The following is a 57,671-nucleotide window of genomic DNA, read 5'->3' on the forward strand; positions in this document are numbered from 1 at the left end:
ACGGTGTTCCCGGCAGGTCCGGCAGGCTGCCGAGAATGGCCCGTTTTCCAGAGGGGAGCGGCGGCGGAGGGCCGCGGACCGTACACGGTCCGGGGCCGATTGCCTTGCTATGTCCGCCGCAGGCGGCGGGCCGAGTCAACGAAGATCCACAGCGAAGCCGCGAACAGGCCGATGTCCTTCAGCAGGAACTGGCCAGGCGCAACGCTGATTGCCGGAAAGCCGAGGCTCGGCTCGAAGGTGCCGGGGGTCGTCAGCATGAAGCTCAGCGTCGTGAAAAACAGGCCGGCGGACAGGAAGCCGCCGAGCGCCGAGCTGGCCGGCTTGAACAGGCCGAGCAGCACCAGAAGGCCGATGCTCACTTCGAGGACGCCGAGAAACGACGAGAAGCCGCGAACCGAGAAGATGTCATAGAACCAGTCCAGCAGCGGGCTGTTCGACACAAGCGGAACGAGTCCTTCGGCTTCATATGCCGTGAACTTCATTCCGCCGAACCAGAAATAGATGATCGCGAGCGAAATGAAGAGGCCGGCGCGCGCCAGGGGCTCGGCAGCCGCCAACGCGCGGTCGATGGTATCGGTCTTGTGGGACATGGTGGGATTTCCTTTGTGTGGGCGGCCGGGATCGCCCGCCAGTGCGGATGGCGACGGGGCCAGCCTGAGCAACGCGCCCGGCTCGGTGGATCGGTTGTCGCGGCCCATGAGGACGATGTTCGGCATGATCGGTTTCCTTGGCTTGGGGCGATTCGAGGGGCCCTGCTGTGATCGGCGCCTCGACACGTGTGGGGGAATGACATAGGCTTCCGCACTTGTTGTCCGCGAAGGATTGCAGATCGTCCGATGGCCGATGTCGTGACGCCGAGGGCACCCGAATCCGCGCTACCGGACCGATTGGCTGCCTTGTTCGATCGTATCCGCATCTCTGCACGCGTGTTCCACACCGGGCTGGTTTGCGGCATCGAAGAATTCGGGCAACCCGGCGGGCTGGGGCACTTGCACGTCCTGCGTGCCGGGCGCCTCGCCGTGGAAAGCGACGTGATGGACCGCGCCACGCTTCAGGCGCCCGCTGCCATCCTGTTTCCCCGGACAAGCACACACCGGCTGATCGCCGAAGAGGACGAGGGGGCGGAACTCGTATGCGCCGAGATCGATCTGGGCGGGCAGGGCAATCCGCTCGAACAGGGGCTGCCTCCCGTGCTCGTGCTGCCGCTGACGCCGCAAGACGTGCTCGACAGCGCCCTTTCCTTGCTGTTTGCTGAGGCATCGGCGCGGGAATGCGGCCGTCGGGCCGCGCTCGACCGGCTGGCCGAAGTGGTGCTGATCTATATGCTGCGCCGCTTCATGGATGCGCCGGAACCCGGCTATGGATTGCTCGCAGGGCTAGCTCATCCGGCGCTGGGCCGGGCGCTGATCCGGATCCATGAGCGCCCGGGCGACGCCTGGACGCTGGAGCGTATGGCGGACGAAGCCGGCATGTCCCGCACCGTCTTCGCCGAGACCTTCCAGCGTGTCGTCGGAATGGCGCCGGGCGAATACCTGACCCGGTGGCGTCTGTCCGTTGCGCGCGCCCTGCTGCAAGCGGGGCGCCCGGCGAAGGCGGTCGCCCCGCAGGTAGGCTATTCCAGCGCGGCCGCGTTCTCGCGGGCGTTCGCCCGCCACTTCGGCACACCTGCGCGCGAGGTCGGCCGCGACGATGCGGAGCCGGGGAGAGGGGAACACGCCGGAGCGAGGCGGTAGCGCGAGTTATCCCGTTGCTTCGCGCCGTGAGCAGGCACAGATCACCGACGCCGAGATCCGCGCCAGCCCCACCAAGATCACCGGGCTTTGGGAAACAAGAATGGCGGACCCGTCACCGGCGCGCGACCAAGTGCCGGCTGACCATGCCGCCCGGCACGCGGCTGGTCGCCGCGAAGGCGAAAGAAGCGCAGGGAGCTCGCGCAAACGGATCGAACCATGCACGGGAAGAGGCCGGGTGGTGTTGTCGGAATCCGATCCGTCCAGCAGTCCGCGCAAGGCCGGATGCTCCTTTGGGGTTATTGGCGGCCATCTGCGGAGAGGTTACGGTCGGTTTTATCGCCACCCAAAGCGATCAGAACGTCAGGCAACCTCTGGCAGGGGGTTGGAACAGCAAGCAGGTTGCGCGCGTAAAGTGACGAACTTCATCGGACGGAGACCGGCCATGCATGACACGGCGAGAAACGGGCTTTGCGCAGTAGTTGCGATGATGTCAGCGGGGGCAGCGCTCGCGGCTGACCCGTCGGGCACGGGTGCTCCCGCTGCTTCCGGCCTCATGGCGAAAGTCCCCATCAAACTTGGCTATTACGTCAATGAGGGCGAACAATGCTCCCGCCCAACATCGGTCATGAAGTTCGGCCACAATAGCGTCTGGAACATTTATGAGGACGATGCGGGAGAGACAAAGCTCGCCTCGGTTAGTCGCCAGGATGGAGGATACTGGCTGCAGTTCGCGGGTGAGTTTGAAGAGCAGGACCCGCAGGGCATCCAGCTTTCTTCCAAAGGGCCGGGCCGGATCGAAGTGACCATTCAGGATACGGCCCTCATGCATCATTGCAGTCCGCAGGAGTTGCCGGCCTCCTTCAGGAAATAGTCCTGCTGGACAAATGGTGGAGGCGCGCAGCGCTTCACGGCGCGTCGTACGCCCCCGCACCGGCTCAGCTCGCGACCGTCAGCGTGACGGCCTTGAGATCGACCGAGTTCGGACCCACCATGATATCGAACTCGCCGGGCTCGACGACGCGCTTCATCTCGGCGTTCCACATGCGAAATGCCTTCTGGTCGAGCGTGAAGGTCAGGGTGCGACTTTCGCCCGGCGCCAGTGTCACACGCGTGAAGCCTTTCAGCTCCTTCACGGGGCGCGTGACCGAGCTCACCTTGTCGCGGACATAGAGCTGGACCACCTCGTCGCCCGCGCGCTTTCCGGTGTTGCGGATATCGACGGAGACGGTGAGGCTGCCATTGGGCGCGATGCGCGACTGCGACAGCCGCGGGGCGCTGATGTCGAAGCTGGTATAGCTGAGGCCATAGCCGAAGGGGAAAAGCGGGTCGGTCGTATCGAAAAGATAGCCGCGCCGCGCGCTCGGCTTGGCATTGTAGAACATCGGCAACTGCCCGACGCTGCGCGGGATCGTGAGGGTCAGCTTGCCGCCCGGATTGACGTCGCCGAACAGCACGTCCGCCACTGCGTTGCCGCCCTGTTCACCCAGATACCAGCCCTCGATCAGCGCATTCGCCTCTTGCGCGATCTTCACGGTGGAGGCGGGGCGACCATTGATCAGGATGACGGTCACGGGCTTGCCCAGCGCCTTCAGCGCGTCGAACAGCTCCTGCTGCTCGCCGACGAGGTCGAGGCTGGCGCGGTCGCCGAGATGGCTTTTCGCCCAGCCCTCGCGGCTGGTCTGTTCGGTGTCGCCCAAGGTCAGGATGATCTGGTCCGCCCCCTTCGCGGCCTCAACGGCCTCGGCGATCAGCTTGCGGTTCTGCGCCGGGTCCGACAGCTGGACCTCGTCGGCCCACCAGTCGTCATTCTCGGTGATCTTCACACCCTGCGCGAAGACGATGTTCGCATTCTTGCCAACCTTCGCCTTGATCCCCTCGAGGATCGAGACCTTGACGGGCGGCTCGCCATAATAGCCGCCAAGCCGTGCGACCGCAGCACTGGGTCCGATGACCGCAATGGTCGGCCTGGCGGCTCCCCCTTTGGGCATGGCGAGCGGGAGCATGCCATCGTTCTTGAGCAGGATGATCGAGCGCTGCGCGGCCTTGAGCGCGAGCGCGCGCGCCTCGGCGTTGTTGGTGATCGCCTTTTCCCTGGCGGCGTCGGCGAAGGGATTTTCGAACAGCCCCGCACGGAACTTGAGCGTGAGCATCTTGCGCGTCGCGTCGTCGATCCGCGCCCGCGACACGCGCCCGTCGCGCACCGCCTTGGTCAGCGACGCGAAGGACAGGCCGTCGGGCATGTCCGAATCCACGCCCGCGTTGAGCGAAATAACCGCCGCGTCTTCGAGGCTGCCCGCCACCTTGTGCAGGTTCACCAGGTCGTCGATCGCCGAATAGTCGGAGATGATCGCGCCCGTGAAGCCCCATTCGCCGCGCAGCACGTCGGTCAGCAGCCACTTGTTCGCGTGGCTCGGCACGCCGTCGATCTCGTTGTAGGACGGCATGACCGCGCCGACCTTGGTCCGCGTCACGACCTCCTCGAAGGGCGGGAAGAAATTCTCCCGCAACGTCCGTTCCGAGAATTGCGCGGGGCCGACATTGGTGCCGCTCTCGGGCTGACCATGCCCGGTCAGATGCTTCAACGTGGCGAACACCTTGCCGGGGGCGAGCTTGTCTCCCGTACCCTGCAGTCCCTCGACCGCGGCCACGCCCATCTCGCCCGCGAGATAGGGATCCTCGCCGAAGGTCTCCTCAATCCGGCCCCAGCGCGGATCGCGCGCCACATCGACCACGGGCGAGAGGACAAGGTGGACGCCGCGGGCGCGGATTTCGCGCGCAATCACGTTGTTGATCTCACGCATGAGGTCGGGATCCCAGGTCGAGGCGAGGCCGATCGCCTGTGGAAAGCTGGTCGCGCCTACCGCTGCGAAGCCGTGCAGCCCCTCTTCGTGGAACAGCAGCGGAATGCCGAGCCGCGTCTTTTCGGTCGCCCAGTGCTGGAGCGTGTTGGCCAGCTTCATCGATTGCTCGCCGGTATGACGGGGGACGACGCGCGGGCTGAACGCGCCCTTGGCGTCCGAAGGGCGCGAGAACTGGCCAAGCCCGTTCGGGTAGCGCGCCGACATCTTGGCGGGATCGAACTGGAGGTTGGCGTCGAGCACCTCGGGCTTGTTCTGCCAGACCGCGAGCAGCTGCGCGACCTTCTCTTCGAGCGTCATGCGTCCGAGCAGGTCCTCGACGCGCGCTTCAACGGGCGCGCGCGCATTCTTGTAGAGCGGGGTTTCACGCTGCTGCGCGGCGGGTTGCTGGGCCGACACCGACGCAGCGCCCGGCGGTACAAGCGCCGCCAGCGCAGCCATCATCATTCCCGAATTGCGAGCGAACGCGCTGAACCGCATGAAGCCTCCCTCTCCCGTGGGCGGCGTTGCGCCCTATTGCAATCATCTTGTCGATGTGTCTATTGATAGCGCTAACATGATATGCTCTTCATGGGCTTGTCAATCCCCGCGTCAGAGGGGGGAGGGGAACGCCGTTGGCAAGCGGCGCCGATCTGAGAGGGGGCGATATGTTGCGTACGCTGCTCCATGGATGGTTCCCCCCTGCGCTGGTCGTCCTGACCGGCACGGCCCAGGCCGGGGACGCCGACGACCTCTGGCTGCGCTATGGTCCGATTGGTTCAGGAGCAGATGTTCAACACGGTGTCGCCCTCCTTGTTGCGGACGCACCATATTGATGTAGTGAACGGGTAACAGTCGGGAGATTTTGCGTGGATTCAAAGCCCAATCGTCGCCACGGCGGGAGGTCGACCATCCATGACGTCGCACGGCGCGCGGCGGTATCTCCGATGACCGTTTCGCGCGTGATCAATGGCGAGAAGAACGTCAAGCAATCGACGCGCGAACTGGTTGAAGAGGCGATCCGCGAGCTCAACTATGCACCCAATCCCGCGGCGCGGAGCCTGGCCAGTGCGGACCTGATCCGTATCGGCCTGCTCTACAGCAATCCGAGCGCCGCCTATCTGAGCGAATTCCTGGTCGGCGGGCTCGACCAGTGCAGCCGCAGCAATGTCCAGCTCGTCGTAGCCAAATGCGAGCCCGGCACCGACGAGGAGGTCGTGGCCGAAAGGCTGATCGCGAGCGGCATCGACGGAATCATCCTGCCCCCTCCGCTGTGCGACGCTGCGCGGGTGATCGAGAAGCTGTCTGAGGCGCGAACACCCGCGGTTGCCGTCGCGACAGGCCGGCCCGCGGACACCGTCTCCGCGGTCAGCATCGATGACTGGAAGGCCGCGTTCGAAATGACCGGGCATCTGATCGCGCTCGGGCACCAGCGTATCGGCTTCATCATCGGGCACCCCAACCAGAGCGCGAGCGAACGCCGGCTCGATGGCTATCGCGCCGCGCTCGAGGCGGCGGGTATCGAACCGGTGGACGAACTGATCGTGCAGGGCTTCTTCACCTATCGTTCCGGGCTCGACGCCGCCGAGCTGTTGCTGCGCCTGGCCGAGCCGCCGACCGCGATCTTTGCGAGCAATGACGACATGGCCGCGGCGAGCGTTGCCGTCGCGCATCGGCATGGGCTCGATGTACCGGGTGACATCACCGTCTGCGGCTTCGACGATACCGCGCTGGCGATGACGATCTGGCCCGAACTCACGACGATCCACCAACCGATCACCGACATGTCGCGCGCTGCGGTTGACCTGCTGATCGAGGAGATTCGCCGCAGGCGCGCCAAGCAGAAGGAGCGGCACCCGCATGTGCTGCTCGATTTCTCGCTGGTTCGGCGTCAGTCCGATGCGGCGCCGCGTCGGCGGCCGCCTACCTCGCGCGCAAAGCTTGACAAGGTGCGCTGACGTACCATGGTAGCGTTACCATAAGGCGTTACGATAGACTTCCGGCCCTGTGCCGGCAGGTGGAGGATTGCATGAAAACCCGAAGTCCCGTGCGTCCGTTCAGGTCGCGCGACTGGTTTGCCGACCCGGCGCGCAGCGACATGACTGCGCTCTATCTCGAGCGCTTCATGAACTATGGCGTGACTCCCGAGGAGCTTCGTTCCGGACGCCCGATCATCGGCATCGCCCAGACCGGGAGCGACCTTTCGCCGTGCAATCGCATCCATCTCGATCTGGCGCGGCGCGTGCGCGACGGCATCCGCGACGCCGGCGGCATCCCGATGGAATATCCCGTCCATCCGATCTTCGAGAATTGCCGGCGGCCGACGGCGGCGCTCGACCGGAACCTGTCCTATCTGGGGCAGGTCGAAATCATGCACGGCTATCCGATCGATGCGGTCGTGCTGACCACGGGCTGCGACAAGACCACGCCCGCGGGGATCATGGCGGCGGCGACGGTCGACATCCCGGCGATCGTGCTCTCGGGCGGACCGATGCTCGACGGGTGGCACGGGGGCGATCTGGTCGGCTCGGGCACCGTCATCTGGCGCAGCCGGCGCAAGCTCGCGGCGGGCGAGATCACCGAGGAGGAATTTCTCGACGCTGCCTGCGCGTCGGCGCCTTCGGCGGGGCATTGCAACACGATGGGCACCGCCTCGACGATGAACGCCGTCGCGGAGGCGCTGGGGCTGTCGCTGCCCGGGTGCGCCGCGATCCCCGCACCCTATCGCGAGCGCGGCCAGATCGCCTACCAGACCGGCCGCCGCATCGTCGACATGGCCTATGAGGATCTGCGTCCTTCACGGATCCTGACGCGCCAGGCATTTCTCAATGCGATTGCGGTCACCACCGCGATCGGCGGGTCGAGCAACGCGCAGCCGCATATCGTCGCGATGGCGCGCCATGCCGGACTGGAGATACGGACCGAAGACTGGATGGGCGCCTATGACCTGCCGCTGCTCGTCAACATGCAGCCGGCGGGCAAATATCTCGGCGAACGCTTCCACCGCGCGGGCGGCGTCCCCGCGGTCATGTGCGAACTGCTCAAAAAGGGGAAAATCGACGGCACCTGCCTGACCGTGACCGGCCGAAGCGTGGCGGACAATGTCGCGGGGCGCGAGGCGTCGGACCGCGAGGTTATCCTTTCCTATGATGCGCCGTTGCGCGAGCGCGCGGGTTTTCTCGTGCTCAAGGGCAATCTGTTCGATTGCGCGATCATGAAGACGAGCGTGATATCCGAGGAGTTCCGCACGCGTTATCTGTCCGTGCCCGGCCGCGAGGGTGTGTTCGAGGGACGCGCGATCGTCTTCGATGGCTCGGACGATTATCATCACCGGATAAACGACCCGGCGCTCGGGATCGACGAGAACTGCATCCTGGTGATCCGCGGTGCGGGTCCGATCGGCTGGCCGGGCTCGGCCGAGGTCGTCAACATGCAGCCGCCCGACGCGCTGCTACGACGCGGGATCATGAGCCTGCCAACGCTCGGCGACGGGCGCCAGTCGGGCACGTCGGACAGCCCCTCGATCCTCAATGCGTCCCCCGAAAGCGCGGCGGGCGGCGGACTGGCGTGGTTGATGACGGGGGACACCATCCGCATCGACCTCAATGCCGGACGCTGCGATGCGCTGGTGGACGAGGATGAAATCGCGCGGCGACGCGCTGCCCCGCCGCCGCCGGTGCCGGCCAGCCAGACACCCTGGGAGGAGATCTATCGCGAGAAGACGGGGCAGCTCGCCGATGGCGCAGTGCTAGAAATGGCACTCAAATATCGCGCCACGTCGAAGCGGACCCCGCGGCACAATCATTGAGGCCTGCGCGATGCGGGTGTTCAGGCCCGCTCGGCAGGCTACACGCTGATCCGCATCGTCGCTACGCGCCGATCTCCCGGCGCGAGCATGGGCATAGGCTCTTCGGGGCGATTGAGCGCGTCGGGCATATGGCCGACGGGCTCGGCGAAGAAATAGTCCTCGCCGGGCGGAATACAGATATGCAGCCACTCAAGTCCTGGCGAGGCTTCGATACGGACGACGATGTCCGGCGCGATGATCTCAAGCCGTCCATCCCATCCTTCGTGGCAATGGTCGACCAGCGTGTCACGGCGGACACGCGCGCCCGATCGCCAATCCGCAAAATGGTCGGGCGCGGCGCGGCGCGTTGGCAGGCAATCCGCGTCCGCCAGCCACACGGCGCCGAGTGCGGCACGCAGATGCGTCCGATCGTCCAGCGGGAAGGCGGGATGAAAACCGAGGCCAGCCGGCATCCGCATGTCGTCGAGATTTTCGAGCGACAGGCTGAAATCGACATGCTTGTCACCGAGGGAGATGCACTGTTCGGCGCGGTAGCGCCAGGGCCAGTCGGGACCTCCATCATGCTCATGACGCATCAGGATCGCGGCTCCGTCCTGGGCGATGACATCCCACCGCGAGTGCCAACCGACCCCATGAAGCGCATGCGGATGAGATCCAAAATTGAGCAGCACGCGCCTTTCGCGACCATCGAGGACAAAGCGCCCGTGCGCGATGCGGTTGGCATAGGGCAGCAGCGGAAAGCAGGCGGTGTCGATGACATTGCGGGTATCGGGCGGGCAGGGGCGTAGAACGTCGTGTCCGCGATGCTGCAATGTCGTCACCGCGCCGCCCAGTTCCGGGTTCAGTGCGATGGTCCAGGGTCCCGCTGACAGGGTCGGCAATCTGGCGCCTTTCTTGTCACTGCACAGCAGGTTCGAACGGTCCCGCGGGAAGCACTGAACCGGCCGCGGCGAGCGCCGCGAGCCTCATCCCGCCATCGCTTCCAGCTCGAGCCCGCGGGTCTCATGGACCATGGCGCGGACGAAGAAGAACGAGACGAGCGCACTCAGCGCATAGAATCCGTAAGTCACGACAAGGCCGATGCTGGCGGCAAGCGCGGGGAAGCTGACGCTGATCGCGAAATTCGCCATCCACTGCGCGAAGCCCGCGACCGCGAGGCCCGATCCGCGGATCTGGTTGGGAAACATCTCGCCCAGCATCACCCACATGACGGGGCCCCAGCTGAGATTGAAGAAGACCACATAGGCATTGGCCGCGACCAGCGCGATGATGCCCGTCTGATCCGACAGATGGAGTGTCCCGCCCTCGAGCGTTCCGGTGGAGAAACAGGCCGCAACGACGGTCAGCGTCAGTGTCATGCCGGCCGAGCCGATCAGCAGCAGCGGCTTGCGCCCGATCCTGTCGATGACCATCACCGTGAACAGGCAGGCGAGGATCGAGAGCGAACCCGAAAGAATGTTGATCTTCAGCGCGTCATCCTCGCTGAAGCCGACCGACTGCCACAGCACCGCGCCATAGTAGAATACGATGTTGATGCCGACGAGCTGCTGGAAGACCGCAAGGCCGATGCCCGCCCAGACGATCTTGCGGACCTTGCCGGTAGACTTGTCGATCAGGTCGGACAGCCTGGGGCGATGGTGATCGGTCGCGAGCGAGGCCTCGATCTCACGCACCTTGCGCGCGGCTTCCTCGGCGCCGAACAGCCGCGTGAGCACGTGCGCGGCGCGTTCCCTGTTGCCCTTGGCGACGAGGTAGCGGGGGCTTTCGGGGATGAAGAGCAGGGCGATGAAATAGACGGCGGCGGGGATAGACTGCATCCAGAACATCCAGCGCCATGCGGGATAGCCGAGCCAGAATTCCGCCTGCGAACCGCCCGCTGTGGCCGCCAGCAGATAATTGGCGACGAAGGCGCCGGTCAGGCCCGTGATGATCATGATCTGCTGGACGCTCGACAGCCGGCCACGGATGCTCGCGGGCGTCACCTCGCTGATATAGACGGGCGAGAGGACGCTTGCGGCGCCGACGCCGAGGCCGCCGATGAAGCGCGCGAGGATGAACACCGCCGAAGACCCTGCGGCACCCGCGCCGAGCGCGCTGAGCAGGAAGAGAACCGCGGCGATCATCATCACGCTCCGCCGCCCGATCAGGTCGGCAAGCCGGCCTGCGATGAATGCGCCGACGGCACAGCCCACCAGGATGGCGCCAACATTCAGGCCGGTGCCGAGCTTGGAAAGGTCAAAGGCATGTTCCAGACCGTCCTGGGTGCCGTTGATCACCCCGCTGTCATAACCGAACATGAAGCCGCCGATCGTGGCGACGGCGACGATCGCCGCGATGAACGCGATGTTCACCTGGCCCGTTGCTTGCGTTTGCATCGCTTTTCAATCCCTCCCTCTTGCGCGCCGATATTGTGCTGTGTTTCCGGCGCGGTGCCCCTTTTCTGCTTGTTCCCTATAAGTTTATCGCCGTCATCGGTAGCCCCGGCACGTCGACGCGAAAGCTGAAGAGATCGCCGGCGTGCGGCTGAGCCGCGCGTTCGGTGTCTGACAGGCCCTTGCTCGCGGTCGTCGCATAGGCGGTCCGGAAGCCGCCCCCGCCAAAAGCGATCTTGGTGACGTTGGCGACAGGGAAGCGGACAAAGCCGGTCAGCTCGCCCGACGGCGCGTAACGCCGTACGCCCCAGCCGCCAAAGAGCGCGACCCACACGTTGCCCTCGCTGTCGACGGTGGGGCCGTCGGGATGGCCCTTGCCCTCCTCGATCCTTGCAAAGATCCGGCGGTCTGCGAGCAGACCATCGTTGGTGACATCGAATGCGTGGATTGTGCGACCCAGCGTGTCGACATGATAGAGGATCCGGCCGTTGGGCGAGAAGGCGGGGCCGTTGGTGATCGTAACCGGCACGATCGCCGTCCTCGAAATATGCCCGCGGTCGAACTGCCAGACATGACCTGTGGCATTGGTCTCGCCATCGTCCATGCTGCCGAACCAGAGCCGGCCAAGCGGATCGACCGTCGCATCGTTCAGTCGATTGCCCGGCAAGTCGGCTTCGGGAGCGGCGAGGGTGGTGAAGCTTCCTGTCGCAGGATCGAAGCGGTGAAGCCCCGTCTGCAGGCCGGTGGCGAGGCCGCCGTCATTGGTGGGCAGGACCCAGCCGGGCTGTGCGGGGGCGTTCCAGCTTTGCAACTTCTCCGCCGACGGATCGAAGCGGTGAATCTTCTTCTGCTTGATGTCGACGAACCACAGCTTCTGCTCGCCAACCGACCAGAAGGGCCCTTCGCCCAGCGTTGCGCCAAGGGGGTAGACGGGGGTGGCCTCGGTCATGGTTCAGCGCCAGCCCGCGTCGACGAAATAATCGTGGCCCGTACACATTCGCGCATCGTCGGACGCGAGGAAGACAGCGAGCGCGGCCACGTCGGAAGGCTGGATGCGCCCGTCAAGGCATTGCGCGGCGACAATCTCGGCCTCGCCTTCGGGGGTGTACCATTTCATCTGGCGCGGCGTCTGCACATTGCCCGGAACGATCGTGTTCACGCGGATATTGTCGCGGCCAAGATCGCGGGCAAGCGAGCGCGTCAGCCCCTCTATCCCAGCCTTCGCGGTTTGATAGAGCACCAGTTCGTTGAGCGCGAGGTGCCAGCTGATCGACCCGAAATTCAGGATGACGCCGCCACCGGCCTTCTTCATCGACGGTATCACCGCCTGCGCCGCGAAAAAGAGGTGGCGCAGGTTCACCGCGATACGCTCGTCCCAATATTCCGGAGTCACCTCCGCGATCGTGTGTCGATCGTCATTGGCAGCGTTGTTGACGAGTACGTCAATGCCGCCCAATTCCGCATCCAGCGCAGCGATTACGCGTTTGAGCTCGGCAATGTCGGTCAGGTCGCAATGTTCGAAACGCGGGACGTGCGCACCCGCTGCACCGAGCCGCGCAACGAGCGCGCGCGAGGGCGCATCGACAATATCGACGAAGGCGACGCGCGCACCCTGCCGGACAAAGGCATCGACGAGACCTTCACCAATGCCGCTGCCGCCGCCGGTGATGAGCACCCGTTTGCCCGCAAGACTAGGGTAGGTGGCGCTGTTCGCGGCGGCGCTCGTGGCCTGGAGCAAAGGCTCAGTCTCCGACATAGACGGTCTTGGTCTGGGTGTAGAATTCGATGGCGGCGAAGCCCTGCTCGCGTGCACCGTAGCTCGATTTGCGCGTGCCGCCGAAGGGGACGTGATAGTCGACGCCCGCGGTGGGCAGGTTCACCATCACCATGCCCGCGCGGACATTTCGACGGAAATGGCGTGCATGCTTGAGCGAGTTGGTGACGATCCCCGAAGACAGGCCGAACTGCCCCTGATTGGCGATATCGAGCGCTTCCTCATAACTTTTCACGCGCACCGTGCTCGCCACGGGGCCGAACACCTCTTCATTATTGATCCGCATTTTGGGATCGGTGTCCGCAATCACCGCGGGGCTCATGAAATAGCCCGGTGTGGCAAGGCTCAAGGGCTCGCCGCCGGTCACCAGCCGCCCACCCTCATCGGTCGCGATGCGGACATAGCGCAGATTCTGTTCGAACTGGCTCTCGCTCGATGCGGGGCCCAGCTGCGTGTCGGGATCGAGCGCATTGCCGACGCGCAGGGCCGCGGCGCGCTCGGCAAGTGCGGCGACGAAGCGGTCATGAATGCCGTCCTGGACGATGATCCGGCTCGATGCGGTGCAGCGCTGCCCGGTCTGGAAGAAGGCGCCATCAAGCGCGATCGCGACCGCGCGGTCGAGATCGGCATCGTCGAGGATGACGAGCGGGTTCTTGCCGCCCATTTCGAGCTGGACGCGCGCCTGCCGCGCCATCGCGCCCATGCCGACCTTGGCGCCCACCCCCTGCGATCCGGTGAAGGAGACGCCGTCGACGTCGGGATGGTCGACGATCGCGGCACCCACGCCGCCCATGCCGAGCACCATGTTGAACACCCCCGGCGGTGCCCCGGCTTCGTGGATGATCGTCGCGAGCGCATGCGCGATCGCGGGCGTCGGATTGGCGGGCTTCAGGACGACGGTATTGCCGAAGGCGAGCGCGGGCGCCGTCTTCCATGCCGGGATCGCGATGGGGAAGTTCCACGGAGTGATCAACCCATACACGCCGACCGCCTCGCGATATGTCGAGACATCCAGCCCCGGGCGCGTCGATTCCAGCGTCTGGCCATGGCGACGCAGCGCCTCGCCCGCGAAATATTTGAAGATCCGTGCGGCGCGCATCACCTCGCCCGTCGCCTCGGCGCGGGTCTTGCCCTCCTCTCGCGCGAGGAGTTCGCCCAGCTCGCCCGCACGCGCCATCAGTGTCGCGCCCACCTTGTCGAGCAGGTCCGAACGCAGCTCGGGCGACGCCGCCGCCCAGCCCGGGAACGCAGCACGCGCCGCCTTGACCGCCTGGTCGACCTCGGCTGCCCCGCCATCCGGGAAATGCGCCACCACCTCGTTGGTGTCCGACGGGTTGATGCTGGCATTGGGGCTGTCGGCGCCAACCGCCTCGCCGGCGATATAGTGCGTGAGTTTCACTGCATGACTTCCTTTTTCTGCGAAACGGCATGGAGCAGACCGCGGTTCGCGAGATTGCACATCAGCGCGCCGATGCCCATCGTCCAGGGCGGCGCTGCCTTTGATGTTGTCACACGATTGACCAGCGCGCCAAGCCTCGGCGTCGTGATCCGCACGACATCGCCCGGTTTGTGCGTGAAGCCGCGCCCCGGCTCGTCGCGGTCCTGGATGGGCGCGAACAGCGTTCCGAGGAACAGTGCGAAGCCATCGGGATATTGATGCTCGCTGAGCGCCTGCGCGATGAGCTGTTCGGGATCGCGGCTGATTTCGCGCATCGAGGAACTGCCCGCAAGGCGATAACCGTCCTCGCCGTCGATGGTCAGCTCGACGATCGCCCCGCGCACATCGTCCATCGTGAAGCCATCGTCGAACAGCCGGATGAAGGGGCCGAGCGCGCACGAGGCGTTGTTGTCCTTGGCCTTGCCCAGCAGCAGCGCACTGCGCCCCTCGAAGTCACGCAGATTGACGTCATTCCCAAGCGTGGCGCCTACCACTTTGCCCCGGGCATTCACCACCAGCACGATTTCGGGCTCGGGATTGTTCCAGGTGGAATCGGAACGCACGCCGATATCGGTACCCCAGCCAACAGATGACAGCACGGGGGCCTTGGTGAAGATTTCTGCGTCGGGGCCGATCGCGACCTCAAGATACTGCGACCACAGCCCCTCCTCAATCAATGCCGCCTTGAGCGTTGCCGCTTCTGCGGTACCCGGAACGACCGCACGAATGCTGCCACCGACACGCGCTTCCAGCTTCTGTCGCACCGCCGCGGCGGCACCCGCATCGCCGTGCGCGCGTTCCTCGATGACGCGCTCGATCGCCGATACCGCAAAGGTCACGCCCGCGGCCTTGACACATTGCAGATCGATCGGCGCGAGCAGCGCTTGGTCGCCCGCCAGCAGTTCCTCGAGCGGCCCGAGTTCGGTGCCCGCGAGCCTGGCTGGAAAGTCGTGATCAAGCAGCGCGGAGACCGTGGGCGCGACCGAAGTCATGTCGTGCACGATACCCTGGCGTATCACGACGGGGGTTGGTCCTTTTGGCGTCTGGATCCTGCCGACGAGGACCGCCGAGCGCCAATCAACGGGCAGCACTTCCGCCGCTGCGAATTCGCACCACCCCAAGACGCTCTCCTACCCATCACCGATTATTGATACCGCTAACATTGTCGGCTATGCCCGATCTGTCAAGTGTCGCCAAGCGATCGGTTTCAATCTGGCGCTGTGATGATCGTTCCTAGGCCTCAACGCTCGCTGAGATGCGACGGCCGTCGCGATGCAGCACGCGTTGGAGCAGTGGGCCCGTCATCATCGTCGTTCCCACTGCCATGATGACGAGCATCGTGAAAACATCCTGCGGGATAAAGCCGAGCTGGAAGCCAATGTTCAGAACGATGAGTTCCATCAGCCCTCGCGTGTTCATGAGCAGGCCGACGGCCAATGATCCGCTAGAATTCAGTCCGGCGACCCGGGAGGCCGCATAGACCGGGACGATCTTCGCCAGCGTAGCGCCGACGAAGATAATTGCGCACCATGTCCACTCCGATGGCGTCTCAAGCCCGGCGATGTTGGTGCCGAGCCCTGTATAGGTGAAGAAAATCGGCAGGAAGAACACGAGGACGAACTGGCCCAACTGGCGCTGCCATGCCTCAACGAAATCGCGATGGCGGTGGAACAGCAGGCCGAGCAGGAAACCGCCGAAGATCGTGAAAACGCCCAGTTTCTCGGTGGCGATCCCCGCCATGAATATCATGGCGAGGACGACCGCCATCAGCTGGGGGGTGATTTGTCCGTCAACAACGGGCATGGCCCGGAGCAACCGGTCTATCAGGGGGCGCCCGAACAACCAGAAGGCGGCGGCGAGCATTACCAGCCCAAGTGCGGGCACGCCGGAACCTGCAAGCGTGAATTGCGCAGACGCCAGCGCCGCAATGGCCGCCAGAAGCGTCCAGCCCACCACATCGTTCACCGCAGCCGCCGAGATCGAGATCACGCCGATGTCGCTGCGCGTCAACGCATATTCCCTGAGGATGCGACCCATAACGGGAACGGCGGTGATTGAAAGCGCGACCGACAGGAACAGGCTGTAAATCACGGGATTGACGCCCGGCGCGAGGATCGGCGCGGTCAGATATCCCAGCAGGCCGCCGATGCCGAGCGGCACTGCGATGCTTGTTATCGCGACAAGAATCGCCGCCCGCCTGTTGCGCGGTGTACGCAAATGGCCAAAATCGAAGTCGCTGCCGATCTGGAACATCAGCAGGATCAGCCCGATTTGGCTAAGGATCTGGATGATGGGCATTCCGACGGGATCGAAGATCGCTGCCGAGGCTTGGGGAAACAGAAATCCGAAACAGGATGGCCCAAGGATGAGGCCCGCGACGATTTCACCCACCACCCTGGGCTGACGTGCGGCGACGGCGGCGTTTCCCGCAAGCCGCGCGACGAGGATGATCACGATCAGCTGTACGAGCGTGGCGACCAGCACTTCTTCGACATGATGAACCGAACTTGTCATGCATCCCCCACACGGCCTCTGACGGGCCATTGTCTTACGTTGTCAAATATTGTTACCCAAGTAGGGGCAGACGGGCAATGGGGATCCGTGATCGCAGGCCATCGGCGCGCAATGGATGATGGCAGTTCGTGCAGGTTTTGTTACTGGTCTATAATTCATTGGGTGAGGCGCGGGGAATGTCAGGCAAGAAGCGTGCAACCATCATCGACGTTGCCTCCGCCGCGGGGGTGTCGATCAAGACGGTGTCGCGCGTGCTCAACAACGAGCCGCATGTGCGCAAGGAATTGAAGGACAAGGTTCTTCGCGCCACCAAATCGCTCAGCTACCAGCCCAATGTCGTGGCGCAGGGACTGGTCGGGCGACGCTCTTATCTGCTCGGTCTCGTTTACGAAAACCCGAGCCCCAACTATGTCGTCGAACTTCAGCATGGCGCGCTCGACCGGCTTCATGGCGAGCGGTACCGCCTCGTGGTGCTGCCCGTGGAATCGGTCGCTAATGTTGCGGGCAACATGCTTGCGCTGCTGCGATCCGCCGCCCTCGACGGTGTCGTGCTGACGCCGCCTGCGTCCGACCACCCCAGGATCCTCGAGGAACTGCGCGAGAGCGGCTTTCCCTTCACGCGCATCGCGCCGACGCGTTTTCCCGAGATCGGGCCGAGCACGACGACCGACGATGTCGAAGCGGCGTGCGCTATGACGCGCTACCTGATCGAACTCGGGCATCGCGACATCGGCCTGATCAAGGGCGACCCCACGCATTCGGCAAGCGAGGCGCGGCTGTTCGGTTTCTCCAAGGCGCTCGCCGAAGCCGGCATTCCCCCCAGGCTCGACCTGATCGAACAGGGAATGTTCACCTATGATTCGGGCGTGGAGGCGGGGCGGCGATTGCTTGACCGGAAAGATCGGCCGACCGCGATCTTCGCGCAGAACGACGACATGGCAGGGGGTGCGATCATGGCGGCGCATGATCTCGGCATCGATGTGCCGGGCGACGTCTCGATCGTCGGTTTCGACGACAGCCAGATCGCCAAGGTGACCTGGCCGCGCATCACGACGATCCATCAACCCGTTTACGACATGGCGCGCTCGGCGACGGACATGCTCGTCGCCATGCTCGACAAGAAGCCTTACCAGTCGATGGTCGATCATCCCTATGAGCTGATCGTGCGCCAGTCCGCGGGACCACACCGGGGCGCGAAGTGATCGCGCGCCGCGAGCGGTTCGGCTACGCGGCGGGCGATCTCGGCTTCAATCTCGTCTGGCAATCGATCGAGCTGTACCTGCTGTTTTTCTATGTGGAGATACTAGGCCTGCCGCTTGGCATAGCCGCGGGCATCTTCCTGCTGGGTGCCGTAGTGGACTGGATCGCCGACCCCTTGATCGGCGTGGCGGTGGACAGGTCGGCGGGCCGTTACCCCTTGCGGCTGTGGATACTTCTTGCTGGGCCGCTGGTCGGCGCGGCCCTTGCCCTTGCGTTCCTGACGCCTCCTTTCGGGGGCGACGCCCGGATCGCCTATGCCGCGGGCACGCACATATTGCTGCGTTTCGCCTATAGTTGCGGCAACATCCCCTATGCAGCGCTCACCGCGCGCATGACCGGCATTCCGGCCGAGCACGTCAGCCTTACCTCGGTCCGCATGCAGGGGGCGGCTTTGGGAGGGCTCGTGGCGGCATTGATCTACGCCTTGGAGCCTGCGGGCGATGACGCCGATGGACATCGCTTCATGACGGGCGCACTCATACTCGGCTTGCTCGCGCAGCCCTGCTTTTTCACGACCTGGCGGTTCGTGCGCGAGCGCGTCGTTCCCGCCGCATCCCCGCATCGGCTGTCACTCGCGTCGGAATGCCGCGCCTATTTCGCGCTGATCCGGGAGAGCGCCGCGTTGCGACGGTTGCTCGCTACAATCCTTGCGGCCGGGCTCAGCACCACGGCAACCTTCAAATCGATCCTCTTCCTCTTCGACCATGACCTGCAGGCCGGAAGCTGGGGCTATTGGGCAGCGCTGCTTCCTTCCATCGCACTGCTCGTCACCGCGCCCGCGTGGGGCGTGTTCGCGCGGCGCTTTGGCCGGAGCGGGACGCTGGTTGTTGCGGCCGCTATCCATTGGATGGCGTTGCTGCTGATGCCTTTTGCGGCGGAACCGGGCATCGCAACGGTAACGCTGCTGCTGGGCATCGCCATCGCGGCAAGCTGCGGCATGTCGGTCATGTTCTGGTCGCTGGTGCCCGCTGCGATCGGCGACCTCGAGCGCAATGCGGCCACGGCCCCCTGTGCGGCGCGGGTCTATGCCCTGTCGACAACGGCGCGCAAACTTGGGCAGGCGCTGGCGCCACAGCTTATTGCGTTGAGCATGATAACAACCGGCGATGGGCGGGGCGGGGGATCGACGGTGCCCGCGATCATCGTCGCCGCAACGCTCTGTCTCGCAACGGTCACGCTGTATCGGCCCGCAAAACGGGTGCCCGGCAGCGATCGCGTGCTTGGCGCATAGCCATCGGGCTCGCGTGCTATCCGGTCATTGGCGGCTCGTGCGTCCCTTTCGCCGCTGCAATTGGCCCGCTAAGATAGCGTTGCCAATGTATATCGCCCGAGCCGGGCGGGAGGCGTGGTTTGGACATCGCCGGGCATAACCGACGCAGCGTGGTATGGGGGATAGGAGCGGCCACGCTAACAGCTGCGATCGCGCCAATGCCCGCGTCTGGTGGCGAGGGCGGTCGCAAAATGGGATACGCGATTGTCGGGCTCGGAGCCTATGCGACGCGGCAGATCATGCCGCAGTTCCCGGACTGCGAAAGTGCGCGCCTGGTGGCTCTTGTCAGCGGCACCCCTGCCAAGCTCGAACGCTATGGCGCAGAATATGGCGTGCCTCGAACGCACTGGTACAATTACCAGAACTTCGACAGCATTCGCGACAATCCGGATATCGACATCGTCTATGTCGTCTTGCCCGTCGCCATGCACGCCGAATATACGATCCGCGCGGCCGCGGCGGGCAAGCACGTCATGTGCGAAAAACCGATGGCGATGTCTTCGGCTGAGTGCGAGGCAATGATCGCGGCATGCCGCAAGGCGGGCAGGCGCCTGATGATCGGCTATCGCTGCCATTTCGAGCCGCACAATCGCCTCGCGATCGAACTCGCTCGCACGCAATTTGTCGGGCCCACACGCCAGATCACGTCAGCGCATGGCTTCCACATCAGCCCCGGCCAGTGGCGGCTGGACCGTGCGATGTCGGGTGGCGGATCGCTGATGGACATCGGCATCTACAGCCTGAACGCTGCGCGCTATCTGGCGGGGCAGGAGCCGACCGAGGTCGTCGCGCTGGAATCGACCGACCGAAGCGATCCGCGCTTCCGTACCGTCGAGGACCGTATCGACTTCATGCTTCGCTTCCCCTCGGGCGCGATCGCAAGCTGCGTATCGAGCTACAGCTCGGGACATAACGACTATCGCGTCATCAGCACGAAGGGCTGGATCGCGATGGAGCCCGCGACGCCCTATTCGGGCCATGTGATGCATGTCCGCAAGGACGGCGTGACCGAGCGCCGCGAGCTGCCGGCGCCGGCGAAGAACCAGTTCGTGGGCCAGCTCGACCATCTGCCCGAATGCATCGCGGCCGGAACCGAACCGATCGTCTCCGGCGAGGAAGGGCTCAGGGACATGCGCATCATCGAGGCGATCTATCAGTCCGCGCGCGAGCGACGCGCGGTGACGCTGGTCCTTGCGTAGGAATCGGCCGTTTCGCCTGATCAGTTGCAGGGCAGGACGCTGTCAGCCACCGTCCCCAACGCGACGCGCGACAGACTGAGGTCCATGCGTCCCGCGGTGGTGAGCTGAAAGGGCGCCACCAGTCGCGTCATGTCGGCACCCGTCTGCGCGAAGCATTTGAGCGGGATTCCCAGCGTACGCCACTGGCCCGGCGCGATATGGCCCTTCAGCCGCAGCGGTGCCTTGCCCTGGCAGGCGCGGCCACAGCGCGCGACAAGTGTGGCATCGTCGGTTGGCATCGTGTCGACGCGCATCGTCATGAGCAACAGCACGTCGCCATTGGTTTCGCGTGCGACATCAATCGGTGCCTGGGTCTCCAGTGCCACAGTGGCGGGGCCGTCGCCGCGCCAGACGAAGCGGCGCGCCCCCTCCTGCGTCAGATGATCGATCGCGCTCACCCGAAGGCGACCGCCCGCAGCCTCGACCGGCGTCGTCGTGATGCGCGTCGAATTGGCGGTGCCGTCATTCACCAGCAGCGACCAGCCCGATGTCGGCAGTCCTTGATCGAAATAGGTGCCGGCAAGATCCTCATCCGACGCGATACCGGGGTCTTCCGAAAGCGACGCCAGCGTGCCCGCATCGGCCGATTTCAGGCCATAGCCCAATGCGAACAGGTCTTTGCCCGCGGCATCGGCGGTAAGCGGCCAGTGATAAGCCAGCCGCCCCTGAAACTCATAGGCGACGCTGCCGTCCGGCTCGCGGAACAGCATGTCGGCAACACCCGCGCCCTCGGAACCCGGCAGCCACGCCGCGACGAACGCGTTGGCGGCGTTGATCTCGCGATTGACCCATAATGGCCGCCCCGAAAGGAAGACCGCAACAACCGGGATACCCGCGGCCTTCAATCGCCGCATGATGCCAAGGCTGCGGTCATTGTCGCCCTTCAGGCGAAGCGATTTGAGGTCACCTTGGAACTCCGCATAGGGCGTTTCGCCGAAAACGACGATCGCGGCGTCGGGCTTGCCCGCAAAGCTTCCGTCGGCTGACAGGCTGGCCGATCCGCCCGCGGCGCTCACGGCGTCCCTTATGCCCTTCCATATCGAAGTCGCGCCCGGAAAACGGCTATTGTCGACGCCCGTGCCCTGCCAGGTGAGCGTCCAGCCGCCCGACTGTTGGCCGATATCGTCGGCGGCGGTGCCTGCGACCAGAACCCTGATGCTGCTTTTGAGCGGCAGCAACTGCCCCTCGTTCTTCAGCAGCACCAGCGACTTGCGAACCGCCTCGCGCGCCAGCGCGCGGTGTTCGGGGCTGCCGAGGAGCTCGAAGCGGCCCGATAGCGCGCGCGCGGACGGCCGCCCGGCTTCGAACAGGCCCGCGCGGATCTTGACGCGCAGGATGTTGGAGACCGCGTCATCCAGCCGGCTCATCGGGACCGTGCCGCCCTTCACCTGTGCGAGCAGGCTGTGCCAGAGCGGCTTCCAGCTGTCCGGAGCCATATACATGTCGAGGCCCGCATTGATCGCCTGCGGGCAGCTGGCGTTGGTACAGCCCGCGACCTGACCATGCGCGTTCCAGTCGCTGATGATGAAGCCGCCGAAACCCATGCGCTTTCGCAGCACATCGGTCAGCAATCCCTTATGGCCGGTCAGCTTTTCGCCGTTCCAGCTCGAGAAGCTCGCCATGATGGTTTGCACGCCTGCGTTGATCGCGGGGATATAGGGTGCGCCGTGAATGTCGCGCAGTTCTTCTTCGCTGATGCGTGCGTCGCCTTGGTCGCGGCCCTCGCAGGTGCCCCCATCGGCGAGAAAATGCTTGGTACTCGCGAGGACGTGCGGGCCGGCAAGGATCGGTGCCTTGCCCGGCGCGCCCTGCAGGCTACTGACGAAGCGGCCTACATAGCTGGAGACCAGCGCGGGGTCCTCGGAATATCCCTCATAGGCCCGGCCCCAGCGCAGATCCTGCGGGACCGTCACCGTCGGGGCAAAGGTCCATTCCATGCCTGTCGTGCGCAGCTCGACCGCGGTTGCTTCGGCGATCCGCCCGACCAGATCGGCGTCGTGCGCTGCGCCGAGACCCACATTGTGCGGGAACAGCGTCGCGCCGACGATGTTGCTGTGCCCGTGTACCGCATCGGTGCCCCACATCACCGGAATGCCGATGCGACCGCCGCTCTTGTCGACCGAGGCGTCGAAATATCGGTCTGCGAGCGCGAGCCATTTCGCGGGCGGTGCGAACTCGTCATCGCCGGGCGCTGAATTGCCGCCGTTCAGCACCGAGCCAAGGTGATACCGCCGCAGATCATCTGGCGTCACGCTTTCTATGTCGCCCTGGATGACCTGCCCGACTTTCTCCTCAAGCGTCATGCTGGCGACGAGCGAAGCGACGCGCGCCTCGAGCGCGGCGTCATGCGGGTAGGGCCAGTTCGCTTTGGGCCAGATTTCGGGGTGGGCCACGGATGAGCGCGGTTCCTGTGCTTTGACGAAGCTGGCCGCGCAGGAGGCGGCGATGCTGGCCGCGACAAGCGAAGCGTGACGCACGATTGGAAAGCGCATTCAGGTATCCTCTGCTTCAGCACGGGTGTGCGGACGGCTGTCGTTGCGAGCGATAATTGTCATGACAACGTTGCCAAAAAAAATTGTTGCTGTCCATCGCGCTCGAATCGGCTGCAGGGCTACGCTTGAAGGCTGTTGTGTCGTGGCGGTCCTATTGCACTCAGCGATTCCGGGCGGAAGCGTTGGCTGCGCGGCTCGATTCCGGCTTGATCGCGGTCGGCGCGAAGTGGGTTTTGGGCTCGGAGGACGGTGCGGGCTTAGACAACGCTATACAACCGATTCGGCCTCAATTCGGATTGGAGTCGAGGCTGCGGCTGGTCCTAATGGGCGCTCGCCTAACAAAGTCCGGTTTTTTTTGGCTTGAAACGTAAGGTTATCGCCTAGCGGTCGGGCGAAACTATCGAATCGGACTTGACGTTCCGTCTCCGTATGATAGCGATAACATTGACAAGTTGATCGAAATGTGGACAACGCTGTCAAAGGCCGCAAGAGCTGCATAGGAGGAGGGGGTCATGAACGGGCCAGGTTTACTGCCGATATTCGCGCGTTCGGTGTCGTCGATCGCATTGGCCGCAGGTCTTCTGATGCCGGGCGTCGCGCTCGCCCAGAACGCAGCGCAGCCGCAACAGGAAGAGACAACCGAAAGCGACATCATCGTCACCGGCATCCGCGCCAGCCTTGAAGCGTCGATGGACATCAAGCGCGAGTCGACGGGCGTCGTCGACGCGATTTCGGCGGAAGACATCGGCAAGTTCCCCGACACCAACATAGCCGAATCGCTGCAGCGCATTCCGGGCGTTTCGATCGATCGCGTCAACGGCGAGGGCTCGAAGGTGACGGTGCGCGGCTTCGGCCCCCAGTTCAACCTGATCACCCTCAACGGCCGCCAGCTTGCAACATCCAGCGTGGGAGTCGTGGGTGGCGACCAGGACGTTGAAAACCAGCAGCCGACCAGCCGCTCCTTCGACTTCTCCAACCTTGCCCCGGAAGGCGTTCGTACGCTTGAAGTGTACAAGACCGCGCGCACCGCCCTGCCATCCGGCGGCATTGGTGCGACCATCAACATCAAAACGCAGCGTCCGCTGGAAACCGGTGAAAAAGGACTGCGCGGCAGCATCGGCGCCAAGGCACTGTACGATACGAGCGTGGATGGCTTCGAGGTTACTCCCGAAATCTCCGGCATCGTTGGCTGGTCGAACGAAGAGGAAACCTTCGGCGTATCGCTGTTCGGTTCCTATCAGGACCGCAAGAGCGCGGCCGCAAGCGCGACGTCGAACGACTGGAACATCAGGACGTTTGGGGACTTTCTCAATCCCAACAACGGCTTTGTCCGCGCGGACAATCCGGCGACGCCGGCCAATGAAGCCACTCAGATCGAGAATGCGCCGACCGATCTCTCGACGCTGGTCGCGGTGCCCAATGACAGCCGCTATCACTATTCGGAATCGGAACGCGAGCGCATCAATGGGCTGCTGACACTGCAGTTCCGGCCCATGGAGACGCTGACGCTGACGGCCGACGCGCTTTACGCGCAGAACAAGGTCAAGGAGGAGCGCTCCGACCAGACCAACTGGTTCAATCGCCCCTTCAACCAGGTGAGGTTCGACGACAACCCGATCGTGCCGACGACCGTTTTCCTTCAGGAAACGCTGAACGGCGTGAAGGACATCGGCTTTGAGCAGCAGTACCGCGCGACCAAGTCCGATCTTTACGCCTTTGGCCTGAACGCGAACTGGGAAATCAGCGAGGGCTTCACGCTGACGCTGGACGGCAACACATCCAAGGCAAAGGACCGGCCCGATTCGCCCAATGGCGCGAGCTCAACGCTCGTCGGCATCGGTGCCCCCGTCGTTTCGGCGCACTCGGTTGATTTCAGCGGAGGTATTCCGGTCCAGGAATTGACTCTCAACGACGCGCTTCGCGGCAACAACAACGGCGCCCTCGATATCGGCGATCTGGGAACACAGGTGGCGCGCACCGTCACAGCCCGTCAGGAGCACCGTCTCAGCCAGTTCTCCGCCGATCTGGGCTGGGAGTTCGATGGGGGCGGACGCTTCGACCTCGGCATGAACTATATCGACTCCAAGATGACGAGCCAGCGCTCCCAGACGCAGCAGACGCTCGGCGACTGGGGAATCAACAATGTCGGCGACGTTGAGGCGCTTGCCGGCGACCTGATCGAGCAATTCTGCCTTGCGTGTCAGTTCAATCACTACAAACCCGGAAATGCGGCGGTCGCATTTCGCGGCAACGCGGTTGATCTGTATCAGGCGCTCTCCTCCGCCTATGTGGCGGACGGCAACCCGCTCCTGCCAGGTGTCCAGCCGGGGAACCCCGTCAACGCGACGGCCGGCTTGGACGACGAGGTCAAGGAGAAGATCTGGGCCGGCTACGTCCAGTTCACCTGGAAGGGTGAGTTCATGGGCCGGCCCGCGGGCCTCGTCGCTGGCGTGCGCTACGAGAACACGAAGGTGACTTCCAATTCCATTGTCACGCAGCCGGACAGGATTGCATGGGTTTCCGACAATGATTTCACGACCGTGCTTTCAAGCGATACCGTGCAGATTCGGGCGGAGGGTGAATATAACAACCTTCTCCCGGCGATCGACTTCCAGATCGAGCCGATGGACAATCTCCTCGCGCGCGTATCCTACAGCCGGACGCTGGCCCGCCCGGACTATGGCGTCCTGTTTGCGTCACAGTCGGTCGACAACAATAACCCCAACCGCCCCACTGCGACCGGTGGCGTCGCGACGGGCACCGCCGGCAATCCAGGTCTCAAGCCGCTCGTCTCAGACAATTTCGACGTGTCGCTGGAATGGTATTTCGACAAGTCCAGCTATGTCTCGGCCGCGTTCTTCTACAAAAAGGTGAAGAACTTCCCGGGCGCCGGCCAGGTGGAGCAGGAGCTTTTCGGTCTGCGGGACCCCAGCTCCGGCGCTGCCGGCACGCGCTCGGGCGCTGCTCTGGCCGAACTTCAAAGGCTCGGTCGCGACATCAGCGACGTGAACCTGTTCACGATGACCGCGCTGATCCAGGAGCAAGGGGGCGGTATCGATGCCGCTACGGTCGCTGCCGCCTCGGCGATCTACCAGGCCAACGAGACGAACGGCACGCTAAACCAGGCGTTCGTTGACCTGGTGCTGGGACGCACGGACATCATCGCGAACTCCTCTGATCCGTTGTTCAACTTCTCGGTCGACACGCCGATCAACAGCGAGACAGGCAACATTCACGGCTTCGAGCTTCAAGGTCAGTATTTCTTCGGCGACAGCGGCTTCGGCATCGCCGGTTCGTACACCAATGTGAATGGCGACGTCGGCTTCAACATCGGGGCTGATCCCAATCAGGACCAGTTCGCGCTGACGGGCCTAGCCAACAGCTACAACATCACCGGCATTTTCGAGAAGTACGGCATCTCCGCACGCGTGGCGTATAACTGGCGCGACAAGTATTTGAGCCGGCTCAACCGTCAGGGGAGTCGGAACCCGGTGTTTGTCGCGCCGTTCGGCACGCTTGATGTCAGTGTCACTTACGACGTCACCGAGAACATCCAGGTGTCGTTCGAAGGCGTGAATCTGACCAGCGAGCCGATCCGGACCTATGCACGCGACAAGGACGAGCTGTGGTTCGCGCAGGAGTTGTCGCCGCGCTTCTATCTGGGCGCGCGCTACAAGTTCTAGAGCGTGACGGAGCAAAGGAGGGGGAAGGGCCGCTGCACGCAGCGGCCTTCCTCTTTCGGCGCCACCAATGGAGTTGAGGGGCGGGATGCTTTGCTCCATCATCAATTGCCCGCCCCGGCTCGCAGGGGGCAACAAAGAGCAATAAGGCCGGATATGGGATGACCCAGAAGGTATTGCTGAATAACGTCGATCATCACGGCTTGCGGGTCATCGCCAGGCATTCGGCGGAATTCGGCGACAGCGTCAACCAGGTGCTGATCTTTCCCACCGAATTCGAGGACATCCAGCGCGAATACCCGATTCTGTTCCGCAAGGACGAGAACGGAGAGTTCCAGTCGGTCGCGCTGCTGGGGCTGGACCGCGACGAAAACCTGTTTCTCGACGAGTCCGGATGGCAGGGGCGCTATATCCCCGCGGTGCAGCAGCGCGGACCCTTTTCCATCGGGCTTGGCGAGAGGCGCGGGGGAGATGAGCCTCGCGTCGAGCCGATGATCCATATCGATCTCGATCATCCGCGCGTCAGCCGGAGCGAGGGCGAAGCCCTGTTCCTGCTACATGGCGGAAACGCGCCCTATCTGGAGCATATGGCGCGGGTGCTGCGCGCAATCTATTCAGGGCTGGAGATCAGCAAGCCGATGTTCGCCGCCTTCGAGCAGGCGGGGTTGATCGAGCCCGTGCGGCTCGAGATCAAGCTGAGCGAGGACGAGCAGTATAATGTCGCCAATTATTGCGCCGTTAGCGAGGACCGGCTCGCCGGCCTCGATGGCGCGACGCTGGAGCAACTCAACAACGCGGGCTTTCTACGCCTCGCCTTCCTGGCGGCGGCGTCGCTGCGCAATGTGAGCCGCCTTATCGAGACCAAGAACCGGCGGCGTGGGACAAGCTGACATGTCCTGGCTGCTACACAAGGGGCAGGATTAGCATGGCCGGCGTGGTGGGCAGGACGCGGGTGATCGCGGGCGTGGCACCCGATGCGATCCCCTACGGAGAACTGATGGAGGCGCAACAGCCGGCGATCCTGAAGGGGGTCGCGCGCGACTGGCCGCTTGTGCAGCGGGGCCTTGAAGGCGCCGATCAGGCCATCGCCTATCTCCGTCCCTTCTATAATGGCCGGCCGATCGCGGGCTATACCGGCCCACCCGAGATCAAGGGACGCTATTTCTACAATGACGAACTGACGGGTCTCAATTTCGAAGGCGAGCGCGTCCTTCTCGACCAATATCTCGAACGCATGCGCGCCGAGCTGGGCAATGCCGATGCGCCTTCCTTCTACATCGGCTCGACCGATGTCGACGGCTATCTGCCGGGGCTCAGGGGTGAGAACGACCTCGTGCTCAATCACGCGATGTTCGAACAGAATCCACCCATCGTCAGCGTCTGGATCGGCAACCGGACGCTCGCCTGCGCGCATTACGACATGTCCAACAACATCGCCTGCTGCATGGTCGGCCGCCGCCGCTTCACGCTGTTTCCCCCCGAGCAGGTCCACAATCTCTACCCCGGGCCGCTCGAGCCCACACCCGGTGGCCAGGTGGTCAGCATGGTCGACCTGCGCGACCCCGATCTCGATCGCTATCCCCGCGCCCGTGAGGCATTGGCGGCGGGCGAGGTGGCTGAGCTGGAGCCGGGCGATATCCTCTTCTACCCCGCGCTCTGGTGGCACCAGGTCGAGGCGCTCGATGCCTTCAACGTCATGATCAACTATTGGTGGAACACCTCGCCCGCCTTCATGGACACGCCGATGACCACGCTGCTGCACGCGCTGCTGAGCCTGCGTGACCGCCCCGAGCCCGAGAAGCAGGCTTGGCGCGAGCTGTTCGATTATTATGTCTTTGGCCCTGCCGATCGTGCGGGCGCGCATTTGCCGGAACATGCCCGCGGCAATCTGGGGCCGCTCGACGAGATGAAGGCCCGGCGTTTGCGGGGATTGCTGCAGAACCGCCTCAACCGGTGATGATACAAAAAGGGGGAGTGTCTTGGCCGAACAGATCGTGAAGCGCGTCGTCATCGCGGGAGGCGGAACCGCCGGCTGGGTTGCAGCCACCGCGCTTGCCAGAAGTCTGGGAACTCTACTGGACATCACGCTGGTGGAGTCGGACGAGATCGGGCGCGTCGGCGTCGGCGAGTCCACCGTGCCCACCGCGCACACCTTTCACCATCTGCTCGGCATCGACGAACAGGAGTTCATGCGAGAGACCGGATCGGCCTTCAAGCTCGGCATCAATTTCGAGAATTGGGGGCAGATCGGCGATCGCTACATCCACTCCTTCGGCACCCTCGGAAAGTCGACCTGGATGGCCGATTTCCACCATGTCTGGCTCGGGGCGAGGGAACTGGGGCTCGCGGGAGAGCTTGGCGACTACTGCCTCGAGCTGCAGGCCGCGCTGGAGGGCAAGTTCGCCATTTCGGACAAGTTCCGGGTCAATTACGCCTATCACCTCGATGCGAGCCTCTACGCCCGCTATCTGCGGAGCTTGAGTGAAGCCAAGGGCACGCGCCGCGTCGAGGGCAAGATCGCGACGGTCGAGCAGCACCCCGAGACGGGCTTCATCACCGCGTTGGTGCTCGAGTCCGGCGAACGGCTCGAGGGGGATCTGTTCATCGATTGCACGGGCTTTCGCGGCCTGCTGATCGAGCAGACGCTGAAGGCGGGTTTCGAGGACTGGCGGCATTGGCTGCCCAACGACAGCGCGCTTCCCGTGCAGACGACCGCCACCGGCCCTGCCATGCCCTATACCAGCGCCATCGCGCATGATGCCGGCTGGCTGTGGCGCATCCCGCTCCAGCATCGCGTCGGCACCGGGCTGGTGTACAGCAGCGATCACCTTTCGGATGACGAGGCGCATGCGCGCCTCCTCCAGATGATCGACGGCGAGGTTCTGATCGAACCCTGGCAGCTTCGCTTCCGCGCGGGGCGTCGCCTCAAGGCCTGGGACAAGAACTGTATCGCGCTCGGACTCGCCAGCGGCTTTGTAGAGCCGCTTGAATCGACCAGCATCCACATGATCATGATCGCGGTCACGCGGCTGATACAGCTCTTCCCCTTCAACGGCTGCAACGATTCGCTGATGCGGCGCTACAACGATCTGGCCCGCGACGAGATCGAGAAGATCCGCGATTTCGTCATCATGCACTACAAGCTCACCGAACGTGGCGACAGCCCGTTCTGGCAGCATTGCCGGACGATGGACATTCCCGATACGCTGGCGCAGCGCATCGCGCTGTTCCGTGAGGACGCCCATGCCTATCAGGTGGTCGAGGAGCTGTTCCGCATCGATTCCTGGGTGCAGGTCATGCTCGGCCAGCGGCTGCAGCCGCAAGGATATCATCGCTTTGCGCACGCGATGCGCCCGGAACAGCTGCAACAGGCGCTCGGCGGCCTCAAGGTCAATATCGCCGGCGCGGTCGCCGGGTTGCCTTCCCAGCAGGAATTCCTCGAGCAATACTGCCCGGTGGTTGCGGATTATCGGCGCCGCTGATCCCGGATCTTCGGGGGCCGGGAAGTCTATCGGGACCGCAGCTTTTCGTCGAAGAAGCGCTGCTGCTCGTGCCACAGGCGCTGCCAGCTCGAATGGCGGACGAAGTCATGCGCCTCACCGGGCAGCAGCACTGTCTGGATGTCGACATTGCGCGCTTCCAGCTTCTGCGCCAGGTCGACGGTCTCGAGCACGTCGACATTCATGTCCTGATCGCCGCTGAACAGCAGGACCGGCGAACGCCAGCCATCGATTGCACCGAGCGGCGAGGCCTTGAGCGCGGTTGCGCGGTCAGCATCACCGACCCCGAAAAAGACGCTGGGATTGAGGTGGCCGGGCCGCTTCGACGGCCAGCTCCAGTCGAATACGCCATGGATCGCGACTCCGGCGCTGAACAGTTCGGAATTGCGCGCGAGCGCCTGCGCCGTCAGCAGGCCGCCATAGGAGCCGCCCCAGATGCCGATCCGCTTCGGATCGACATCGGCGCGCTGCGCCAGCCAGCGGCCGGCGCCCAGCACGTCGGCATATTCCGAGGCGCCGCGCCAACCCCGGCCGGATGCCTCGCGGAAGGCGCGACCATAGCCGATCCCTGAGCGATAATTGACGCTGAGCACGACATAGCCAAGCTCGGCCAGCCGGCGGTTCATCGCGAAGTCGTTGGCGTAGTAGCTGCCGTAGTGGAATGCGGGATACATCTGTCGCGGCGGCCCGCCATGGACATAGACGAGGGCCGGGTGCGGTCCCTTGCCGGCGGGCAGGAAGAGCTGGCCCGGTACGCTGTTACCGTCAGACGCGGCGAAGCTCACCGCCTTGGGTGCCGGGGCGCTGAAATTGCGCGTATAGCCGTAGTCGGCCGCGCGCTCAGTCATCACGACGCTGCGCTTGCGCAGATCAAGCACGCGTAGCAGCGGCGCACTCTCGGCAGTGCCGCCCGTCAGTGCCGCATAGCCGCTGTCGCCCGCCACGACTGCGTTGGCGGTGACGATATCGTCGGTCGCGACCGCTTGCTCGCGTCCGCTACGCACGTCGACGATCGATATCTGTCGCGTATCGGCATTGCGGCAATTATGGACGACGAGCAGCGTGTCGGGACCGGCCAGCTCGCTTTCCGCCGCCTCGCAACCCGTCGGCGTGAGCGCGCGGATGGCACCGCCCCGTCGGTCGATGGCATAGAGGCGTCCCCAGCCATCATGCTCCGAGTAGAAGACGAGATTGTCGTTACCGGCCCAACGCAGCGCATTGTCCGAATCTTCAAGCGAAGACAGGACTGCCCGGTCGCGCGTCCGCCACAGGGTGCGCGTCGCGCCGCTGGCGAGTTCGACGGTCTCCACGGCGAAGGGCTCGCTCTCGGTCTGGTCATAGGTCACATCGTGCTGCCGCCCCGGAAAGCGCAGATAGGCGACCGTTGTGCCGTCGGGTGACAAGACAGGCGATGCGAGCCTGTGGGGGCCCGTCACGAGCCACTGAATCTGTTCCGCGCCCAGCCGGTAAAGCCCCAGAAAGCTGTAGCCGCCGCGATTTTGCGCGAAGATCAGACCCTGACCGTCCGCCGTCCAGATCGACTGGCCAAAGGCCGCGCCACCCGCGGCCAGCACTTTCGGCTGTGTGGCATCGCTGCCGAGGTCGACCGCCCAGAGATCCTTGCCCTGGCGATAGAGCAGGCGCCTTCCGTCGGGCGAGAAGAACGGACCGCTGCCCGGGGCGATCCGCACCGGCTGCGCACCCGCGCGTGTCTCGATACGCCACAGTATGGGCTGGGGCGATTCGAGCAGGCTGGCGGGATTATAGGCGGTTTCCCCGCCCGCAGACGCCGCGGTCTGGAACACAACATATCGCCCGTCGGGCGAAAGCTGGACATCGGTGATCGGCTGGCCGTCGTCGTCCTTGCGCGAGAAAAGCCTTGTGCGCGCAAAGTCCGGTGCGCGCGCGAACATGATCGTGGTTTCGGCGCCCTGGCGCACGAGCCAGGCCAAGGCGGGCACCTTGGCGGCACTGACCGACACCGCCAATGGGAAGTCGAGAAAATGGGTGTCGTCCGGCGCCGCCGCACCCAGTGGCTGCATCCAGGCCCCCAGCATTGCCGCAACCGCGATACCGACCGTCGACCTCACCATCCTATTCTCCCGCCCGATGCCGCGCGACCGCCCGGCGAACCCTCAGCCATCTCGCTATTTGACGCAGATTAGCGCGTTCATTCAAGCCGATATTTTCCGATCAGGATTCTCTTTGTCCCGGATGCTTGCGTGAACAGGCAGAAACACCTTCACCGGAATCCGAGTGCGGCAACCACCCCGAAATGATCGGAGGGGTATTCGCCATTGGTCGGCTCTGCGCCGATCAACCGGGCGTCGGTCGCGCTGAACCATTTCCGCTCCGCGAAGATATGGTCGATGACGCGAGGTGTGTGTCCCTTGGCGGGGTTCAGCGTCGAGGGAACCGAATTGAAGGGCAGGGCGCTCTGGAACCGCGTCGATGCAAGCGCTGCCAGTCCGGAATCGGAAAGCGGCGCGTTGAAGTCACCCATCAGCACCAGCGGCACGCCCTCCTGCGGCAGCCAGGACAACAGGTCCGCGATCTGGCGGGCGCGTACGGCGCCAGCGTCTTCCTGCCAGGCCAGGTGCGTGACAACCAGGTCGATCGGTCGGTTATCGGCCTGCACGCGGACCCGCAATGCCGTACGGTAATCATTCAAAGGTTCCAGTTTCCGCGTGGCCTCGTCGAGCACCGGGAGCCGGGTGAGGATCGCGTTGCCGTACCGACGCGGCGAGCCTTCAGGCTCGGTCGAGAAGAAATGGACCGAATAACCGCCCAGCGCGCGTGCCACCGTTTCCGCCTGGTTGTGCAAGCCTTTGTTCGTATCCTGCAGGACCTCCTGAAGCGCGATGACGTCGGCGTCCGCCGCGCGCAGTGCCTCGATGAGCAGTGACCGGCGCGTCGCCCAATCGCCCCTGTCGTGCCATATGTTGAAGGTGGCGACCCGCACGCCATGACGGTCCGATGGCGTTTGGAGTGTCGTACAGGCGGCAAGGGGCAGAACGGCGGTGGCGAACAGCATTTCGCGGCGGTTGAGCATCATGGCGGTCTCCTTCGTTCGCGCCATGTAAACGGTTACATGGGCTTTATGAAGCCGTCACCACTGAGGCCCCGCGGGCCCCTCAATAGACCTCGACCCAGCTGTCGCTGCCCGCATATTCGCTGGCCTTGCCCCAGCACATCAGCGCATCGCGCTCGGCGCTGCGCGTGTCGCGCTCGATCCGCAAGCGGAAGCGCTTGCAGCGAAAACCGTTGACCGTCTCTTCGCCAAGCGCGGTCATTCGGCCTTTCACGACCGAAGCCGACCAGCGCAGCGTCTCACCCGGCGCCATGCCCACCATCTTCTGGTTGAGGTTGGTGTTGGTGCGGCGCATCTCGTCCATGAGTGCGAGGCGGTACCAGCCTTCATTGGTCTTGCCGCCTTCGCATCCTTGGCAACGCACCTCGCCGAGCGCGTGGTAGGCGTCGATCTCCGCCTTCTTGTCGGCGGGAACCGGCATGCGGCTGGGATATTTTGCGTCCGCAGCGGCCATGTCGCGGCGCGCGCGATCGGTGGCACTGACGGGCGCAGCGCGTCCGGTGTCCGATCGGGGCGGATCGATGCAATCGCTCGGACCCGCTTGCGCGGCGGCAGCCGCAGTGCCGGCCAGATCTGAGCCGAGGTCACCGTCGCCGCGCGCTGCTCCCATCAGCGATCCCTTGAGACCGAGCAGGCCGCGTTTCTTTTTGGCCTTCGCTACTCGCGCCGCGCAGCCTTCCTTCTGTGCCGCGGCCGGAGTCTGTGCCCAGCCTGTGGCGAGCAACGCCGCCAGAGCGGTAGTTGCGATCATAGCGTTTCGCTTCATGCGGGGCCCTTTCAATTGCGCTGTGGATGCCGCGATCGATATCTCTGCGGCACGGCCTTGTACGAACGCCGTGCTCGGGGGCCGTGCGCGCTGCGTCCGGCGCGGTCGCCAATGCGACCAGGGCCGCCAAGCCCCACCCCTACGTTCGCGGTCGATCGCCCAAGCACGACGCTGCTGCGACAAAGCAGGACGCCAATCGCGAAATGTCGCGCTATGTAACGGCTTTGGATATGGATCGCGCATGGCCATGACACGACACTTCCGTCAGGCAACGCAACTCACCGCAGCGCTGTGGCTGTCGTCGGGCGCATTGCTCATGCTGCCGATGTATTTCGACCGGACCAGCCCCACGCTCGAAGACTGGCTGCTCACGCTCACCATCATCACGCTTGGCGCGCTGCTTTCGGGTGCGCTTTTCGGCGTGGCATTCGCGATGCGCGATCGCAATGTTGCTGCGCGGGTCGTCGTGCTCGCAGTCGTTATCGCGACGATTTCGATGCTGTTCGCCTTTGCCGTCGCCGCGATCGTCGCTGCGATCACGCCCAGCGTTGCCACGCGGGCGCCCTATCCAATGCGGATCACCAACAATTTTGCGTTCTTCTCGTGGCAGTTCGCGCTCCTCGGCACGCTCTATTCGGTGCTGCAGGCCAATCACCGGGCGCGTGAGCGCGAAAGGCTTCTCGCCGCGGCGCGCCAGGCAGCTGCGGAGGCCAATGCCGCAGCCACCAGCGCGCGGCTGGCGGCTTTGCGCTATCAGCTCAATCCGCATTTCCTGTTCAACACGCTCAACGCGATCTCTTCGCTCGTCGTTACGCGGCGAAGTGCCGAAGCCGAAGAAATGCTCGGACGCCTGTCCGAATTCCTGCGTGCGACACTGGCGGGTGATCCCGAAGGCCCCACCACGATCGAGGATGAGCTGGCGACGCTCCAGACCTATCTCGAGGTCGAGAGCATCCGCTTCGGCAATCGGTTGGCGGTCGAATTCGCCTGTCCCGCGCAACTGCGCGACGCGTTGATTCCGGGCTTCATCCTCCAGCCGTTGGTCGAGAATGCGATCAAATATGCGGTCGCGCCTGCCACCCGCCCAGTCACGATCCGCGTCGAGGCGGCGCAGCACGACGAGGAACTGGTGATCGCCGTCGAGGATGACGGCGATCCCGCGCCCGCGGGCGAGGGCTCGCATGCGAGTATCGGTGTCGGCCTCAGCAACGTGCGTCAGCGGCTCGATGTGCTCTATGGTGATGCGGCGAGGCTCGACGCGGTCCCGTGCGACCCGGGCTTCAGGGCGACTATCCGCCTGCCGCTGTCCTTTGGCGCGCCGGCATTGCGCGAGGCCGCAGAATGAGCCTGCGCGTGCTGATCGTCGATGACGAGCCGCTGGCAATCGACCGGCTGCGCGAATTTTTTGGTGACATCGAAGGTGTCGAGGTGGTCGGCGACGCCAGCGATGGCCGCAGCGCCACCGAGGCGATCACCGCGCTGAAACCCGATCTGGTAATGCTCGACATCCAGATGCCCGAACGCAGCGGCATGGCGGTCGCCGCCGACCTGCCCGCCGAGGGACGGCCCGAGATCATCTTCGTCACGGCTTTCGAGCATTACGCGCCTGACGCCTTCGAGGTCGAGGCGGTTGACTATCTGCTCAAGCCCGTGCGCTTTGACCGGTTGCGCCAGGCGATCACGCGCGCCCGGCGCCGACGCACGCTGCAAGCGGCTGCAGAGCACGCGGGCGCGGTCGACCCCGCGCCATCACCATATCACGAGGCGATCTGGGTACAGGTCCGCAGTGGCTCGGTGCGCGTGCCCGTCGACATCATCGACTGGATCGAGGCAGCCAAGGACTATGTGCTGCTCCACACCGCGACGCGAAGCTATCTGCACCGCAGTTCGATGACTGCGCTCGAGGCTATCCTGGATCCCGCCAGGCTGATGCGCGTGCATCGTTCGAGCTTTGTCAGCCCCGGTCGCGTTGACGGCATAGAGCGGCTGGGGAAGGGGCTCATCGCGTTGAAGCTATCCGACGGCGCCGTTGTTGCCGTCGGCCCAAACTACACAAAGGCTGTGCTGACACGGCTCCAGGCATCAGCATTGGCTGGATAGATCGTCATGGTCCGTTCGCGGGCCGCGACAGGTCGAGAAGCGGAAGCGCGCCAGCTATTGGCTACGCTGCCCGGCTTGGCGGTGGCCACGACCGCTGCGGCGTGCCTCTAATTTTCCTGCCCGGAATCGGCGGACCAGTAAGCGGCCAATGCCGGGCGCGGAGCCTTGGAGGACCGCCGGTCAGAACTCAATCCGCGGCAACGACATGGTCGCTCGGCGCGGGCCTGCGGCAGAACCAGACCACCGCGATCATCGCCACCGCCAGTATCGAACTGATCCAGAACAGCTCGAGCGAGGAGAGCAGATAGGACTGGTTGACGACCTGGTGGTAGATCGATCCTGCCGCCTGAAGCGGGCTCAGGCCCTGGGACTGAAGCTGCTCCACCGCGCCGCGATAGGCTGGCGAAAACGGGCTTCCCGCCTCGGTCAGCCGCACCTGGTGCAGCGCCTCGCGCCGATCCCAGTGGGTCGTGATGATCGAGGCAGCGAAACTGCCCGCCGTGATCCGCGCGAAGTTCGACAACCCGCTCGCCGCGGGAACCCGCTCGGCCGGGATGCCATCCAGCAGGATGGTCACCAGCGGCACGAAGAAGATGGTCAGGCCGATGCCCTGCAGCGCCAGCGGCGCCGCCAGGACGAGGAAGCTCGCATCGGGCGTGAATTGCGACCGCATCCAGAAGGATCCCGCCAGGCACAGAAAGGCGATGGTCGCCATCCAGCGCGGTTCGAGCTTGAGCCTGCCGAACAGCGGTGCCGACAGAACGGCCAGCAGCCCCGAGGGCGCGGCCACGAGGCCGGCCCAGGTGGCGTTGTAGTTCTGATATTGCTGGAGCCAGAGCGGCAGCAGCAGGTTGTTGGCGAAGAACAGCGCATAACCGAGGCAGAGCGCGAGCGAGCCAAAGGCGAAGTTGCGGCGGCCGAAGAAAGACAGGTCGACGATCGGGTGCCGCTCGGTTGCTTCCCAGATCACCCAGGCGGCAAAGCCGATGAGCGCACAGAGCGCCAGCGCGACGATCAACGGGTTGTGGAACCAGTCGCGGTCCTTGCCAAGGTCGAGCATGGTCTGGAGGCTGAACACCCAGAAGGCGAGCAGGATGAGCCCGACCGTATCGATCGGGATCTTGCGCGTCGGCGTCTCGCGATCGTGGAGATAGCGCCAGCTCAGCGCTGCGGTTGCTATCCCGAAGGGCACGTTGATCAGGAAGATCCAGCCCCAGAAATAATTGTCCGAGATATAGCCGCCGAGCACCGGGCCCAGCGCCGGCGCCGCCAGCGTCGTCGTTGACCAGATGGAGAGCGCCGTCCCGCGTTTGTGCGCCGGGAAGATCGAGAGCAGCAGCGCCTGGCTGCCCGGGATCATCGGCCCGGATACGCCCCCCTGCAGGATGCGGAAGAAGATCAGCGAGGGCAGATCCCAGGCGATGCCACAGAGCAGCGAGGCGATGGTGAAGGCGATCACCGAGACGGTGAAGGTCCGCACCACGCCGAAACGGCCCATCAGCCAACCGGTGAGCGGCACGGTCACGCCGTTCGCCACCGCGAAGGAGGTAATGACCCAGGTGCCGCTGTCGGTGCTGACGCCCAGATTGCCCGAAATGGTGGGCAGCGAGACGTTGGCGATCGTGCCGTCGAGCACCTGCATGAACGTGCCGAGCGCAAGCGCGATCGCAGCAATGCCCAACGCCGCGCCGCTCAGCGGCGCCGGCTGCGCGCCCGGTGGCGCGGGTGCGCTCACCGGGCGGCTCCCATGTTCCGGGCGATGATCTGGCGGATGCGGGCTTCGACCTGCGGGCCGCCATCGACCACCTCCTGCCTGCCGCCGGCGGGCGGTGCGCTGCCGGCGACCGTCGGGCCCGAACGATCGCTGGTGTCGACCGTCGTCGTCACCGACAGGCCGACGCGCAACGGGTTCCGCGCGAGCTCCTTGGGATCGAGCGCAATGCGGACGGGCACGCGCTGAACGATCTTGATCCAGTTGCCCGAGGCGTTCTGCGGCGGCAGCAGCGAGAAGGCATTGCCCGAACCGGCGCCGAGACCCAGCACCTTACCGTGGAAGGTGACGGAGCGGCCGTAGATGTCGGCCTCGATCGTCACCGGCTGGCCGACGCGCATGTCCTGAAGCTGGGTCTCGCGGAAGTTCGCGTCCACCCAAAGGCTGTCGAGCGGCACCACCGCCATCAGCGGCGTGCCCGGCGCGACGCGCTGGCCGAGCTGCACCGTGCGCTGCGCCACCACGCCGCCGACGGGCGCGGAAATGTGCATATAGGCACGGCTGATCGCGGCGCGGCGCACGGCAGCCATCGCCGCGAGCACCGCCGGATTGTTATAGACATCGGTGCCCTGAATGGCGCTTGCGGCCTGCGAATGCTTGGCGCGGGCAAGGTTGAGGTCGGCACGCGCCGTGTTGACCGCATCCGCGGCATGGCTCACCTCCTCACCCGAGACCGCACCGTCGGCGGCCGCGGCCCTGCGGCGGCGATAGTCATTCTCGGCCTTGCCGAGATCGGTCTGCGAGGAGGCGATTTCAGCCGAAGCCTCATCCACCGCCGCGCGCTGCGACCGGAAGTTGCGAACCGCCTGTCCGAGCTGCGCCTCGGCCGAGGCCAGTGCGACGTCCTCCGTTGCGGGGTCGAGATCGATCAGCGGCGCGCCGCGGTTCACATGTTGGGTGTTGTCGGCGTGGAGCGCGATGACGGTGCCGCCTTCGCGCGTCGTGATCGAGACGATGTCGCCGCCCACATAGGCGTCGTCGGTCGTCTCGCTCGACGGCGCCAGCAGGCGCATCACCGCATAGGCAAGCGCCCCGATCAGCACGACGGCGCCGAGGATGAGAAATCCGAGCCGGCGCTTGCGGGATCTGGATGGCGTTTCGATTGCGGCCTCGGCCTGGATGGGGGTCTGGGCGTTCATGGGGTTGCTTTCGATCGAGAGTTTCGCGGATTCGTCAGTGGGTGGCGGCCGGCGCGCGGGAGCCAAGTGGGTTCGCGGGGTCGAAGCCGCCGCCAAGCGCCGCGACGAGCTGGATACGGCTGTCGAGCGATGCCGCCTGGAGGTTGACCAGATCCTGTTCGGCCTCGAGCAGGCGGAAGCCCGAATCGATCGCGTCGAGCTGCGAGCCGAGGCCGGTGCGGACGCGCACCTGATCGAGCCGCACGGTGTCGCGTAGCCCGGCGACGACACGGCCCTGCTCCGCCACGTCGTCATCGGCCGCGCGGACGCTCGTCGCGGCGTCGGCGGATTCGCGGACCGCCGCGAGCACCGTGTTGTTGTAGCTTGCCACCGCGTCGTCGAGGTCGGCGGTCGCGTGGGCGTACTGCGCCCTGAGCTTGCCGCCCTCGAAGATGGGGATATGGATCGCGACGCCGCCGCCGGCCTGAAGCGCACCGCCGGTGAAGAGGTTGCCGAAGCCGAGCGTTGACGCGCCGATCAACGCCTGCAGATTGACGTTGGGCAGGAAATCCGCGCGGGCGACCGCGCGACCCTGTACCGCCACGTCGATGCGCGCCTGGCCCGCGAGCAGATCGGGGCGACGGCCGAGCAGGTCGGCGGGCAGGATCCCGGGCACCTCGGGCGGCCTGTCGAGCGCGATCGTCGGTGCGGTGATTTCCGGATAGAAGTCCGCGCCGCGGCCGACCAGCGCGGTGAGCGCGTGAACGAGCAAATCGCGCTGCTTCTCGGCGCGGGTCCTCACCTGCTCGGCCTGAGCCAGCAGCGTTTCGGCCTGTCGCAGCTCGAACTCGTTCGAAAGCTGATTGTTGATGCGCGACTGGACGTAGCGCAGCGCATTCTGGCGGGTGGCGATGAAGCCGTCGGCGACCGCGATGAGCCGGTTGGCCCGCGCCAGGCCGACATAGGTCTGCGCGATCGAGGTCGAGATCGCAAGGCGAGCCGCCGCCGCATCGAACCGGGCGGCATCGGCGCTTGCCGAGGCCTGCCGCACGAGCGAGCGCTGGCGCCCGAACAGATCCAGATCCCAGTTGAGCGAACCCTGCACCACCGAGATCGTGCGATCGCTGCCGCCATAGGGCGGAGGGATCAGGGCTTTGTCGCTGAGCCGCTGATGCTCCACACTGCCACTGGCGTCGACCTGCGGAAGCTGATCGGCATGGCGTATGTCCACCAGCGCCTCGGCCGCGCGGATTCGGGCCAGCGCTGCGTCGAGCGACGGATTGCCCGCGAGGCCCATTTCTTCGAGGCGGTTGAGCTGAGCGTCGCCATATGCGGTCCACCAGGCCGTATCGATCGTCGCTCTCTGATCCTCGAGCCCAAGCGAGCTCCACTGGACCGGCGCCACCTGCGGCTTGTCATGCGGCACCGCCACGCAGCCGGCGAGCAGGGACGTCACCAACATCGTCAGGGCTGTCCGCTTTTTCATGATCATGCCTCCACCACCGGGCGGCCCGCCACGAAGGCGTTGCGCTCGATCGAATCCGCGAGCTTGCTGAGAAGCATCATGAGATGCTCGATCTCGGCTTCGGTGAGGCCGGCCAGGACTTTGTCGCAGCGCCGGGCAGAGATCGGCCCGATCTCGACGAGCTTCGCGCATCCGGCCTGGGTCAGACTCAGCGTGACCATGCGCCGATCCGCGACGTTGCGTTCGCGAGCCAGCAAATGTCGTGCCTCGAGCCCATCGGTGACACGGGCCAGAGCGCTCTTCGGCATCTGCATCGCTGCGGCCAGCTCGCCCACTGTCATAGGGCCAGCCCGGTTGATGCCATCAAGGACGCTCCACTGCGTGAAGTTGAGATCGGCGGCGCCGAAACGGGCTTCGATCGTCGACTGAACGAGACGGTTTGCGCGCCGGAGCAGACGCCCGAGGGAAGGCTCGGCGCGCAATTTGGACACGCTGGAAGTTGTCATATCGACCGCGGCCGGCAGAGCCGGCTGCGCGGCAGCATTGGTGTCGCGCGCGTCCGAATTGGGTGACAGCATGGTGAGACGGCTCACAACCGATCCTTTCCGCGCAGGCTTCGCCGGCCGCCCGAAACGGGCGCTCAGCGGAAGCCTCGATCTGAGAGGGCCGGCCCGCACCCCCGGGGAGGAGAGGAGATGGAGGTGCGGACCGAGGCAGGACTTGCTCCGGGGCAGGGGCGTCCGTCGCTGCTGACGTCGATCTAGAAATTGCGGCCGCGAAGGTCCAAGATCATTGGTCTCGGGTTCCCAACTTTTTCGGTATGGCGGCAATGGAGCTAAGACAGCTTCGCTATTTCCTCGCTGTCTGTCGCACGATGAACTTTACCCGTGCGGCCGAGGAGATGCACATCGCGCAGCCACCGCTCAGCCGGCAGATCAGCAATCTCGAGGACGAGCTGGGCGTCCGCCTGATCGATCGCGACGCCAGACCCATGCGCCTCACCAGTTCGGGCGAATTCTTCCGGGAACGCGCGCAGGAAATCATCTCGCGGGTCGATCGCCTCAAGACGGAAACGATTGCTTATGGTCGCGGCGGACGGCAGACGGTCCGGGTCGGCTTCGAGACCTCGGTGATCTACGGTCATCTGCCAGCGGTCATCAAACATCTGCGCGCGCTCAACCCGCATCTCGACATCGACCTGCGCGCGCTGTCCACCCCCGAACAGCTCGCCGCCATTCGCGATGGAATAATCGACGTCGGCGTTGGGCGCGAGCGGGTCGGCGACGACCATGTCGAACAGATCGAGATCCGACAGGAGCCCTTTGTCGTTGCGCTATATCCCAGCCATCCACTGGCGGCAGACAGCCTGCCCGCGCTGCGCTTTGCCGACCTCGCCGGGGATACCTTCATCTCCTATCGTGACCAGTCCGCGGGACGCCGGTCGGATCCGGTCGCGCGCCTCATGGACCGAGCCAATTTCGTGCCGATCCGGAAGACTGAGATCCAGGATCTCCTTGCCGCCCTCGGTCTTGTTGCGGCGGAAGCCGGAATCTGCGTCGTGCCCGCTACGGTGCAGCGGATGCGGAGCAGCGACGTCTGCTACAGGCCGCTGGAAGAAGATGGTGCGATGTCGTCAATATTTCTGAGTTTCATGCGTGGATCGACTTCTCCGATTATCCGACAAACCAAGGAAGTGCTCGATCGGCTGCTGCAGGACTCACAACATTGATCGCGATGAAAAGGCGGCGCGGCAAAGGCTGCGGTGCTTCGCGATCGCGAGTAAATAGCTGAATCTGCCAAGTCGGTGCAGCCGATATGCATCGGCCAAATGTGCCGAGCCGGAAAACATTAGTACTCGATCAGCCTGCGACATGCGCGTAGGGCGAGGCCTCCCCAAGCCATGGATCGCGCGTTGCATGGCGCCATTCGCTCAGTTCGCGGCGGAGTGTTTCGAGCAACTCCCGGGCGCCCGGTTTGCCTGCCAGATTGACCAACTCGTCAGGGTCGTTGCGCAGATCATAAAGTTCTTCCGCAGGGCGCTTGAGATAGGCGGCCTGCTTTCGCTTACCCAGCCGAATTGACGGGTCAGCGGCAATCGCCTTCCAGCTTGGCGAGCCGCCGACATCGCCCGCGATGGGATAGTCGAGCGGATAGGCCAGATTGACGATATAGGAATGCGTGCGCGTGCGGATCGCGCGCATGGGGTAATATTGATTGATTTCGTGGAATTCGTGGCTCGCGAAGACCGCATCATGGCCCGGCGCGTCGGCGCTGCCGAGCAGGGGCAGCAGTGACTTTCCGGGCAACGGCGCGCGCGGCCCGGCGGCACCCGTCCAGTCGAGGATCGTTGGCACGATGTCGATGAAACTGACCATCGCTGCATTGACCGCGCCACCCTTGTGTCCCGGCGCATGGATGATGAGGGGCAGATGCAGCCCCGGCGCGTAAAGATTGGTCTTGGCGCCCGGAAAGGGCCGGCCATTGTCGCTCAGATAGATGACCAGCGTGTCTTCGGCGTGACCCGCCGCCCCAAGTTCGTCGAGCAACAGCCCTATGCCGCTGTCAAGGCGGCTGACCGATTCATAGTAAGCGGCGAGATCCTGTCGGACGACGGGCAGATCGGGGAGGTGCGAGGGCACGGTCACCTGGACGGGGTCGTAGTGCACGGGGTCGACGCGCGGCCAGGCGCCATTGCCATAGCCCCCGGGTGCTCGGTGTGGATCGCTATAGCCGACCGTCACGAAGAACGGTCGCTCACCCGAAGACCGGACGAAATCGGCAGCGGCCCTGGCCATGGCGTAAACATCACGAACGCCGCTCCGCTCCGGCAGCAGCTCCGTATCATACGGAAAGGCGGCATCTGGCCGGACATGCTTCTTGCCTACCAGCGCAGTCGCATAGCCCGCCTTTTTCAAAAGCGCCGGGATTGTCTCGACACCGTCCAGTAGCGACTGGTTGTGGAAGTCGTGCGCGAGGCCATACATCCCGTTCTGGTGGGTGTAGAGCCCGGTATAGATAACCGAGCGACTTGGGCTGCACGACGAGACCGCAGCATAGGCATTTGCGAAGCGCGTGCCGACCTTTGCGAGTGTATCGATGCGCGGCGTGCGGATATTCGTCCCATAGCATCCCGCATCAAGGCCCTGATCGTCGGCAATCAGCAGCAGCACATTGCGCTGCTTTCCACCCCGTGAGGAGGCGATTGTTTGCGCCGCTGCGCCCGGCCCCGGTACAGCGGCGCCGGTGAGCAGACCGGCAGCGGCGGTCAGCAGCGTGCGGCGATCCATAGACGGGGTACCTATCAGAATCCGAACCGCGTGGACAACTGCCAGGCACGGCCGACGATCGACCGTGCGAGCGACATTCAATCCCGTATCTTGCGCGTGAGCGGTACAAAGCGCACCGCGATGATGAATCGCTCGACCGCCTTGCCGCGCGTGTCCTTGGTGATCAGCATCAGCCGCTGGGTGGAATGCGATGGTCCAACAGGAATCACCATTCGCCCGCCCGGCTTCAGCTGATCAAGGAGCGGCTGGGGGATATGCGGAGCGCCGGCGGTGACGATGATGCCGTCGAACGGAGCATGCTCGGGCCATCCGGCATAGCCGTCGCCATGCCTGACGGTGACATTGGCATAGCCCCGGCGCGTGAGCGTCGCCGCCGCCTGTCGTGCCAGAGGCTCCACGATCTCGATTGAATACACCCGGCCAACAAGCCGCGAGAGTATTGCCGCCTGATAGCCCGAGCCGGTTCCGACCTCCAGCATGACCTCGCCCTTTTTCGGGCGGAGCAGGTGGGTCATGAGCGCGATCAGGGACGGCTGCGAGATCGTCTGGCCCTCGCCGATCGGTAGCGGATAGTTTCGATAGGCTTCGGCGCGCTGGTCGGGCGGAACGAACAGGTGCCGTGGTACCGCGCGCATTGCGGCGAGTACCCCGGGGTCGGCGCTTTCGCCAATCGCGCGCGCATAGTTGCTGATCGAGTCCACGAGCCGCGCGCGTTCTGCGGCGTAGCGCCGTTCCTGCTCCGGCTCTCCGGTGGCAGGAGCCTCAGCCGGGACTAGTGGCGTGACGGCGAGAAAAAGGATGGCGAACAGCGCCTCAAGCCGTTTCATGATGCGTTCTCCAGCGGGACTGATCGACGATCGATGAACAGAAGCATCACCGCACCAGCCGCCACGACGACCATACCGACAAGCGCGCCAATGCCGGTATAGGCAAGGCTTGAATAAAGGAGATAAGCGCTTGTGAGGCAGAAGAGCGCGGGTATGGCAGGGTAAAGCGGAACCCGGAATGGCCGCTCGATCTCGGGTTCGCGCCGTCTGAGCACGAACAGGGCCAGCCCAACCGTCAGAAAGAAGAGCCAGAAGGCCGGCGCCGTATATTCGACGGCCAGCCGGAAGCCATCTCGCGCGAAAGCCCCGAACCCCACCAACAGCAGCGCCGCGCCGCCCTGAACGAGCAGTGCGTTGGCTGGCGTGCCTTTTTCCGACCGCCAGCGACCGAGAAAGGCGAGGCGCGGGAAGTCCCGGCCAAGTGCAAAGGCCGAACGTGCGCCGGTGAATGCTGTCGCGTTCGCCGATGTGAGCGCGGCTACGGCCACGGCGACGCTGATGACCGCCGCCCCATCAGGGCCCCAGGTCAGTCGCAACAGATCGGCGGCCACCGCGTGCGATGCGGCCGTGCCGGCGAGCCCCAGCGCACGCAGATAAGCGAAGTTTACGAGCAGGTAGATCACCGTGATCAGGGCAAGGCTGCCGATGAGCACCGGCACGATGCGCCGCCGCGCCTCGCGCAGCTCGGCCGTGAGATAGGCGGACTCGTTCCAGCCCCCATAAGTCAGAAGAACGAACACCAGCACGAGTCCGAGCGAGGTTTCGCCCGGGGGCGGTGCTGCCGCCACGGCCTTCGGGGCAATCAATAGCCCCGCGACGATCACCAGCCCCAGCCCGAGCAGTTCGAGCGCTGTCAACCAGAGTTGCGTCCGGCATCCATGTGTCACGCCGGCCCAGTTGATCGCGGTGATCGCGGCAACCGCTGCTGCGGCATGGATCGAAGCCGAATGACGCCCCAGCGGGAGGATCTCGGAGGCGTAGTCGCCGTAGACATAGGCGAGCAGCGCCAGCGACCCGGTCTGGATGATCGTCAGCCTCGACCAGCCGTACAGGAAGGCGAACCGGCGCCCGAAGGCGCGGCTGAGGAAGTGATATTCACCCCCGGCGTGTGGAAAGGTCGAAGCCAGCTCCGCATAGCACAATGCGCCAATCATCGAGATCACGCCGCCGAGCAGCCAGGCGAGCATCATCATGTTACCGTCTGGCGATTGTGCGGCGACAAGCGGTGGCGTCCGGTAGATTCCGGCGCCGACCACGACGCCGACAGTCAGGGCCACGGCTTCGCGGACCCCGAAGCTGGGTCGGGGAGACGCGTTGCGGTCGGATCGCCCTGGCCGCTTTCTGTCGAAGCCCTGCTTCGCAGCCATGCGCGGTTCTTCCTTGAGCCCTGCAGGTCGAGCTGACCTGGAATGGCCGGTTGCAATCGGCACAGCCACTCCAGAGAGGTCCGATCTGGTGCAAGGCCTTACATGATAGCCTTATAGTCGGAATATGGGCGGCGTATCCAATCCGGCTTTGGCTCGCCTTCTAACTGTCGGCCAACATCCCGAACCGCGCCAAAGCGGAAATTCATGCAGATTTGGGCGCCGCGTCCGCTCTGCGCCAAATCAAGCCATAGATCACTTCGCGGCCGGAACGTCCGGGATTGGCGCGGAAGCCGTCCGGCCAGCATTGCACCCACCATGTGCCGGGAAGAACGTCAAATTTTACGGACGGGCCCGGTGTCCCGCCGGCTTCTGTTCGACGGCGACGTCAATTGACTTCGATTTCCTGCCAGGCGTTTGTAACAGGGATGTGCTTGATGTCGCTCCCCGCCGCCGCGCGCGCCGCGAGCGCGTCTTCCGAGACCAGTTGATCGTTCAGTTCCACAAGTTGCGGAACGATCAGGGCAATAATCGTGGCGATGAAGGCGAGTATGCCAAGCCGCAGCGTAGCGGCGCTTAACGCTCCGATCAGGCGTCTGCGACGACCAGCTGGCCCGCGGAATGTCGCTCGCCGATTCCGATAGGCGAGCGCGTGTCGGAAATGGGCCATGGAGAGGTCTCCCCTGCCGGCGCCCTGCGGCGCCCTTCCTCGTTTTCAGTACTCGCCCCCGAGAAGCTCGTGCGACTGGCGCGAGGCGGAAGCGTGCTTCATCGGCAAGGAGCCCGGCATACTCATATGGGCCGATCCGATGACTGCATCGCGCCTTAAGTCGCAGGTCGCTGGCCGGTCGAAAATTATATTTTGGTATAAGAAAGCTCAGCCTGACAGCAAGTTGAGCTTCGCCATCCACACCAAGTTCGGAAGCGTTCGCGCCCCAACCTTCGACATAGCCGCGTTCCGCATGGATGCCCCGAACCTGCCACCGGCAACGCGGGCGGGTTAACAATCAACGAGGGTTCGGTCGGATTATCTCGCCCATACCTTGATATAATGGGCGCCTTCGCATGGAATATTTACTGTCCTCTCAGCCGGCACCGAATGCTTTTCCAAAAGCCGGAGGAAAGTGGCGCCGAGACATCGCCACCAATCTGAAGAAGGACAGGAACGTGGGCATGTTGACCAAACCGACTGCTGGCGCACAGGCACTCGTGGAGATGCAAGAGTTCGCGCGCCTGCCCGCCGCGGCACAGCGCTACATCCGGCGCTCGCTCGAGATTCGCTTCGGCCGTCTCGATCAGGTAGGGCGCCTTGCCCGCGATCCGCGGGAACTTCGCAGCATTGAGACCCAGATCGGCCTCTATGCCCAGGTGGACGGGATCGAGGCTGCCATCCCCCGCGATGACGACGGCGCCTCAGCCGCGCGTCTGATCAATCTGATCGTGCCGCTGGCGGCCTTCGATCTCTCGGAGGGAAAGATTCCGTCATTCGCTGCCTTCCGTTTCCTGTACGAAAGGCTGATCGGCGCGGCCGTCCGGCCATGGTTGCTCGGCATCTTCACGCTTTGTGCGACGCTTCCCGACCTGCACCCGTCGCAGCGCGTGACCTTGCTCACATCCATCGATCAAACGAGCGTGACTGCTTCCAACTGGTCGACAAGAGAATCCAGTTTCTTTCCCGAATGGGTGGAAAGCCTCGAGGACTGACCGGTGGCAGTTGCTTCAACTAAATCTTGGCATGCCTTGGCTGCCACATGCAGCCGTCTTCGGTGAATCGGCGAACCGCCAGCCGTTACCACCCAAGCCGCCGTTTCCTTGATGGCGCTATCCTATAGATTGCGCCTCTCGCGCGTGAGTGGTTGCCGCAAGCTCATGGGCCTCGCGCAGCAGCAGCGCGCGGCTTTGTTTCAATTGCTGGGCGCGCTGGACGGTCAACCAGAGCGCGGCCAGGAAGGCCAGGAACGTCAGGAAGGGGATGCCAACCAGCGTGCCCACCGCCGACGCTAGCCAGCTCACGGCCAGCACGCCGATCACGGTCAACCAGAATCCGATCCGTCCCGCTGCATAGTCAAAGCTACCCGGATATTCGGTCTCCGCTCCCGTGCTGTGATTGACGATGAGCAGCGGGTAGCCGAGCTGCATGCCCTTTCGCTTCACCCGGACGATGCTGACTCGGTGCCCGTCTCGGAGGGGCAGTTGTCCGCGGATTTCGGCTGCTGCCTCCCTGCCGTCCGCGGCTCGCAGGAAGAAGCTCTGACATGCGTCTCGGCCCAGGTCTTGGATCCGACGACATCGCCGTGATCGATCGTGAGTTCGAACTGATCAGGGCGCACGTTCCACTTCATGGATATTCCTCCGACCAGAGCCGACACGACAGGTTCACCGGGCGCTTCGCTGTGTCCGCCAGTGGTCCGTCAACGGGCGAGCAATTCAGGGAATCCGGGGCGCCTGTATTGTAAGGCGGTTCGGAGCCTTCAACGCGGACCATAGCTCTTCGCACCGACGATATTCGCGTGCGCATGAAACCATGCGCGGGGACCGTAATGGAGGCTGGCTGAGCCGGCACGATCTGCTCATCTTTGCCGAGCGGAACAAATTCCCCCCAGTCCGCTGAGTATTCCACCGGGACTTTCGACCACGCCTGTGCCGTTGGCGCGCAATAATAGGTCACATAAACACCGGCCCGCTTCTGTCTGGCAGCTGCTACTTTCGCCGCATCAGGAGAGAAGGTGATATTGATACTGATTGCAGCAGGATCGCTTGCGCTCTGCTGCGCGGGCAAAGTCGCCGCTAACAGAGCCAGCGGGCCAAGCACGAAGTGGATCATAATCAGCCTCCGCGTCCAAATTGCCGTCTTCGGCATCAAGGCGCATTGACAATTATGGTCGCACCGTTTTGGCTGTTTTTTGCCGCGCGGTGTTGGCGCTTAACCCCTTTTCGGAAATGTAGATTGCAAGAAGCGGGGCAGCGCCGGGGGAGGCCTTGGCGTCCGAGGCGTTATACCCAATATCGGTCAATCCACGCTGATGGAGCGCCTGCTTCCGCGCCAGTCTACCCGATAACGGCCGGACCTCTTGCCACCCCAATGCCGCCGGCCAAGGGCTTCCTGAAAAGGGCGGCCGCACGGCAGGGTTCGAATGTTCCGTTATACGGATGTGTCGATGCTGATCGGAGCCAGCGCCCGCGAAACCCGCAGAAAAGCCAAGATCGTGTCCCGAGCCGTGGTGGGAAATATGGCGGATACGGATTTCGTCGTTCGAAGATATCATTGTAAATCATGCCTTTAGGGTTAGCTATTGGGGTCCCAGCCAAAGTAACCATCGGTCCATATCAGCCGGAAAGCCGCGAAAATCCTCGGCGGCAACTCGGCAGGGTTGCGGCTCGCGGGCTCGCGTGCTGCTCGTCGAGCCTTCGCGCGCGGGCAAATCGATCTTCGGTCGCAAGAGATGATCATGCCGGATCTAGACTTATAGATTGAGGAGAAGGGGCCTGTCTCGCCTCGATCCATTGTAGGCCGGCGAGACGAATAGCCGCATGCCGTGACTTCTGCGACCACCGTCCAATCGCGAACAGCGCAGGCGGGACCCAGTGCGTGTCACGGATCAGTGTTCTCGTGGCGGCGATTTCGCCGGACTTGCAAGCCGACGGCATTGCCGCAGCAGTCGCTCAACGCGACGACATGACGCTTGTCGAGAACCGCGTGATCGGTGTGGCGGAAGTCGGAGATTTCCTCGAAAGCTTGCCTTTGGAGCAACATTGCGCGCTGGTGCTGGTAGGTCCCCACGCGAGGACCGCCGGAATGGCCAGCGCCTGGCTCGCCCGCCGCACCGACCTTGTGGTGCTGCGCGTGGCGATCGCGGACAGCCTGGTGCACATCGACCTGCAGGATGCGAGCCTGCATTCCGTCCTCGATGCAGTACGCGAACTCGTCGAGCGAGGCGGCATGCTGCCGGATGAGCGGGTTTCGCAGATGCAACTGCCGGCCCCGCTCCCACCGTCCGCGCCGATATTGGAGCTCACGACAAGGGTCGTCGAGACAGAAAGGTTGCTGACCGCTGCACGCAACTGGGTTCATGTGCTGCTGCGCGCCGCGGTGGCGCGCTTGATCGGCTCTGCGCCAGGCCAAGCCGGGTTTTCGGTGACCGGCGCATCGATCGTGGACTATCTCGCAGATCGCGCCCTGGGCACCGCGCTGCTTGCCGGCGACAGCGACGTCGAGGTAGCCGACAAGACACTCACCGACGCGCTCGAAGCGGCCGATCCGGCGTGCGAGCCGCTTGCTGCCGCCGAACGATCACTCGGGCTGAGCGCGACTGAATTCCGCATGCTGGTGCTGGCGCTGGCCCCCGAGCTTGACGAGCGCTTTCAGCGCTGGATCACGCTTTTGATGGACGATGCCGGCCGGCGCGTGGGAACGCTCGGCCTGTACGCCGAGCTGCTGGGAGCGCCGGACGAGGTCGGCCGGGACCTCCTGCAGTCGGGCCAGCTGGCGCGCTGGCGGCTCTTGGAAGACCATGGCGGGAGCTTGCCCGCTGCCGACGAGCCGCTGCGGCTCGATGCGCCGTTTCGGAGCTGGCTGCTCGGCGCAACGCGTGCGCTCGCCGATGATCCCTCATTGCGCCGGGTGCTCCGGACCGTCCCCTGGCCCGACGCAAGCCTGATCGGCGACGCGGGCGACCGAGACCATGCGAAGCGCTTGATCAGCCGCTTGCAGGATGACGCAGGCCCGCCGTGGATCGTGCTCGCGAGCGACAACCCGGCAGCTTCGCGCGCGCATGTCGAGGCTGGCGCCGCTGATCTGGGTCTGCACCCAATTCGCGTCGACCTTGCGCAGCTCAAGGGGCTCGATTGTATCGCGGCCGAGGATGCCGGCATCCGGACGGCGCGTCTCGCCAGGATTTCGGGTCGCCCGCTTGCCGTCGATGCCAGCGGTCTCGATCAGGGCCACGAGTTGGACGAGGCGGTGCGCGCCTTTTTCACCGCGGCGAGCGCGGCAGGGCGCGTCTCCGCACTGATTGCCGGCGATCCTGCACGCGTCACCGGCCTGCTGGGCGCGGCGCGATACGAGCTTGAAGTGGAGGCGTTTTCGCCGACCGCCCGTGTCTCCGTGCTGCGCGCCGCCGCCGCCGGGGCGGGCGCCCATTTCACCGAGGAGGCCGCCGAATCCCTCGCCAATCTCTATCCGCTGCAGATCGACGGCCTAGAGCGGGCCATGCGGCTTGCGCTGGCGACGCCACTGTCATGTACGAGCGAGGACGCGGCCCGCGATCGTTTCGTATCGGCATGCAAGCAGGTTTCAGCCGCGGGGGCGTCGGGCCTTGCTGAACGCATCGAGCCCATCTTCAACCTCGACGACGTCATCCTTCCCGCCGACCGGAAAGGGCAGCTCGAGGAGATCGTGGACAATGTCCGCTTCGCCCCGAAGGTGCTCGACGGCTGGAAGTTCCGCGACCAGCTCCCTTACGGGCGCGGGGTCACGGCGCTGTTCCATGGACCGAGCGGCACCGGCAAGACGATGGCCGCCATGGCCGTTGCACGCACGCTCGGCGTGCAAATCCTGCGCATCGACCTCTCGCGTGTCGTCAGCAAGTATATCGGAGAGACCGAGAAGAACATCGATCGCGTGTTCCTTGAGGCCCAGCATTCCGGTGCGGCGCTTGTGATCGACGAAGCCGACGGCCTGGCGGCGAAGCGAAGCGAGGTGAAGGACGCGCACGACCGCTACGCCAATATGGAGGTCGCCTATCTCCTCCAGAGAATGGAGGCCTATGACGGGCTGGCGATCCTGACGACAAATTTTCGCCAGAACCTGGACGCGGCCTTTTTGCGCCGGCTGCGCTTCATCGTCGATTTTCCGCGGCCCGATGCCAGCGCCCGCGAGGAGATCTGGCGGCACTGCTTGCCAGAGGAGTCGCATTGCCTGGACGATGCCGCCTTCCGGCAACTGGGGCGAAAGATCGAGCTCACCGGGGGCAATATTCGTCAGGTCACGCTGCGCGCCGCGTTTCTCGCGGCGGCGGCGGGCACGAGGATCGGCCCCGAGCATATTGCGCACGCCTGTCGCGCCGAGTTCGCGAAGCTGGGCTTGCCGCCGGTCGAAGTCGACCTGGCCGAAAAGCGCAGGGCAGCATGAGCGCCGATGCCATCTACAACGTCACCCAGGCGCTGCGGCAGCGGCTTATAGACGCGCTGCCGAAAACGCCCGCGCCGGGGAACGTGTTCGTGGGGCCACTGGACGATCCCGATGCCGCCGGCGCCGACCTGATCCTGTTTCTCTATCGGATCGCCCCCAATGCCAGTCTCCGTAACCGCGAACGCCGCGTGGAGACGGGGGATCCGCTGCAGCCCGTAATCGTCCACACCAATTCGCTTCCCGTCGAGCTTCGATATCTTCTGACGGTCGGCACCCGGACCGCGACCGACGGCGATCCGCTGCTCAAGACACTGGGCCATGCGATGCGCGCGCTCAACGATGCGCCCAATCTGGTGGGGCAGCAGGTGGGCCATGAGACCGTGCAGGTTTCGCTCGATCCACTGTCGACCGAGGAAATGAGCCGCATCTGGACGCTCTTTCCCACCGCCAACTACCGCACCTCGGTTGGCTATGTGGCGACGCCCGTGTGGATCGATCCTCCGGCCGCCGCGGGGCAGGCGGCACGCGTGATCGAGGACAGGCTACTTGCCGGCCAGCGCGCGAGGGAGGCGGCCAATGCCTAAGACCTTCGCTGTGCATTCGCCCCTGGAGACCGGCTATGTGCGCCGCGTCGCGTTTGCCGCCGAGATCGTCGACGCCGTGACGCTGGCGCCCGTGACGCAGGGCCTGAAGGTTTCCGTCACCGGCCTCAAGCGCCCCCCGATCCTCAACACAAGCGGCTTCTTCGTCTGGCTCGAGGAGCCCGGTCTCCAGCCGCAGGAGGTCGTCGTCGACGCGTCGGGAACGGCGTATGAAAGCGCCACCGGAGCGCCTCCGGCCCCGCCGGCCAGGAGCGTGCGCATCGAGCTCGCGCCGAAGTTCGGCTACCCGTTTCCGGCCGGCGCCACGGCGCTGCGCGGGACACTTGTCGAAAGCCGCTACGGGCCGCCGTCTCCGATCGGGGGCGCCGAAGTTGCGCTGCAATGGTCCGACGAAGTCGACTGGATCGACGCACCGACAATCTCGACGAGCGGCGCCAATGGCGATTTCGCCGCGCTGCTGCGGTTGCCGCCCGATGCCGAGCCGAAGGCCCATCCCGATGGCGGCCTGACCGTCCGGCTCAGGGTCGAACGCGACGGCCTCACCCGGATCAGTGACGAATTCCCGCTTCGGCAAGGCGCGGTCAGCGCCCGGGAACAGCCATTCATCTGGGACGAACTCGCTCCGTAATTCGAGGAAGGAAACGATCGATGAGCACGGAACAGAAGCCCGAAGACAAACCCTGCGACGAGCCCGAGGACCAGACCCCTCCGACGCCACCCGAGAACGGGCAGAGTCCGAAGCCCAAGTGCGAACCGCTTCCGGAAGGCTCCAAGCCGCCAGCGCTCGAGGAGCCAAAGACCTGCGAGCCGCGCTGCGAATGCCCGGGCAAGCCGCCCGCTTCCGAGACGTGCTTCGACAAGCTGATCGACGAGCAGACGAGGCTGGTGAACGAGGCCGAGCGCGCCAAGTTGTTCAAGGGCGAGCTCGAGGACCTGCTCAAAAAGGCCATCGCCGCGAAGCAGGCCTATCCCCGCGACAAGTTCGAGGATTTCAACAAGAGATGGGCCGCGCAGGACAAGGACATCGTCCGTGCGATCGACACCGTCATCTGCAACGTCAAATGCTGGTGGTGCGTCATCGAGTGCGAAATCTGCCCGCTGCTGTACAAGATACGCGAGATCGAGCAGCGCCTGGACGGTAGCGGCGCACTCATCGACAAGGTGCATTCGCTCCGCGACCTGCGCTACTGGCACGAGCGCAACCGCGACGCCAAGGCCGCCCAATTCAACCGCATCAAGGCAGTGCTGACCGCCTGGGGCGACCCGGCGAAGACGATCGACGCGAACCTTGCCGCCAACCACAAGCTGATCCAGTCGCTGCCGTCGCTCACACCTGCGGAAGCGCTGCTTCAGGTGTTCATGAAGCTGATCCCGCTGCACCTTGCCATCGCGCCGCGGCCAATCAAGACCAATATCGATCCCAAATATATCGACCTGTGCGGCGAGTGCGACGAAGGCGTACCCGATGACTGCTGCGGGCCCGATGTGGGCGTGCTGAGCGCGCGCCAGCGGCTCACCGAGCCCCAAGCCTATATCGTTGATCCCGACGACTATTTCGACATTCTCTGCTGCCTTGCCACTGAGCGCTATCTGCCGGCCAAGGACCAGCTGGCCAAAGCCGAGTCCGACCTGGCCGGGGTCCAGGGAACGATCGATCGGCTGCAGGCCGAGCTCGAGCGCCGCAAGAAGAGCGTGTTCGATGACTATCGGGGCAGCATCGCCACCCCGATCGAGTGCGACAAATACAAGAAGAAGGACGGCGACGACTGCGGCTGTGACGGCGACGACAAGCCAGCCGTCGACCCCACCGTGCGCTGACCTGAAAGCGGAGGTCCGACATGCCCGAATATCTGCATCCCGGCGTCTATATCGAAGAGATCGAGCGAGGCCCGCGTCCGATCGAAGGCGTCCCGACCAGCACCGCGGCCTTCCTTGGCGAAGCCGAGCGCGGGCCGATCGAACCGATCCTCGTGACCAGCTACAAGGAATATCAGCGCTGGTTCGGCAATGTGTTCGCGCTGAACAAGTTCCTGCCTTATTCCGTCAACGGCTTCTTCGAGAATGGCGGCAAGCGCGTCTTCATCTGCCGGCTGGTCGGCCAGAACGCCACGACTGCACAGGCCGGGTTCGGGGACAATTTTGTGCTCCGCGCCGCGGGTCCCGGCAGCTGGGGCCGACGCGTCTTCGCCCGGATCGATGACAGCACGACCAAGAGCCCCGATGCCGGCGGGACGCCGCAGCCGGTGGGCTTCCGGATCCGGCTCGCTTACTGGTCGACGACACTGCCGGACTTCGAGCCCTTCGATGCGTTCGATCCCGTCAACAACAGCACCGTGCCGCGCCCCACCTACACCGAGGATTTCGACGACCTCGTCACCGACGAGAGCTCACCGGATTTCTATGGCAAGCGCTTCCCGTTCGTCGACCTGGAGAAGGGCGAGAAGAAGGAGGGACCCGACAGTTCGGCGCTGGCCGTGCTGGTCCGCAACATCGGCGCGCTGCAGGGCGCCAGGCCCGAAAATGGGGCCACTGCTTTCACCGAAGGCGGCGAGGATGACGAGGTGCCGCTCGGGCCCGACGACTATGACGGCCTGCCGGCGGAGACGCGCACCGAGGCGCAGGGCCTCGCGGCGCTCGAGCTCGACCCGTATCGCGACGTGGCGCTCGTTTATGCACCCGACGTGTCGACGGATATCGCGCTCAAGATCATTGGTCATTGCGAGCGCATGAAGTTCCGCTTCGCGGTGCTCGACAGTCCGAAGGGGCGAAACAACACGACCGACCTCGACCCGCGCACGACGATCGCCGACACGCAATATGCGGCCTTCTACTACCCTTGGATCGTGATCTCCGACCCGAGGACGGGCGCGCGCAAGCTGGTTCCGCCGGGGGGGCATTCGCTTGGCGTCTATGCGCGCACCGATACCGATCGCGGCGTCTTCAAGGCACCTGCCAACGAGACGCTGCGCGGCGTGCTCGACCTCGAATATGACATCAACGACCAGAAGCAGGACGACCTGAACCCGAAAGGGGTCAATGTCATCCGGCGCTTCCCGGGACGCGGCATCCGCGTCTGGGGTGCGCGCACGCTCACGTCGAACGCGCTCTGGAAATATGTGTCCGTAAGGCGGCTCTTCATTTTCCTTGAAAGGTCAATTTATGAGGGAACTCAATGGGTTGTGTTCGAACCCAACGACCCGCGCCTATGGGCGCGCGTCACCGATACGATCCGGCTGTTCCTTCGGACACAGTGGCGGCTGGGGGCGCTGTTCGGCCGGACCGAGGAGCAGGCGTTCTTCATCACCTGTGACGAAACCGTTATGTCTCAAGATGATACCATGAATGGTCGCCTAATTGCAGAGATAGGCATTGCGCCCGTCCGCCCTGCCGAATTCGTCGTGTTTCGCATTTTCCAGCACACCGCTGAAGCGCAGCGTTAGGAGGTGAGCCATGGCAACGCGCATCGATCCGATCCGCAATTTCCGCTTCCAGCTTGAAATCGACAACGTCACCAAGGCGGGGTTCAGCGAGGTCGCGATCGCCGAGACGACGGTCGAGGCGATCGACTATCGCGAGGGCACCGATCCGCCGCATGTCCGCAAGCTGTCCGGCCTCACCAAATACGGCAACATCACGCTGAAGGCCGGGATGACGACCGGCGCCAACTCGCTCGAGCTGTTCAAGTGGCACAATGACATCTCAAGCGGCCTCGTCAGCGAGCGCCGCCGCACCATGGCGATCAGTGTGTTCGACGAGAGCGGCAAGACCGAGTGCGCACGCTTCGTCATCTCCGATGCCTGGCCCGTCAAATACGACCCGAGCGACCTCAACGCCAAGGGCAACGAGGTGGTGATCGAGTTGCTCGAATTCGCCCACGAAGGCTTCGAACGTGTCAAATAGGAGGTGACCCATGGGTATGCATCCGGCTTTCCAGACCGAAATCGAGTTCGAGCTTCCCAAGGGCTATGTCGATGATTCCGGCACGCTGCATCGTAAGGGCGTGATGCGGCTTGCCACCGCCGCTGACGAAATCCTGCCGATGCGTGATCCGCGCGTGCAGGAGAACGAAGCTTATCTGCCGATCATCGTGCTCGCGCGCGTGATCGTGCGGCTGGGGTCGCTCAAGGACATCCACACCGGCGTGATCGAGGGCGTCTACGCCTCCGATCTCGCCTTTCTCGAAGAACTCTATGCCGGGTTCAACGCAAGCGGCGACGTCATGCCCGAGCCCGGCATGAAGGCGAATGGCGGGCATAGCCTGCAAAGGATCGCCGCCCTGGGGGAAGCATGAGGGCCTATCCCGTGAAGTCGCTGTACGAGGAGATGGCCTTTATCGCGCACCATTTTCACTGGTCCCACAGCGACCTGATGCAGCTCGACCATGGCGAGCGCCGGCGCTGGTGTCGCGAGATTTCTGCGATCAATCGCCGGCTCAACGGCAATCCCGCCAACCCGTTCGACGTCTGACGAGGCAGTATGAAGCGGCATGACCCCCTTCGCGGTTTCCGGTTTCTCGTCGAGATCGAGGGACTGACGAGCGCGGGCTTCCTGCGGGTGAAGGGTCTGCAGCGCGAGGTGAAGCACGAATCCTATCGCGAAGGGGGCGTCAACGATTACGAGCACAAGCTGTTCTCGCAGGTTTCCTATCCGGTGGTGGTGCTCGAACGCGGGCTCGTGCTGGAAGACCTGTGGCAATGGGCGTTCGCCGCCTCGCAGGGCGAGATCCGGCGCAGAAATGTCTGCATTCGTTTGCAGAACGAGGCCGGTGAGAAGGCATGGGCCTGGCAGCTCGACTGGGCGATCCCGGTCAAATGGTCGTGCTCGGACCTCGATGCCAATTCCTCGCAGGTCTTGATGGAAAGCCTCGAGCTGGCCCATCACGGATTGAGGAGGGCCGCATGAAACTGGCAAGTCGCGGCCCTTGCCGGATTCAGCCCCGCCGGCGCTGGCGGCAAAAGGCAGCCGCGGTTCGCACCGGTTGGGCGTCCATGGGTCTGAACTGGCGGAGAGGGCGGCGCGACCGGCCGCGCACCGCGATGTTCCCGCGCCAGACGATCGCGTTGCAGCTTTGGGCGGCGCACTTCCATCTACATTTCAGACTGGCCGGCGGGACGCGCGCGAGTTGGCTCCCTATGCCCGTTCCGCCATTGCCATACTTGGCTGGCGCGAGGCAGAGGTCACGGTCCAGCGGCTCGCATACCGCCAATCTGACGCTCTTGCGGACGCATTCGTTC

The 57,671-nt window shown here is 64.5% G+C and carries 47 protein-coding genes; 24 read left to right on the top strand and 23 right to left on the bottom strand.

All coding sequences use genetic code 11. From position 1 onward, the window contains the following. Window positions 1-107: 107 nt before the first annotated feature. Window positions 108-716 carry a YkgB family protein gene (locus AC3WJD_RS09200; RefSeq protein WP_492746310.1) on the bottom strand — a complete coding sequence of 203 codons (609 nt, stop codon included), beginning with the start codon at window positions 714-716 and terminating at the stop codon, window positions 108-110. Between the two features lie 120 nt (window positions 717-836). Between AC3WJD_RS09200 and AC3WJD_RS09205 the strand changes: the two genes are divergently transcribed. Then, complete coding sequence (locus AC3WJD_RS09205) at window positions 837-1,733, top strand: AraC family transcriptional regulator (protein WP_492746311.1); 897 nt, start codon at window positions 837-839, stop codon at window positions 1,731-1,733. Between the two features lie 442 nt (window positions 1,734-2,175). After that, window positions 2,176-2,604, top strand: coding sequence for a hypothetical protein (locus AC3WJD_RS09210; RefSeq protein WP_492746312.1), 429 nt, complete (start codon window positions 2,176-2,178; stop codon window positions 2,602-2,604). Between the two features lie 64 nt (window positions 2,605-2,668). Here the strand turns inward: AC3WJD_RS09210 and AC3WJD_RS09215 are convergent, their stop codons facing one another. Continuing rightward, window positions 2,669-5,071 (bottom strand): glycoside hydrolase family 3 N-terminal domain-containing protein, encoded by a 2,403-nt coding sequence (locus tag AC3WJD_RS09215; protein ID WP_492746313.1) that lies wholly within the window; start codon window positions 5,069-5,071, stop codon window positions 2,669-2,671. Between the two features lie 368 nt (window positions 5,072-5,439). Between AC3WJD_RS09215 and AC3WJD_RS09220 the strand changes: the two genes are divergently transcribed. Together AC3WJD_RS09220 and AC3WJD_RS09225 are read left to right on the top strand one after the other, a co-directional pair. Next, the gene (locus AC3WJD_RS09220; RefSeq protein WP_492746314.1) at window positions 5,440-6,528 is read left to right on the top strand and encodes a LacI family DNA-binding transcriptional regulator; all 1,089 of its coding nucleotides are present in this window, start codon (window positions 5,440-5,442) and stop codon (window positions 6,526-6,528) included. 71 nt (window positions 6,529-6,599) lie between these two features. Then, complete coding sequence (locus AC3WJD_RS09225) at window positions 6,600-8,378, top strand: IlvD/Edd family dehydratase (RefSeq protein ID WP_492746315.1); 1,779 nt, start codon at window positions 6,600-6,602, stop codon at window positions 8,376-8,378. A gap of 38 nt (window positions 8,379-8,416) precedes the next feature. Here the strand turns inward: AC3WJD_RS09225 and AC3WJD_RS09230 are convergent, their stop codons facing one another. From AC3WJD_RS09230 to AC3WJD_RS09260, 7 genes are all read right to left on the bottom strand, one after another. Next, window positions 8,417-9,259, bottom strand: a complete 843-nt coding sequence (locus AC3WJD_RS09230) for an aldose 1-epimerase (RefSeq protein WP_492746316.1) — start codon at window positions 9,257-9,259, stop codon at window positions 8,417-8,419. Window positions 9,260-9,343: 84 nt separating this feature from the next. Continuing rightward, window positions 9,344-10,753 carry a sugar porter family MFS transporter gene (locus tag AC3WJD_RS09235; RefSeq protein ID WP_492746317.1) on the bottom strand — a complete coding sequence of 470 codons (1,410 nt, stop codon included), beginning with the start codon at window positions 10,751-10,753 and terminating at the stop codon, window positions 9,344-9,346. Between the two features lie 76 nt (window positions 10,754-10,829). After that, window positions 10,830-11,699, bottom strand: a complete 870-nt coding sequence (locus AC3WJD_RS09240) for an SMP-30/gluconolactonase/LRE family protein (RefSeq protein ID WP_492746318.1) — start codon at window positions 11,697-11,699, stop codon at window positions 10,830-10,832. A 3-nt stretch (window positions 11,700-11,702) separates the two neighbouring features. Beyond that, window positions 11,703-12,488 carry a D-xylose 1-dehydrogenase gene (gene xylB, locus AC3WJD_RS09245; protein ID WP_492746319.1) on the bottom strand — a complete coding sequence of 262 codons (786 nt, stop codon included), beginning with the start codon at window positions 12,486-12,488 and terminating at the stop codon, window positions 11,703-11,705. Between the two features lie 4 nt (window positions 12,489-12,492). Continuing rightward, window positions 12,493-13,923: an aldehyde dehydrogenase family protein gene (locus tag AC3WJD_RS09250; RefSeq protein WP_492746320.1), complete on the bottom strand. Its 1,431-nt coding sequence runs from the start codon at window positions 13,921-13,923 to the stop codon at window positions 12,493-12,495. After that, window positions 13,920-15,083, bottom strand: a complete 1,164-nt coding sequence (locus AC3WJD_RS09255; protein ID WP_492746321.1) for a fumarylacetoacetate hydrolase family protein — start codon at window positions 15,081-15,083, stop codon at window positions 13,920-13,922. The genes AC3WJD_RS09250 and AC3WJD_RS09255 overlap by 4 nt, the downstream gene beginning before the upstream one ends. A 112-nt stretch (window positions 15,084-15,195) precedes the next feature. Next, window positions 15,196-16,476, bottom strand: coding sequence for a cation:proton antiporter (locus AC3WJD_RS09260; protein WP_492746322.1), 1,281 nt, complete (start codon window positions 16,474-16,476; stop codon window positions 15,196-15,198). A 176-nt stretch (window positions 16,477-16,652) separates the two neighbouring features. On the opposite strand from AC3WJD_RS09260, the gene AC3WJD_RS09265 reads away from it, so the two are divergent. The 3 genes from AC3WJD_RS09265 to AC3WJD_RS09275 all read left to right on the top strand — a co-directional run bounded on the left by AC3WJD_RS09265 (window position 16,653) and on the right by AC3WJD_RS09275 (window position 20,205). Then, complete coding sequence (locus AC3WJD_RS09265) at window positions 16,653-17,678, top strand: LacI family DNA-binding transcriptional regulator (protein ID WP_492746323.1); 1,026 nt, start codon at window positions 16,653-16,655, stop codon at window positions 17,676-17,678. Further along, window positions 17,675-18,967: an MFS transporter gene (locus AC3WJD_RS09270; protein ID WP_492746324.1), complete on the top strand. Its 1,293-nt coding sequence runs from the start codon at window positions 17,675-17,677 to the stop codon at window positions 18,965-18,967. The genes AC3WJD_RS09265 and AC3WJD_RS09270 overlap by 4 nt, the downstream gene beginning before the upstream one ends. A 197-nt stretch (window positions 18,968-19,164) precedes the next feature. Next, the gene (locus AC3WJD_RS09275; RefSeq protein WP_492746325.1) at window positions 19,165-20,205 is read left to right on the top strand and encodes a Gfo/Idh/MocA family protein; all 1,041 of its coding nucleotides are present in this window, start codon (window positions 19,165-19,167) and stop codon (window positions 20,203-20,205) included. 20 nt (window positions 20,206-20,225) lie between these two features. Here AC3WJD_RS09275 and AC3WJD_RS09280 read toward each other — a convergent pair whose 3' ends face one another. Beyond that, window positions 20,226-22,637, bottom strand: coding sequence for a glycoside hydrolase family 3 protein (locus AC3WJD_RS09280; protein WP_492746326.1), 2,412 nt, complete (start codon window positions 22,635-22,637; stop codon window positions 20,226-20,228). 611 nt (window positions 22,638-23,248) lie between these two features. Here AC3WJD_RS09280 and AC3WJD_RS09285 point away from each other — a divergent pair. The 4 genes from AC3WJD_RS09285 (at window position 23,249) to AC3WJD_RS09300 (ending at window position 29,898) form a co-directional block, all read left to right on the top strand. Next, entirely contained in the window at window positions 23,249-26,419 is a 3,171-nt protein-coding gene (locus tag AC3WJD_RS09285) for a TonB-dependent receptor (RefSeq protein WP_492746327.1), read from the top strand. Window positions 26,420-26,577: 158 nt separating this feature from the next. Then, window positions 26,578-27,306 (top strand): SapC family protein, encoded by a 729-nt coding sequence (locus AC3WJD_RS09290; protein ID WP_492746328.1) that lies wholly within the window; start codon window positions 26,578-26,580, stop codon window positions 27,304-27,306. 35 nt (window positions 27,307-27,341) lie between these two features. Next, window positions 27,342-28,373 (top strand): cupin-like domain-containing protein, encoded by a 1,032-nt coding sequence (locus AC3WJD_RS09295; RefSeq protein ID WP_492746329.1) that lies wholly within the window; start codon window positions 27,342-27,344, stop codon window positions 28,371-28,373. A 22-nt stretch (window positions 28,374-28,395) separates the two neighbouring features. Then, complete coding sequence (locus AC3WJD_RS09300) at window positions 28,396-29,898, top strand: tryptophan halogenase family protein (protein ID WP_492746330.1); 1,503 nt, start codon at window positions 28,396-28,398, stop codon at window positions 29,896-29,898. A 26-nt stretch (window positions 29,899-29,924) separates the two neighbouring features. Here AC3WJD_RS09300 and AC3WJD_RS09305 read toward each other — a convergent pair whose 3' ends face one another. The 3 genes from AC3WJD_RS09305 to AC3WJD_RS09315 all read right to left on the bottom strand — a co-directional run bounded on the left by AC3WJD_RS09305 (window position 29,925) and on the right by AC3WJD_RS09315 (window position 33,773). Further along, window positions 29,925-32,009 (bottom strand): S9 family peptidase, encoded by a 2,085-nt coding sequence (locus AC3WJD_RS09305; RefSeq protein ID WP_492746331.1) that lies wholly within the window; start codon window positions 32,007-32,009, stop codon window positions 29,925-29,927. Window positions 32,010-32,158: 149 nt separating this feature from the next. Further along, window positions 32,159-32,971 (bottom strand): endonuclease/exonuclease/phosphatase family protein, encoded by an 813-nt coding sequence (locus tag AC3WJD_RS09310; RefSeq protein WP_492746332.1) that lies wholly within the window; start codon window positions 32,969-32,971, stop codon window positions 32,159-32,161. A 79-nt stretch (window positions 32,972-33,050) separates the two neighbouring features. Next, window positions 33,051-33,773 (bottom strand): hypothetical protein, encoded by a 723-nt coding sequence (locus tag AC3WJD_RS09315; protein WP_492746333.1) that lies wholly within the window; start codon window positions 33,771-33,773, stop codon window positions 33,051-33,053. A 241-nt stretch (window positions 33,774-34,014) separates the two neighbouring features. Here AC3WJD_RS09315 and AC3WJD_RS09320 point away from each other — a divergent pair, with 241 nt between their 5' ends. Both AC3WJD_RS09320 and AC3WJD_RS09325 read left to right on the top strand, forming a co-directional pair. Next, window positions 34,015-35,118 carry a sensor histidine kinase gene (locus tag AC3WJD_RS09320; protein ID WP_492746334.1) on the top strand — a complete coding sequence of 368 codons (1,104 nt, stop codon included), beginning with the start codon at window positions 34,015-34,017 and terminating at the stop codon, window positions 35,116-35,118. Continuing rightward, window positions 35,115-35,873: a LytR/AlgR family response regulator transcription factor gene (locus AC3WJD_RS09325; RefSeq protein WP_492746335.1), complete on the top strand. Its 759-nt coding sequence runs from the start codon at window positions 35,115-35,117 to the stop codon at window positions 35,871-35,873. The genes AC3WJD_RS09320 and AC3WJD_RS09325 overlap by 4 nt, the downstream gene beginning before the upstream one ends. A 187-nt stretch (window positions 35,874-36,060) precedes the next feature. On the opposite strand, the gene AC3WJD_RS09330 is transcribed toward AC3WJD_RS09325, so the two are convergent. From AC3WJD_RS09330 to AC3WJD_RS09345, 4 genes are read right to left on the bottom strand one after another with little or no spacing between them, the layout of a single operon-like run. After that, on the bottom strand, window positions 36,061-37,608 hold the full coding sequence (locus AC3WJD_RS09330; protein ID WP_492746336.1) for a DHA2 family efflux MFS transporter permease subunit: 1,548 nt from the start codon (window positions 37,606-37,608) through the stop codon (window positions 36,061-36,063). Beyond that, complete coding sequence (locus tag AC3WJD_RS09335; protein WP_492746337.1) at window positions 37,605-38,783, bottom strand: HlyD family secretion protein; 1,179 nt, start codon at window positions 38,781-38,783, stop codon at window positions 37,605-37,607. The genes AC3WJD_RS09330 and AC3WJD_RS09335 overlap by 4 nt, the downstream gene beginning before the upstream one ends. A gap of 34 nt (window positions 38,784-38,817) precedes the next feature. After that, window positions 38,818-40,248, bottom strand: a complete 1,431-nt coding sequence (locus tag AC3WJD_RS09340) for an efflux transporter outer membrane subunit (RefSeq protein ID WP_492746338.1) — start codon at window positions 40,246-40,248, stop codon at window positions 38,818-38,820. A 2-nt stretch (window positions 40,249-40,250) separates the two neighbouring features. After that, a complete protein-coding gene (locus tag AC3WJD_RS09345; protein ID WP_492746339.1) occupies window positions 40,251-40,820 on the bottom strand; it encodes a MarR family winged helix-turn-helix transcriptional regulator in 570 nt (189 codons plus the stop codon). A gap of 236 nt (window positions 40,821-41,056) precedes the next feature. On the opposite strand from AC3WJD_RS09345, the gene AC3WJD_RS09350 reads away from it, so the two are divergent. Continuing rightward, on the top strand, window positions 41,057-41,956 hold the full coding sequence (locus AC3WJD_RS09350; RefSeq protein ID WP_492746340.1) for a LysR family transcriptional regulator: 900 nt from the start codon (window positions 41,057-41,059) through the stop codon (window positions 41,954-41,956). A 130-nt stretch (window positions 41,957-42,086) separates the two neighbouring features. Here the strand turns inward: AC3WJD_RS09350 and AC3WJD_RS09355 are convergent, their stop codons facing one another. From AC3WJD_RS09355 to AC3WJD_RS09370, 4 genes are all read right to left on the bottom strand, one after another. Further along, on the bottom strand, window positions 42,087-43,514 hold the full coding sequence (locus tag AC3WJD_RS09355) for a sulfatase family protein (RefSeq protein ID WP_492746341.1): 1,428 nt from the start codon (window positions 43,512-43,514) through the stop codon (window positions 42,087-42,089). Window positions 43,515-43,591: 77 nt separating this feature from the next. After that, complete coding sequence (locus AC3WJD_RS09360; RefSeq protein ID WP_492746342.1) at window positions 43,592-44,341, bottom strand: protein-L-isoaspartate(D-aspartate) O-methyltransferase; 750 nt, start codon at window positions 44,339-44,341, stop codon at window positions 43,592-43,594. Next, complete coding sequence (locus AC3WJD_RS09365) at window positions 44,338-45,708, bottom strand: APC family permease (protein ID WP_492746343.1); 1,371 nt, start codon at window positions 45,706-45,708, stop codon at window positions 44,338-44,340. The genes AC3WJD_RS09360 and AC3WJD_RS09365 overlap by 4 nt, the downstream gene beginning before the upstream one ends. 385 nt (window positions 45,709-46,093) lie before the next feature. Next, entirely contained in the window at window positions 46,094-46,375 is a 282-nt protein-coding gene (locus AC3WJD_RS09370; RefSeq protein ID WP_492746344.1) for a hypothetical protein, read from the bottom strand. A 395-nt stretch (window positions 46,376-46,770) separates the two neighbouring features. Here AC3WJD_RS09370 and AC3WJD_RS09375 point away from each other — a divergent pair, with 395 nt between their 5' ends. Beyond that, the gene (locus tag AC3WJD_RS09375; protein WP_492746345.1) at window positions 46,771-47,409 is read left to right on the top strand and encodes a hypothetical protein; all 639 of its coding nucleotides are present in this window, start codon (window positions 46,771-46,773) and stop codon (window positions 47,407-47,409) included. A gap of 117 nt (window positions 47,410-47,526) precedes the next feature. Here the strand turns inward: AC3WJD_RS09375 and AC3WJD_RS09380 are convergent, their stop codons facing one another. Both AC3WJD_RS09380 and AC3WJD_RS09385 read right to left on the bottom strand, forming a co-directional pair. After that, window positions 47,527-47,844: a hypothetical protein gene (locus AC3WJD_RS09380; RefSeq protein WP_492746346.1), complete on the bottom strand. Its 318-nt coding sequence runs from the start codon at window positions 47,842-47,844 to the stop codon at window positions 47,527-47,529. A gap of 199 nt (window positions 47,845-48,043) precedes the next feature. Beyond that, window positions 48,044-48,529, bottom strand: coding sequence for a hypothetical protein (locus AC3WJD_RS09385; RefSeq protein ID WP_492746347.1), 486 nt, complete (start codon window positions 48,527-48,529; stop codon window positions 48,044-48,046). 786 nt (window positions 48,530-49,315) lie between these two features. On the opposite strand from AC3WJD_RS09385, the gene AC3WJD_RS09390 reads away from it, so the two are divergent. From AC3WJD_RS09390 to AC3WJD_RS09430, 9 genes are read left to right on the top strand one after another with little or no spacing between them, the layout of a single operon-like run. After that, window positions 49,316-51,835 (top strand): AAA family ATPase, encoded by a 2,520-nt coding sequence (locus AC3WJD_RS09390; protein WP_492746348.1) that lies wholly within the window; start codon window positions 49,316-49,318, stop codon window positions 51,833-51,835. Beyond that, window positions 51,832-52,419 (top strand): Pvc16 family protein, encoded by a 588-nt coding sequence (locus tag AC3WJD_RS09395; protein WP_492746349.1) that lies wholly within the window; start codon window positions 51,832-51,834, stop codon window positions 52,417-52,419. Before AC3WJD_RS09390 ends, AC3WJD_RS09395 begins: the two co-directional genes overlap by 4 nt. Next, window positions 52,412-53,065 (top strand): hypothetical protein, encoded by a 654-nt coding sequence (locus AC3WJD_RS09400; protein ID WP_492746350.1) that lies wholly within the window; start codon window positions 52,412-52,414, stop codon window positions 53,063-53,065. The genes AC3WJD_RS09395 and AC3WJD_RS09400 overlap by 8 nt, the downstream gene beginning before the upstream one ends. A gap of 20 nt (window positions 53,066-53,085) precedes the next feature. Next, complete coding sequence (locus AC3WJD_RS09405; RefSeq protein ID WP_492746351.1) at window positions 53,086-54,255, top strand: hypothetical protein; 1,170 nt, start codon at window positions 53,086-53,088, stop codon at window positions 54,253-54,255. A gap of 20 nt (window positions 54,256-54,275) precedes the next feature. Continuing rightward, the gene (locus AC3WJD_RS09410; protein ID WP_492746352.1) at window positions 54,276-55,877 is read left to right on the top strand and encodes a phage tail sheath family protein; all 1,602 of its coding nucleotides are present in this window, start codon (window positions 54,276-54,278) and stop codon (window positions 55,875-55,877) included. A gap of 10 nt (window positions 55,878-55,887) precedes the next feature. Beyond that, complete coding sequence (locus AC3WJD_RS09415; RefSeq protein ID WP_492746353.1) at window positions 55,888-56,337, top strand: phage tail protein; 450 nt, start codon at window positions 55,888-55,890, stop codon at window positions 56,335-56,337. A 10-nt stretch (window positions 56,338-56,347) separates the two neighbouring features. Then, on the top strand, window positions 56,348-56,728 hold the full coding sequence (locus tag AC3WJD_RS09420; RefSeq protein WP_492746354.1) for a hypothetical protein: 381 nt from the start codon (window positions 56,348-56,350) through the stop codon (window positions 56,726-56,728). Further along, entirely contained in the window at window positions 56,725-56,904 is a 180-nt protein-coding gene (locus AC3WJD_RS09425; RefSeq protein WP_492746355.1) for a DUF6760 family protein, read from the top strand. Before AC3WJD_RS09420 ends, AC3WJD_RS09425 begins: the two co-directional genes overlap by 4 nt. Window positions 56,905-56,913: 9 nt before the next feature. Next, on the top strand, window positions 56,914-57,339 hold the full coding sequence (locus AC3WJD_RS09430) for a phage tail protein (protein WP_492746356.1): 426 nt from the start codon (window positions 56,914-56,916) through the stop codon (window positions 57,337-57,339). The last annotated feature ends 332 nt before the right edge of the window (window positions 57,340-57,671 follow it).

The sequence above is a fragment of the Sphingobium sp. FW306-1B-F04DB genome (assembly GCF_058781925.1).

Coding starts and splice junctions, on each gene's coding strand:
- AC3WJD_RS09385 (WP_492746347.1), bottom strand. CDS start 48,529: ATGATCCACTTCGTGCTTGGCCCGCTGGCTCTGTTAGCGGCGACTTTG.
- AC3WJD_RS09335 (WP_492746337.1), bottom strand. CDS start 38,783: ATGAACGCCCAGACCCCCATCCAGGCCGAGGCCGCAATCGAAACGCCA.
- AC3WJD_RS09415 (WP_492746353.1), top strand. CDS start 55,888: ATGGCAACGCGCATCGATCCGATCCGCAATTTCCGCTTCCAGCTTGAA.
- AC3WJD_RS09425 (WP_492746355.1), top strand. CDS start 56,725: ATGAGGGCCTATCCCGTGAAGTCGCTGTACGAGGAGATGGCCTTTATC.
- AC3WJD_RS09215 (WP_492746313.1), bottom strand. CDS start 5,071: ATGCGGTTCAGCGCGTTCGCTCGCAATTCGGGAATGATGATGGCTGCG.
- AC3WJD_RS09325 (WP_492746335.1), top strand. CDS start 35,115: ATGAGCCTGCGCGTGCTGATCGTCGATGACGAGCCGCTGGCAATCGAC.
- AC3WJD_RS09285 (WP_492746327.1), top strand. CDS start 23,249: ATGAACGGGCCAGGTTTACTGCCGATATTCGCGCGTTCGGTGTCGTCG.
- AC3WJD_RS09370 (WP_492746344.1), bottom strand. CDS start 46,375: ATGGCCCATTTCCGACACGCGCTCGCCTATCGGAATCGGCGAGCGACA.
- AC3WJD_RS09315 (WP_492746333.1), bottom strand. CDS start 33,773: ATGAAGCGAAACGCTATGATCGCAACTACCGCTCTGGCGGCGTTGCTC.
- AC3WJD_RS09380 (WP_492746346.1), bottom strand. CDS start 47,844: ATGCAGCTCGGCTACCCGCTGCTCATCGTCAATCACAGCACGGGAGCG.
- AC3WJD_RS09240 (WP_492746318.1), bottom strand. CDS start 11,699: ATGACCGAGGCCACCCCCGTCTACCCCCTTGGCGCAACGCTGGGCGAA.
- AC3WJD_RS09375 (WP_492746345.1), top strand. CDS start 46,771: ATGGAATATTTACTGTCCTCTCAGCCGGCACCGAATGCTTTTCCAAAA.
- AC3WJD_RS09395 (WP_492746349.1), top strand. CDS start 51,832: ATGAGCGCCGATGCCATCTACAACGTCACCCAGGCGCTGCGGCAGCGG.
- AC3WJD_RS09295 (WP_492746329.1), top strand. CDS start 27,342: ATGGCCGGCGTGGTGGGCAGGACGCGGGTGATCGCGGGCGTGGCACCC.
- AC3WJD_RS09265 (WP_492746323.1), top strand. CDS start 16,653: ATGTCAGGCAAGAAGCGTGCAACCATCATCGACGTTGCCTCCGCCGCG.
- AC3WJD_RS09410 (WP_492746352.1), top strand. CDS start 54,276: ATGCCCGAATATCTGCATCCCGGCGTCTATATCGAAGAGATCGAGCGA.
- AC3WJD_RS09405 (WP_492746351.1), top strand. CDS start 53,086: ATGAGCACGGAACAGAAGCCCGAAGACAAACCCTGCGACGAGCCCGAG.
- AC3WJD_RS09305 (WP_492746331.1), bottom strand. CDS start 32,009: ATGGTGAGGTCGACGGTCGGTATCGCGGTTGCGGCAATGCTGGGGGCC.
- AC3WJD_RS09340 (WP_492746338.1), bottom strand. CDS start 40,248: ATGAAAAAGCGGACAGCCCTGACGATGTTGGTGACGTCCCTGCTCGCC.
- AC3WJD_RS09400 (WP_492746350.1), top strand. CDS start 52,412: ATGCCTAAGACCTTCGCTGTGCATTCGCCCCTGGAGACCGGCTATGTG.
- AC3WJD_RS09205 (WP_492746311.1), top strand. CDS start 837: ATGGCCGATGTCGTGACGCCGAGGGCACCCGAATCCGCGCTACCGGAC.
- AC3WJD_RS09290 (WP_492746328.1), top strand. CDS start 26,578: ATGACCCAGAAGGTATTGCTGAATAACGTCGATCATCACGGCTTGCGG.
- AC3WJD_RS09310 (WP_492746332.1), bottom strand. CDS start 32,971: ATGATGCTCAACCGCCGCGAAATGCTGTTCGCCACCGCCGTTCTGCCC.
- AC3WJD_RS09210 (WP_492746312.1), top strand. CDS start 2,176: ATGCATGACACGGCGAGAAACGGGCTTTGCGCAGTAGTTGCGATGATG.
- AC3WJD_RS09320 (WP_492746334.1), top strand. CDS start 34,015: ATGGCCATGACACGACACTTCCGTCAGGCAACGCAACTCACCGCAGCG.
- AC3WJD_RS09430 (WP_492746356.1), top strand. CDS start 56,914: ATGAAGCGGCATGACCCCCTTCGCGGTTTCCGGTTTCTCGTCGAGATC.
- AC3WJD_RS09200 (WP_492746310.1), bottom strand. CDS start 716: ATGCCGAACATCGTCCTCATGGGCCGCGACAACCGATCCACCGAGCCG.
- AC3WJD_RS09365 (WP_492746343.1), bottom strand. CDS start 45,708: ATGGCTGCGAAGCAGGGCTTCGACAGAAAGCGGCCAGGGCGATCCGAC.
- AC3WJD_RS09235 (WP_492746317.1), bottom strand. CDS start 10,753: ATGCAAACGCAAGCAACGGGCCAGGTGAACATCGCGTTCATCGCGGCG.
- AC3WJD_RS09350 (WP_492746340.1), top strand. CDS start 41,057: ATGGAGCTAAGACAGCTTCGCTATTTCCTCGCTGTCTGTCGCACGATG.
- AC3WJD_RS09420 (WP_492746354.1), top strand. CDS start 56,348: ATGGGTATGCATCCGGCTTTCCAGACCGAAATCGAGTTCGAGCTTCCC.
- AC3WJD_RS09260 (WP_492746322.1), bottom strand. CDS start 16,476: ATGACAAGTTCGGTTCATCATGTCGAAGAAGTGCTGGTCGCCACGCTC.
- AC3WJD_RS09355 (WP_492746341.1), bottom strand. CDS start 43,514: ATGGATCGCCGCACGCTGCTGACCGCCGCTGCCGGTCTGCTCACCGGC.
- AC3WJD_RS09360 (WP_492746342.1), bottom strand. CDS start 44,341: ATGAAACGGCTTGAGGCGCTGTTCGCCATCCTTTTTCTCGCCGTCACG.
- AC3WJD_RS09225 (WP_492746315.1), top strand. CDS start 6,600: ATGAAAACCCGAAGTCCCGTGCGTCCGTTCAGGTCGCGCGACTGGTTT.
- AC3WJD_RS09275 (WP_492746325.1), top strand. CDS start 19,165: ATGCCCGCGTCTGGTGGCGAGGGCGGTCGCAAAATGGGATACGCGATT.